52 protein-coding genes and 6 pseudogenes (1 of these 58 running past the window's edge) are annotated in these 56203 nt (G+C 68.0%); 18 read left to right on the forward strand and 40 right to left on the reverse strand.

The features are described from left to right. Positions 1–151: 151 nt before the first annotated feature. The 6 genes and pseudogenes from AC0680_RS06000 to AC0680_RS06025 form a co-directional block, all read right to left on the reverse strand. On the reverse strand, positions 152–430 hold the full coding sequence (locus tag AC0680_RS06000) for a hypothetical protein (protein WP_384427972.1): 279 nt from the start codon (positions 428–430) through the stop codon (positions 152–154). Between the two features lie 404 nt (positions 431–834). Then, complete coding sequence (locus tag AC0680_RS06005; RefSeq protein ID WP_478625329.1) at positions 835–1728, reverse strand: hypothetical protein; 894 nt, start codon at positions 1726–1728, stop codon at positions 835–837. A gap of 477 nt (positions 1729–2205) precedes the next feature. Further along, positions 2206–2487, reverse strand: coding sequence for a hypothetical protein (locus AC0680_RS06010; protein WP_478625331.1), 282 nt, complete (start codon positions 2485–2487; stop codon positions 2206–2208). A 254-nt stretch (positions 2488–2741) separates the two neighbouring features. Continuing rightward, positions 2742–3236 carry a hypothetical protein gene (locus tag AC0680_RS06015; protein WP_478625332.1) on the reverse strand — a complete coding sequence of 165 codons (495 nt, stop codon included), beginning with the start codon at positions 3234–3236 and terminating at the stop codon, positions 2742–2744. Between the two features lie 730 nt (positions 3237–3966). Continuing rightward, a pseudogene (locus AC0680_RS06020) lies at positions 3967–4194 on the reverse strand (chaplin); the annotation flags it as partial. 341 nt (positions 4195–4535) lie between these two features. Then, positions 4536–4718: a hypothetical protein gene (locus tag AC0680_RS06025; RefSeq protein WP_478625334.1), complete on the reverse strand. Its 183-nt coding sequence runs from the start codon at positions 4716–4718 to the stop codon at positions 4536–4538. Between the two features lie 392 nt (positions 4719–5110). Here AC0680_RS06025 and AC0680_RS06030 point away from each other — a divergent pair, with 392 nt between their 5' ends. Further along, entirely contained in the window at positions 5111–5395 is a 285-nt protein-coding gene (locus AC0680_RS06030; RefSeq protein WP_478625335.1) for a hypothetical protein, read from the forward strand. Between the two features lie 77 nt (positions 5396–5472). On the opposite strand, the gene AC0680_RS06035 is transcribed toward AC0680_RS06030, so the two are convergent. From AC0680_RS06035 to AC0680_RS06055, 5 genes and pseudogenes are all read right to left on the reverse strand, one after another. After that, entirely contained in the window at positions 5473–6459 is a 987-nt protein-coding gene (locus tag AC0680_RS06035; protein ID WP_478625336.1) for an urea transporter, read from the reverse strand. Positions 6460–6555: 96 nt separating this feature from the next. Then, complete coding sequence (locus AC0680_RS06040) at positions 6556–7281, reverse strand: hypothetical protein (RefSeq protein WP_478625337.1); 726 nt, start codon at positions 7279–7281, stop codon at positions 6556–6558. Further along, on the reverse strand, positions 7281–9839 hold the full coding sequence (locus tag AC0680_RS06045) for a hypothetical protein (protein ID WP_478625338.1): 2559 nt from the start codon (positions 9837–9839) through the stop codon (positions 7281–7283). The genes AC0680_RS06040 and AC0680_RS06045 overlap by 1 nt, the downstream gene beginning before the upstream one ends. Before the next feature lie 348 nt (positions 9840–10187). Further along, positions 10188–10535, reverse strand: coding sequence for a hypothetical protein (locus AC0680_RS06050; protein WP_478625339.1), 348 nt, complete (start codon positions 10533–10535; stop codon positions 10188–10190). Positions 10536–10665: 130 nt separating this feature from the next. Beyond that, positions 10666–10891 (reverse strand): annotated as a pseudogene (locus AC0680_RS06055) (hypothetical protein). A gap of 1232 nt (positions 10892–12123) precedes the next feature. On the opposite strand from AC0680_RS06055, the gene AC0680_RS06060 reads away from it, so the two are divergent. Next, positions 12124–13341 carry a Cmx/CmrA family chloramphenicol efflux MFS transporter gene (locus AC0680_RS06060; RefSeq protein ID WP_478625341.1) on the forward strand — a complete coding sequence of 406 codons (1218 nt, stop codon included), beginning with the start codon at positions 12124–12126 and terminating at the stop codon, positions 13339–13341. A gap of 55 nt (positions 13342–13396) precedes the next feature. Here AC0680_RS06060 and AC0680_RS06065 read toward each other — a convergent pair whose 3' ends face one another. Together AC0680_RS06065 and AC0680_RS06070 are read right to left on the reverse strand one after the other, a co-directional pair. Then, entirely contained in the window at positions 13397–13567 is a 171-nt protein-coding gene (locus AC0680_RS06065; protein WP_478625343.1) for a hypothetical protein, read from the reverse strand. Positions 13568–13685: 118 nt separating this feature from the next. After that, positions 13686–13835 (reverse strand): hypothetical protein, encoded by a 150-nt coding sequence (locus AC0680_RS06070; RefSeq protein ID WP_478625344.1) that lies wholly within the window; start codon positions 13833–13835, stop codon positions 13686–13688. A gap of 244 nt (positions 13836–14079) precedes the next feature. On the opposite strand from AC0680_RS06070, the gene AC0680_RS06075 reads away from it, so the two are divergent. Then, a complete protein-coding gene (locus AC0680_RS06075) occupies positions 14080–16362 on the forward strand; it encodes a hypothetical protein (RefSeq protein ID WP_478625345.1) in 2283 nt (760 codons plus the stop codon). A gap of 252 nt (positions 16363–16614) precedes the next feature. Here the strand turns inward: AC0680_RS06075 and AC0680_RS06080 are convergent, their stop codons facing one another. Next, on the reverse strand, positions 16615–16812 hold the full coding sequence (locus tag AC0680_RS06080; protein WP_478625346.1) for a DUF6243 family protein: 198 nt from the start codon (positions 16810–16812) through the stop codon (positions 16615–16617). 92 nt (positions 16813–16904) lie between these two features. Between AC0680_RS06080 and AC0680_RS06085 the strand changes: the two are divergent. Next, positions 16905–17166: pseudogene (locus AC0680_RS06085) on the forward strand (aldo/keto reductase); the annotation flags it as partial. Between the two features lie 73 nt (positions 17167–17239). Here the strand turns inward: AC0680_RS06085 and AC0680_RS06090 are convergent. Further along, a pseudogene (locus AC0680_RS06090) lies at positions 17240–17478 on the reverse strand (PadR family transcriptional regulator); the annotation flags it as partial. Between the two features lie 156 nt (positions 17479–17634). On the opposite strand from AC0680_RS06090, the gene AC0680_RS06095 reads away from it, so the two are divergent. Both AC0680_RS06095 and AC0680_RS06100 read left to right on the forward strand, forming a co-directional pair. Beyond that, on the forward strand, positions 17635–18075 hold the full coding sequence (locus tag AC0680_RS06095) for a nuclear transport factor 2 family protein (RefSeq protein ID WP_478625347.1): 441 nt from the start codon (positions 17635–17637) through the stop codon (positions 18073–18075). A gap of 477 nt (positions 18076–18552) precedes the next feature. After that, on the forward strand, positions 18553–18687 hold the full coding sequence (locus tag AC0680_RS06100) for a hypothetical protein (RefSeq protein WP_478625350.1): 135 nt from the start codon (positions 18553–18555) through the stop codon (positions 18685–18687). Positions 18688–18903: 216 nt separating this feature from the next. Here AC0680_RS06100 and AC0680_RS06105 read toward each other — a convergent pair whose 3' ends face one another. Next, positions 18904–19197 (reverse strand): DUF1330 domain-containing protein, encoded by a 294-nt coding sequence (locus AC0680_RS06105; RefSeq protein WP_478625352.1) that lies wholly within the window; start codon positions 19195–19197, stop codon positions 18904–18906. A gap of 472 nt (positions 19198–19669) precedes the next feature. Between AC0680_RS06105 and AC0680_RS06110 the strand changes: the two genes are divergently transcribed. Continuing rightward, entirely contained in the window at positions 19670–20038 is a 369-nt protein-coding gene (locus tag AC0680_RS06110) for a winged helix-turn-helix transcriptional regulator (protein ID WP_478625722.1), read from the forward strand. Positions 20039–20229: 191 nt separating this feature from the next. Beyond that, positions 20230–20370: a hypothetical protein gene (locus AC0680_RS06115; RefSeq protein WP_478625354.1), complete on the forward strand. Its 141-nt coding sequence runs from the start codon at positions 20230–20232 to the stop codon at positions 20368–20370. Between the two features lie 61 nt (positions 20371–20431). Here AC0680_RS06115 and AC0680_RS06120 read toward each other — a convergent pair whose 3' ends face one another. From AC0680_RS06120 to AC0680_RS06165, 10 genes are all read right to left on the reverse strand, one after another. Continuing rightward, positions 20432–21556, reverse strand: coding sequence for an alkene reductase (locus tag AC0680_RS06120; RefSeq protein ID WP_478625356.1), 1125 nt, complete (start codon positions 21554–21556; stop codon positions 20432–20434). Positions 21557–21858: 302 nt separating this feature from the next. Then, complete coding sequence (gene asnB / locus AC0680_RS06125) at positions 21859–23721, reverse strand: asparagine synthase (glutamine-hydrolyzing) (protein WP_478625357.1); 1863 nt, start codon at positions 23719–23721, stop codon at positions 21859–21861. A gap of 64 nt (positions 23722–23785) precedes the next feature. Beyond that, on the reverse strand, positions 23786–24034 hold the full coding sequence (locus AC0680_RS06130; RefSeq protein WP_478625360.1) for a hypothetical protein: 249 nt from the start codon (positions 24032–24034) through the stop codon (positions 23786–23788). 216 nt (positions 24035–24250) lie between these two features. Continuing rightward, the gene (locus AC0680_RS06135) at positions 24251–25396 is read right to left on the reverse strand and encodes a 3-deoxy-7-phosphoheptulonate synthase (protein WP_478625724.1); all 1146 of its coding nucleotides are present in this window, start codon (positions 25394–25396) and stop codon (positions 24251–24253) included. A gap of 288 nt (positions 25397–25684) precedes the next feature. Next, positions 25685–26086 (reverse strand): hypothetical protein, encoded by a 402-nt coding sequence (locus AC0680_RS06140; protein ID WP_478625362.1) that lies wholly within the window; start codon positions 26084–26086, stop codon positions 25685–25687. A 391-nt stretch (positions 26087–26477) separates the two neighbouring features. Beyond that, entirely contained in the window at positions 26478–27512 is a 1035-nt protein-coding gene (locus AC0680_RS06145; protein ID WP_478625364.1) for a hypothetical protein, read from the reverse strand. A 198-nt stretch (positions 27513–27710) separates the two neighbouring features. Next, complete coding sequence (locus AC0680_RS06150) at positions 27711–28220, reverse strand: hypothetical protein (RefSeq protein WP_478625366.1); 510 nt, start codon at positions 28218–28220, stop codon at positions 27711–27713. After that, positions 28210–28602 (reverse strand): carboxymuconolactone decarboxylase family protein, encoded by a 393-nt coding sequence (locus tag AC0680_RS06155; protein WP_478625368.1) that lies wholly within the window; start codon positions 28600–28602, stop codon positions 28210–28212. Before AC0680_RS06155 ends, AC0680_RS06150 begins: the two co-directional genes overlap by 11 nt. A 155-nt stretch (positions 28603–28757) precedes the next feature. Then, positions 28758–29270: an aromatic-ring-hydroxylating dioxygenase subunit beta gene (locus AC0680_RS06160; RefSeq protein ID WP_478625371.1), complete on the reverse strand. Its 513-nt coding sequence runs from the start codon at positions 29268–29270 to the stop codon at positions 28758–28760. Continuing rightward, on the reverse strand, positions 29267–30586 hold the full coding sequence (locus AC0680_RS06165) for an aromatic ring-hydroxylating oxygenase subunit alpha (RefSeq protein WP_478625374.1): 1320 nt from the start codon (positions 30584–30586) through the stop codon (positions 29267–29269). Before AC0680_RS06165 ends, AC0680_RS06160 begins: the two co-directional genes overlap by 4 nt. Positions 30587–31531: 945 nt before the next feature. On the opposite strand from AC0680_RS06165, the pseudogene AC0680_RS06170 reads away from it, so the two are divergent. From AC0680_RS06170 to AC0680_RS06205, 8 genes and pseudogenes are all read left to right on the forward strand, one after another. Continuing rightward, a pseudogene (locus AC0680_RS06170) lies at positions 31532–31817 on the forward strand (integrase core domain-containing protein); the annotation flags it as partial. Positions 31818–32268: 451 nt separating this feature from the next. Continuing rightward, entirely contained in the window at positions 32269–32511 is a 243-nt protein-coding gene (locus AC0680_RS06175) for a response regulator transcription factor (RefSeq protein WP_478625377.1), read from the forward strand. A gap of 441 nt (positions 32512–32952) precedes the next feature. Further along, entirely contained in the window at positions 32953–33588 is a 636-nt protein-coding gene (locus tag AC0680_RS06180; RefSeq protein ID WP_478625380.1) for a tyrosine-type recombinase/integrase, read from the forward strand. A gap of 202 nt (positions 33589–33790) precedes the next feature. Next, positions 33791–35431: a class I SAM-dependent DNA methyltransferase gene (locus AC0680_RS06185; RefSeq protein ID WP_478625382.1), complete on the forward strand. Its 1641-nt coding sequence runs from the start codon at positions 33791–33793 to the stop codon at positions 35429–35431. Beyond that, complete coding sequence (locus AC0680_RS06190; RefSeq protein WP_478625384.1) at positions 35428–36648, forward strand: restriction endonuclease subunit S; 1221 nt, start codon at positions 35428–35430, stop codon at positions 36646–36648. Before AC0680_RS06185 ends, AC0680_RS06190 begins: the two co-directional genes overlap by 4 nt. Further along, the gene (locus AC0680_RS06195; protein WP_478625386.1) at positions 36645–39887 is read left to right on the forward strand and encodes a type I restriction endonuclease subunit R; all 3243 of its coding nucleotides are present in this window, start codon (positions 36645–36647) and stop codon (positions 39885–39887) included. The genes AC0680_RS06190 and AC0680_RS06195 overlap by 4 nt, the downstream gene beginning before the upstream one ends. Positions 39888–40674: 787 nt before the next feature. Continuing rightward, a complete protein-coding gene (locus AC0680_RS06200) occupies positions 40675–41487 on the forward strand; it encodes an AAA family ATPase (RefSeq protein WP_478625388.1) in 813 nt (270 codons plus the stop codon). A gap of 158 nt (positions 41488–41645) precedes the next feature. Continuing rightward, on the forward strand, positions 41646–42221 hold the full coding sequence (locus AC0680_RS06205) for an HNH endonuclease family protein (RefSeq protein ID WP_478625390.1): 576 nt from the start codon (positions 41646–41648) through the stop codon (positions 42219–42221). Between the two features lie 102 nt (positions 42222–42323). Here AC0680_RS06205 and AC0680_RS06210 read toward each other — a convergent pair. From AC0680_RS06210 to AC0680_RS06240, 7 genes and pseudogenes are all read right to left on the reverse strand, one after another. After that, positions 42324–42500 (reverse strand): annotated as a pseudogene (locus tag AC0680_RS06210) (GNAT family N-acetyltransferase); the annotation flags it as partial. A gap of 136 nt (positions 42501–42636) precedes the next feature. Beyond that, positions 42637–43647 (reverse strand): methyltransferase domain-containing protein, encoded by a 1011-nt coding sequence (locus AC0680_RS06215; RefSeq protein ID WP_478625391.1) that lies wholly within the window; start codon positions 43645–43647, stop codon positions 42637–42639. A 14-nt stretch (positions 43648–43661) separates the two neighbouring features. Continuing rightward, positions 43662–44081: a lasso peptide biosynthesis B2 protein gene (locus tag AC0680_RS06220; protein ID WP_478625393.1), complete on the reverse strand. Its 420-nt coding sequence runs from the start codon at positions 44079–44081 to the stop codon at positions 43662–43664. Beyond that, positions 44078–44365 (reverse strand): PqqD family protein, encoded by a 288-nt coding sequence (locus tag AC0680_RS06225; protein WP_478625395.1) that lies wholly within the window; start codon positions 44363–44365, stop codon positions 44078–44080. Before AC0680_RS06225 ends, AC0680_RS06220 begins: the two co-directional genes overlap by 4 nt. Further along, on the reverse strand, positions 44358–46157 hold the full coding sequence (locus tag AC0680_RS06230) for an albusnodin/ikarugamycin family macrolactam cyclase (protein ID WP_478625397.1): 1800 nt from the start codon (positions 46155–46157) through the stop codon (positions 44358–44360). The genes AC0680_RS06225 and AC0680_RS06230 overlap by 8 nt, the downstream gene beginning before the upstream one ends. Positions 46158–46232: 75 nt before the next feature. Continuing rightward, entirely contained in the window at positions 46233–46379 is a 147-nt protein-coding gene (locus AC0680_RS06235) for a hypothetical protein (RefSeq protein ID WP_478625398.1), read from the reverse strand. Next, a complete protein-coding gene (locus AC0680_RS06240; protein ID WP_478625400.1) occupies positions 46313–47056 on the reverse strand; it encodes an ATP-binding protein in 744 nt (247 codons plus the stop codon). The genes AC0680_RS06235 and AC0680_RS06240 overlap by 67 nt, the downstream gene beginning before the upstream one ends. Before the next feature lie 81 nt (positions 47057–47137). Between AC0680_RS06240 and AC0680_RS06245 the strand changes: the two genes are divergently transcribed. Then, the gene (locus AC0680_RS06245) at positions 47138–48304 is read left to right on the forward strand and encodes a helix-turn-helix domain-containing protein (RefSeq protein ID WP_478625401.1); all 1167 of its coding nucleotides are present in this window, start codon (positions 47138–47140) and stop codon (positions 48302–48304) included. A gap of 11 nt (positions 48305–48315) precedes the next feature. Then, positions 48316–49047 carry a 5-formyltetrahydrofolate cyclo-ligase gene (locus AC0680_RS06250; protein ID WP_478625403.1) on the forward strand — a complete coding sequence of 244 codons (732 nt, stop codon included), beginning with the start codon at positions 48316–48318 and terminating at the stop codon, positions 49045–49047. Positions 49048–49215: 168 nt separating this feature from the next. Here AC0680_RS06250 and AC0680_RS06255 read toward each other — a convergent pair whose 3' ends face one another. From AC0680_RS06255 to AC0680_RS06285, 7 genes are all read right to left on the reverse strand, one after another. Next, positions 49216–49449 carry a hypothetical protein gene (locus AC0680_RS06255; protein WP_478625405.1) on the reverse strand — a complete coding sequence of 78 codons (234 nt, stop codon included), beginning with the start codon at positions 49447–49449 and terminating at the stop codon, positions 49216–49218. 2 nt (positions 49450–49451) lie between these two features. After that, positions 49452–50681 (reverse strand): WXG100 family type VII secretion target, encoded by a 1230-nt coding sequence (locus AC0680_RS06260; protein WP_478625406.1) that lies wholly within the window; start codon positions 50679–50681, stop codon positions 49452–49454. Continuing rightward, complete coding sequence (locus AC0680_RS06265; RefSeq protein ID WP_478625408.1) at positions 50681–50998, reverse strand: WXG100 family type VII secretion target; 318 nt, start codon at positions 50996–50998, stop codon at positions 50681–50683. Before AC0680_RS06265 ends, AC0680_RS06260 begins: the two co-directional genes overlap by 1 nt. Before the next feature lie 276 nt (positions 50999–51274). After that, on the reverse strand, positions 51275–53008 hold the full coding sequence (locus tag AC0680_RS06270) for a relaxase/mobilization nuclease domain-containing protein (protein ID WP_478625409.1): 1734 nt from the start codon (positions 53006–53008) through the stop codon (positions 51275–51277). Further along, a complete protein-coding gene (locus AC0680_RS06275) occupies positions 53005–53739 on the reverse strand; it encodes a MobC family plasmid mobilization relaxosome protein (RefSeq protein WP_478625411.1) in 735 nt (244 codons plus the stop codon). Before AC0680_RS06275 ends, AC0680_RS06270 begins: the two co-directional genes overlap by 4 nt. Before the next feature lie 171 nt (positions 53740–53910). Continuing rightward, a complete protein-coding gene (locus tag AC0680_RS06280; protein ID WP_478625412.1) occupies positions 53911–54780 on the reverse strand; it encodes a DUF2637 domain-containing protein in 870 nt (289 codons plus the stop codon). Between the two features lie 420 nt (positions 54781–55200). Next, a protein-coding gene (locus AC0680_RS06285) for a DUF3631 domain-containing protein (protein WP_478625726.1) crosses the window boundary here: on the reverse strand, positions 55201–56203 show its 3' portion. It continues 311 nt past the right edge of the window; only the last 1003 of its 1314 coding nucleotides appear in the window; its start codon lies beyond the right edge, outside the window; its stop codon occupies positions 55201–55203.

Raw genomic sequence — 56203 nt, forward strand, 5'->3', positions numbered from 1 at the left:
ACCCACCCCGCGAAGAAAAGCAAACGCCCCCCCCCCACTGTTGGCCCCCCCCCCGGGTGTCCCCAAGAGAAGGAAAAAAACCCCCCCCCCCCCCCCCCCCCCCCCCCCCCCCCCGGACCCCCTTCCGGTGACGTATGCGACCGCTCTGAGCTCAGAACGCGCCGTTGCTGCAGCGCATCTTCGCGCCCAGGTGGGACGACTGCGCACCCGGGCTGCCCTCGCCGTTGAGCGCGTTGCCCAGCGTGCCGTTGAGCGCCCCGACCGACCCGAGGACGTCGATGTTCATGTCGTGCGAACGGCACGAGGCGCCCTGCTTGGCGTCGATGTCGTGGGCACCCGCCTCACCGTGGGCGAAGGCGGTACCGGCGCTCAGGGCGCCGACGCTGCCGAGGACGGCACCCAGGACGGCGACCTTCTGAAGCTTGCGCATTTCTTCTCCGGAGATTGAGCGGATGCGATCCGCGAAGAGCGACTACTGACAGTAACGAGAGCCCGACCGGAAATTCCCGCACCGCTCGATGCGGCATGGACAGGCCGTAACAGCACAGTCGCCCCGCGACCGGGCGCAGGTGACGCCCTGGGCCGCGGGGACGGCGAGCGGTCCCGATCGGGACGCTGGCCTCAACCACCGTCTGCGGACTGCACTTCTGGTACGGGCCGAGGAGGTGGTTCCGCTCCCGAGGGACGCCCTACGGGAAGCGGGCTGGCGGTGACGACGGACCCACGGCAGCGGCTCGCGCCGGCCCCGCCAGACGTTCCATGGCGGACGGAGGCGGCCCCACCCCCGCATCGCTGTGCTCGGGGGCGGGACCACGCCTGACCGTCCGCGAACGGTCAGGACATGCGGGGCAGATCGACCTGTCCCACCGGGGCCGCCGCGAGCCGCCCGAGCCCGAACGGGGAGATCTGCGGGACGTCCGGGGAGATCAGCGGGTTGATCAGCGGGTTGACCTGCGGGTTGACCTGGGGGTTGACCTGCGGGGCGGCATGCGGGACGGACTGCGGGTGGACGACCTGCGGAACGTCGACCTGCGGCGCGACCTGCGGGGTGACCTGCGGCGCCGCCTGGGGGACCACCTGCGGGACGATCTGCGGCACCGACTGCTGCGCGGCAGGTGCCGGGGAGGCCGCCTGCGGAGCGGAGTGCTGCGGGGCGTCCTGCGTGACGGCGGCCTGCGAGGCACCGTGCGACGTGGCCGTCGCCGTGGCGTGGGTGTCGTGGTGCGGGGCGGCCTGGGGGGCGGCCTGCTGCGGGGCGGGAGCCGGCGCCGGGGCGGCCGCCGGCTGGGGCGCGGGGGCCGGAGCGGCCGGCTGGGGCGCGGGGGCCGGAGCGGCCGGCTGCGGCGCGGGAGCCGGAGCCGGGGCGGCCGCCGGCTGCGGCGCGGGAGCCGGCGCCGGGGCAGGAGCCGGCGGGGCGTACTGCTGCGGAGCCGGAGGCGGGGCGTACTGCGGTGCCGGGGCGGGAGCCGGGGCCGGAGCCGGAGCCGGAGGCGGGGCGTACTGCGGTGCCGGGGCGGGAGCCGGGGCCGGGGCAGGAGGCGCGTACTGCTGAGGGGCAGGGGCGGGAGCGGGAGCCGGCGGGGCGTACTGCGGAGCCGGGGCCGGAGCGGGGGGCGGGGCGGCGCCGTTGTATCCGACGGGAGCGTCGGCATGGCTGACGCCGGCACCGATGGCAGATAGACCGCCGGCCGCTGCGACGACGAGCAATGCCTGGTGAAGCTTGCGCATGGAACCCTCGGCCCTTCATTAACCTATACATGGAAATCTGAATTACTTATTTCTGTCCTGCGGGCACCAACAGTGGCGGTCTCGGGTTCACGCCCTGCGCACCCCGGCCGGGACCACGTTGGAAACCTTCCGCAGGCCCGCGACGGCACTCGCTGCGCTGCCCTCCCACGCTCCTCGAAGCCGACGGCTCATCCCATCGCCTCTCCTTCTGAACGTGCGTCGGACAACACTTTCGGCGTGGTCGCCACCGGCCACCCCGGTACCAGGGAGGAGCGTTTCCCGGTGGCGACCCACAGGCCCATTCGCTGTTCTCTCCCAGGGGCAACGGCATTTCCCCGGGCCCGGTCACGGGAACCCGTACGCGGTCACCCATTTGCCACTCCACGGAAATATGGCCGAACGCCGAAAAGGGCCCCGGTACCGGCCTTGCGGCCGGATACCGGGACCCAGTTCGTGTGGCTACGCGACTGCCGGTGCTCAGAAGGCGCTGTTGTTGCAACCCATCGACGAGCCCATGGTGGTGGACTGCGCGCCCGGGGCGCCCTCGCCGTTGAGCGCGTTGCCCAGCACGCCGTTGAGGATGCCGACCTCGCCGAGGACGTCGACGTTCAGGTCGTGCGACCGGCAGGAGCTGCCCTGCTTGATGTCGAACTTGCCACCCTTGCCGTGTCCGCCGTCGGCGTGGGCGGTGCCGGCGCCGACGAGGCCGAGGCTGCCGAGGGCGGCGACCAGGACGGCGGCCTTCTGAAGCTTGCGCATTTTTCTCTCCGGAAGATTGAGCGGAAGCGATCGGTAACAGATCGACTTCTTACAGTTACGGAGGCTAATACGAAATAACCTGATATTGGTTAGCGACGCGCCGGATTGTAGGATTGAGGGCCCGGAAGTCCCCCCGCTGACCTAGCAGTTCAGAGCCTCGGCCGGCGGCACGGGCGGCCGCACTCACGCCGAAGGGCCCTCCAGGGGATCCCGGAGGGCCCGTGCCCGGGCCGCGCGCGTGGCGGGCGGCGGCCTCAGTGCGCCGAGGCGGAGGACGAGGCGAAGGCGTTGGCCTGGGTGTTGTTCTGGGTGCAGGTGATGCCGTGGGTCTGCGGGTTGGCGAGCACGCCGATCGGGAGGTCCGCGTCGAGCAGCGTCTGCGGACTGCACTCCTGGTACGGGCGGAAGAGGTTGTTCTGATCCCTCGGGGCCTGCGGCAGGACCTGCGAGACCTGCGGCGACAGCTGCGGGTTGAGCTGCGGGTTGACCTGCGGGGAAACCTCCGGAGCCTGCTGCGGGGCGCTTTGCGGGGCAGCGGCCTGCTGCGGACCCGCATGCGAGCCGGAAGCGTGCGAAGTGGCCTGCGAAGCGGTCCAAGCGGCGGCCTGGGGGGTGTCCCGCTGCGGGGCAACGGGTGGGGTGGCACCGCCGTACCCGACGGGAGCGTCGGCGAAGCTGCCGCCGGCACCGACGGCGGACAGACCGCCGGCCGCTGCGACGACGAGCGCGACCTGGTGAAGCTTGCGCATGGAACCCTCGGCCCTTCATTACCTGTTACACGGAAAATCTGATGTCGTATGAATGCGCGTCGGACAACGCTGCCGGCGTGGTCGCCGCCGGCCACCCCGGTATCACACAGAAGCGATTCCCGGCTGAAACCCGCGGACCCATTCGCTGTTCTCCCAAGGGGCAACGGGAATTCGCCCGGCCCGGTCACGGGACCCGATGAGCGGTCACCCGTTTGCCAACGTGCGGATATTGGACTCCCAGCCGCGACGTCCTCACAGTGGGCAGTGGCCCCGACGTGGGTCCCTTCGAGCGACACGGACCGGAACGGCCCGGCAAGTCATATGAACATGGGGCCCGTTGACTAATCCGGGCCCCATGTTCACGCGTAGCGCGGCGACCGCCGAAAAGGCCTGTCACCGACTACGTTCAGCCCCGGGCGGCGGCGCGCCGTCCCCGGCGGTAGAGCAGGACGCCGCCGAGGAGCAGCCCGGCACTGGCAGCGGCCGGAACCGCCAGGCTGACCTTTTCCGAACCGGTGTGCGCCAGCTCGGGGCGGGCGGGCGCCGCGACTTGGTGGAGCGAGCGGTGCCCGGCCTCCTGCGTGGCGATGTGGTGCGCCGACGAGGAACGGTGGCCGGACGAACGGTGCCCGGACGAACGGTGGCTGTGCGACGGCCTGTCCTGGCCCCCCTGCTGCATGTGCTGCTTCGGCGCCTTGTGGTGGTGCCGCGCGTGGGACGACGCCTCGATGTTGGCGCACTTGTTCCCGAAGGCGGGGTTGAGCAGGCCCACGATGTCGATCGTGTTGCCGCACACGTTGGTCGGGATGTGGATCGGCAGCTGAAGCAGGTTGCCGGACAGGATGCCGGGAGAGCCGACGGCGGCGCCCTGGGCACCCGTGTCGGCGACGGTCGTGCCCGCGCTGGCGAGCAGCAGGCCACCAGTGGCAGCCGAAGCGGCAATGACCTTCTTGATCACGTGACTCCTCCTTGACAGTGCGGTCACAGCCGCGGACCGCACATCACTCAACGAGACAGAAGGAGGAAGGCTACGAATCCGGCATTTCGATCACTCATTCAGCTTGGTGCGTGCGCTCACGCGGCTGACGAGTGACACCAATTCGATTTTATGGAGAGGTGTTCTTCATCCGCGGCCGCCGTCGGGCCGGGCTGGGAGCGGGCGCCGCCCCGGCGGTCCGGCCGGCAACACCCCCACGTGACAGCCGGACCGCCGCCCCTGACCGCTGCTGACTCCGGCGGCCGAAGCCGCCCACCGGGAAGTCCGGAGCGCCGGCGGATCCGCCGGCCGCGATCAGCCGATCAACGCGGGCTGAGCAGCCCCAGTGGCAGCTGACCGACCTGCAGCCCACCGATGTTGGAGTTCGCCCTCACGGGGTCGCCGAGGATGCCGATGACTCCCGGACCGGGCTCGGCGTGGGCGGGGAGGGCGAGGGCCCCGGTGAGAGCGACGGCTCCCACGAGGGTGACGAGTACACGGCGCATAGCGGCTCCTGCTTCACTTCGAGTGGTTGGCGTGCTGCTTGCACGGCGCACCCTCCCACCCGCGCGGGGCGGGCCGGCGACATCCACGCCCAGCGGTCACCTGATCGCACGCCTGCGAGGAACACCCGCGAGGCACGGCTCGCGAACAAAGGGAAGTCGACTGGGCCGACAGGGTGGTTCGACCCGCTCGCCGCCCCGAAACCCGCGGACACGTACGCCGGTCGCGACCGGCTCACGGCCTGGTCAGCCGCACGGGCGGGGCAAATTACGAACCCTCGATCATACAATCCGGCGCGTCGTTGCGCGACTTCAGGTTATTTCGTATTAGCCTCCACAACTGTACGAAATCGGTACATCACAGGTGAAATCCGCTCAACCTAACCGGAGTAGAAATGCGCATGCTTCGCACGGCCGCCGTTGTGGCCGCCGCACTCGGCACCATTGGCATCCTCGGCGCCGGCACCGCCTATGCCGATGGCGGCAAGGGAGGTGGCGGCAAGATCGAGATCAAGCAGGGCAGCTCGTGCCGGTCGCACGACGTGAACGTCGACGTCCTCGGCGAGGTCGGCATCGCGAACGGCCTGGGAGGCAACCTGCTCGGTGGCGAGGGCGACGCGGGTGCGCAGTCCACCACGATGGGTTCGTCCATGGGCTGCAACAACAGCGTCGGCAAGTAAGCCCTCACGGGAACCGGCCCCGGCGTCCGAGCAACGGCTCGGGCACCGGGGCCGGCCCGTGTCTGCCGGGAGCCCGGTCAGTCGCTGCGCCGGATCTGCGTGAGGGAGGCGGCCGCGGCGAGGAACAGCCAGGTGGTGACGATGAAGGGCCAGCTCAGCGTGCGTCCGCCGAACGGCGCGAAGTAGGCGTTCAAAGCGGCCGTCAGCACCGTCGTGACGGCCACCGCAACCATCGTGTAGAGCGCGTTCGGCACCGTCCTGGCCAGGAACATGCCGCCCATGGCGACGGCCACGAGGACCGCGTTGTAGCCGTAGACACCCGCGGCGACCCCGGCCGGCGGAGCGCCCAGGGCCCAGGACAGGGCCACCGCCAGGGCACTGCCGGCGACGGCGGCAAGCCCGTGGCGGATCCCGCCCACGAACAGTCCCACCAGCATGATCGCGCCGACGTACCAGTGCGCCGAGAGGCCGACCTGGGAGATGTTGGCGAAGAACCCGTGCCACAGGTCGGTCCAGGTGTACTTGACGCCGGGGACCGCGGCGAGCGGCAGCGCCGCGGAACTCCCGCCGGGCCAGACCCGGGTGAAGGCCGGGGCCGCCGCCAGCACCACCCCGACGACCACGCAGAACGGCGCGGTCAGCACCGGCAGTCGCCAGGGCGCCACCAGGGCGGTCAGCGCCGAGTGGGCCAGTACGCAGACGACGGCGCCGCCGATGGTCAGCGCGTACGTGGAGGGGTGGGGGCCCAAGAAGACGTACAGGGCGATGCCCGTCAGGCAGCCGCTGAAGCCCTGCGTACCCAGGTCGATGGTGCGACGCTCCACGCCCATCGCGTACGCGGCCGCGGTGGAGACCGCGGCGCCCAGCAGCCCGAAGACGCCCGCCTGCCAGCTGCCCACGAAGACCGCGAGCATGAACAGGACGCCGGTCCAGACGTTCGTCAGCAGGCTGAGCTGGCCGAAACTGCGGACCAGCTGTGCCGTGAGGCGCATCGGGCCGGGGAGGGCGGGAGCCTCCGCGGTGGTCTCGGGTGCGGCCGGCTTCCATGTGTCGGGGGTGGTCACGGTGCCTCCTGGGCGGTCCGGGTGCGCTGCTGCCGTGTCCGCTGCGGAAAGCGGGGCCGCGGCCGCACGGACCGCGGCGCGCCACCGCGTCCGGCCCTAGGGCAGGACACCTTGCAGGGCATGTGTCGAGGGCGGGGCGGGGGTCGTCGCGGTGTCCTGGGCCGACGCGGTGGCGGATGCCGTCGCGGTGGCGTGCGCGGGTTGCGGGGCGTACGGCGCCGGCGGGATGTCGAGACCGTCGTCGGATACGGACTGGGCGTCAGAGAGGAGCTTGTGCACCGGAGTCGGCGCGATCTGCCACACCCCGCCCTCTTCGCGCAGGGCGAGGACGTGTCCGCTCCCCGTGTGCGCCCCCGGCCCCGAGAACCAGCGGGCGTCGCTCGGGTCCCACCAGCGGTCGCCGACCCGTAGCACCTCGTGGTAGACCACGGTCCGCCCGATCCACGCGTCGCTGACCTGCGCCTCGTTCCACACGGCCCGCCAGTGTTCGGGGGCCATCGGCGGGGTCAGCACGGCGGCGCGGGCGCGGGTGTGCGGTACGGACTTCCGGGTCAGGAGGGCCGCCGCCACATCGGCGTGCACCCCGCAGTCGCCGATGAGGTCGCCGTCCTCCACCAGGTCGCACCAGTGCGTCGGCCACGGCACCGGCCCCCACCGAAAGAGCCCGGGGACCGCGGCGAGCGCGGTCCCCGTATCCCCGAAGTGCGTGAGCTGGGCGAACACGCTGTGTCTGACCATCTGGCAGCACGCCTTGGCGTGGCCGGCCACCCGGGACAGGCCGATCCGGTCGAACCGCTTCAGGTCTGCGATCAATCCGCTCATCACTGCCCCAGTTCCCGCGGCGCTCTCCCGCGCCCGAAGTCGTAGGCCATCGAAGTGTCGTAGCCGCCGCACATGCCGAACGCGAGGTAGTCGCCCTCCTGCACGTCGGTGAGGTCCAGCCGGACCGACAGCACGTCGTGCTCCATACAGGACCGGCCGAGGATCCAGCTCCAGCCGGGCCGCAGCGGCACCCAGCGGGAGCCGTCGAACCGGGCCACGGGGTGCGGGTGGAAGGGCGCCTCGGGCATATCGCCTTCGGCCGCGTCGACGACGATGTCGTAGCCGCGGTGCGACGCCCGGCGTGCCAGGACCTGTGTCACCACCGCGGCCGACGGCTGGGTGAGGAGCTTGCCCGGCTCCATCACCAGCAGGGGGTCCCCCTCGCGTGCGGCGGCGGGCCCGTGCGCGAGCACGTACTCCAGCGAGGGGCGCAGATACGACAGGTCGTCGACGTGCCACCCGCCGCCGAAGTCCAGTACGGCCGGGGGCCCGCCCAGCTGGTCCGCCAGCGGATCGGCCGCGCTGAGCGCCGCCACGCACTCGCGCTGCCAGCGCGGCGCGCCCAGGACGCTCTGGGCGAAGTGGAAGTGCATGCCCCACCCGGCCCCGAGGCGCTTCGCGAGCGAGCCGAGCAGCCGGGCCGTCTCCGCCATGGTGTCGCGCTCGTGCAACGGGACGCCGAAGCGGCTGACGAGTCCGGCGGGCGCGACACGGACCCCGACGACCTCGGCTTCCAGCTGGAAGCCGCTGTCCAACAGGGAGTGCAGGCTGCTCAGTTCGGCCACGGAGTCGGCGAAGAAGGCGAAGCAGCGGACGCGGTCGGTGGCGGGCCACCACTTCGCGGGCCCGTTGAGGATCGCCCGCTCCGCCGCCATGCCGTGCCGCTCGGCCGCCTGGAGCTCGTCCAGGCTGATCGCCTCGGCGGCCAGCCCCAGCCGCGCGGCCTCACGCAGCACCGCGGGCTGGGGGCAGGTCTTCACGCTGTGCGCGAGGAGGACCCGGCCGACTCCCTCGACCTCCTGCCGCAGGGCCCGGACCCGCTCGGTGAACAGGGGAAGGAGGATCTGCCGGTAGGGAGTGGCCGCGCTCCCCGGCGGATCGAGCAGTTCCTCGAAGCCGTCCGTGCGCACGGCTTGTCCTTCGGTACGCGTGGCCCGCTCTTCGGTCGGCCCGGCCGCTCCCGCACCGCCCGCGGCCCATCCGTCCACGGGCCCGGCCGGCGACTCGGTGGCAAGGGCCGCCCCCACCACGCCCGTGCGTTCCGCCGTCTCCGCCGTCTCCCCCGCTCCCACGCACTCGGCCGCTCCCGCGGCGGGCGTCGGGTTCAGGTTCGGATGGCCGTCGATCGGCTCCTCGTCGTTCGTGGGCGGGACCAGGCACCGCTGGCCCAGCGAGGGCATACCGGAATGCCGCTTGTCGCCCGGCCGGGAGATCCCGCCCGCGACCCAGGCGATGGGGGTGATGCCCAGGTCCGGGTGCACCGGGATCTCCTCCACCACGCGGGTGAAGCCCGGCGTGAGCCGTCTGCCGCGGTCGGCGGCCTCTCCGGTGACCAGGGCGGCGGGCAGGTTCGCGCCGCACACGGAGGCGCCGTGGATCCAGGCGGGCAGCCGCGGGTTGATCTCCATGAGCGTGAGCTCGCCGCTCCAGCTGCGGATCAGCTCCAGCTCGCCGCCGCCGTTCCACATCGCGTCGGCGAGCAGTTCCGCCAGCCGGGCGTGCATGGCCGCGTCCAGTTCGGCGACCTCGCCGGCCCAGGTCTTGCCCTCGGTCGTGACCATCGCCTTGGTGATGAAGACCGCGTCCAGCAGCCGGCCGTCCAGCGCGGAGAACGCGATGCTGCACTCCTGGCCGGCGACGTGTGCCTCCAGGTGCCAGTTGCCGCCCCAGGTCCGCTGGACGACGTCGCCCAGGGCCAGCGCGGCCCCGGCGGTGTGGGCCCGGTACGCGTCGTAGTGCTGGCCCTTGACCCACACCCCGTACGGGGACCGGCGGATGAACCGGTCGACGGCCTGCCAGCTGGTGTCGGTCTCGTACTCCGGGGCGCGCAGCCCCAGCCGCCGCGCCGCTTCGACGGGGGGTTTGCCCACCAGCTCCAGCGCGGTCTTCGGGGGCCCCAGGATCCGGTCGTGGGACCCCAGTTCCCGTGCCAGCAGGCGGACTTCGAGATCCAGACAGGGGATCAGGACCGCGTCCTCGGGCTCCAGAAGGCGGTCCATCTGCTCGACCCAGGTCGCCAGGTGCGCCTCGCGCCACGCGGGGAGGCAGACCAGGTCGTCGAGGAGCCCCGAGTGCAGTCCCGAACTCTCCCGCGAGTAGTCCAGACCGACGATGCGGAGGTCGGGCCGGGCCAGGCGCAGCGACCGGGCCACGCTCAGCCCCGGCGACGGGTTCGGGCCGCTGTGCATACCGCTGACGAAGACCGTGCCCACCTTCGTCGCGGGACCGTGGGGGCCGTCCACGACGTCCGAGCGCGTGGCGGCCCCCGGCGATGCCCCAGGATTGGTGGCACCGCTGCTGGCGCCCGCTGACTCGTGTTTGTCTTCTTGAAGCCCCATGCCGACATCATCAGCAGAGGTCCGTACACCCGCACCCGCTGACGGCCGCGAGGGTGAGAGGCCCGCGCCGGCCGTCGGGGCCGCGGCCGCGGATCAGGACCGGCGCGGCGTCTCCCCTCGGGCCAACGGGGTGAATTCCCCTCGCTCCGCCCGGTGTTCGACATGACGCCAGGCCGCCCTCGCTCCGAGGGGAGCGAGGGCGGCCTGGCCGGTGATACGGAGAGCGCGGAAGGGTGGTCACCCGCTTGCCGGTACGCGGGCAGGTCGCCGGGCAACCGCGGAACCGGGCCCGGGATCAGTCAGGCCCGGGACAGACCAGGCCCGCTCGCCCACCCCACCGCCCCCGGCTCAGAAACCGAGGTGGGGCAGCTTGAAGTTCCTGGGTGCCGGAACCCGGTTGGAGCAGTCCACGACCGGACCGACCCTCGTGCTCGAGTTGTTCAGCAGGCCGTTCTCGGGCCACACCACGTGCTGGCGGACGGTCGACGCGCAGCTCTTGCGCTGCTGGATGACGCGCCGGCCGTCCTTGGTGGTGTAGATGTCCAGGCGCTTGTCGACGCAGGTGCCGTGGCCCGGGGCGGTGTTCTCGCAGCCGCCCGTGGCGGCCTCGGCGTACGCCTGGGTGGCACCGGCGCCGGTGATGGCGAGGCCGCCCAGGAGCGCCGAGACGACTGCGATCTTCTTCCCACTGAACATGTACCGCGTTCCTTTGTGATCGGTGCCCGGGCGCCCTGCACCGTGAACCGGCCGCGCCCGGGCCTTTGCTGAGGTCGGAAAAAGGGCCCCGGCGCCGAGCGCGTGGCTCGGGCACCGGGGCCCCTTCCCATTACTTGCCGAAGGCGTTGTTGTTGCAGCCCATGCTCGAACCCTGCTTGGTGTGCTGCGCACCCGGGTCGCCCTCGCCGTTGAGGGCGTTGCCCAGCGCGCCGTTCAGCAGGCCGACCTGGCCGAGGATGTCGACGTTCAGGTCATGCGACCGGCACGAGGTCATCTGCTTGAGGTCGATGTGCTTGTCGCCCTTGTCCTTGTCCTTGTCCTTGTCCTTCTCCCACTGCGGGGCGGCCTGCGGCTCCGGCTGCGGAGCGGCCTGCGGCGCCGGGGCCTGGGGAGCCGGCTGCGGAGCGGCCTGCGGGGCAGGGGCCTGCGGAGCAACAGCCTGCGGGGCCGGCTGGGGAGCGGCCTGCGGGGCGGGCGCGGGAGCCGGCTGCGGAGCAGCCTGCGGAACCGGCTGCGGAGCGGCCTGCGGGGCGGGCGCCTGGGGAGTGGCGGCCTGCGGAGCGGCCTGGTGGCCGTAGCCGCCGTGCGGGGAGCCACCCTGCGCACTGGCACCTGCCGCGGACTGCGAAACGGCCCAGGCGGTGACCTGCGGGCCACCGTCGGCGAAGCTCACGCCCGCGCCGAAGGTGGACAGAGCGCCGACCGCGGCGACGACGATCGCGACTTGCTGAAGTTTGCGCATGGAACCCTTGATCCTTCTATTACATGTAGATGGGAGACCTGACTTGACTACTTATCGAGAGTATGCGCACACCGAGAGTAGTCATTCTGGTATTTCACCCCACTACGCACCCCGTGTCGGACCACGGAGGAAGCCTCCCGCAGGCCCGCGCCGACACTCTCGACGCGACCCTCCAGCACTCTTCGAGATCGACGGCGAAGCCCCTCGCCGCCCCTTCGGCGTACACCGGAAGGCGCCCCACAAACACTCCTGAGCAGGCCGCCTGACCTCGGCAAATCCCGTTGCGAACCCGTATGGCACTCCCTTGGGCGTCAATGGCGGCACACCTGCCGCGACTCCGTTCGCCGCCCTCTCGGGGAGGGCAACGAGACCTCCCCCCGCCCGGGTCACGGGAGCCGGCACACGGTCACCCGTTTGCCCAGTGGCGAGATGGCGAAAGGTGTGTTGAGGCGGCACGGCTACGGCGGCGCCAGGGAAGGAGCGCCCTCGCCGCCCCGATGTTCGGCCATTGCCGCCGCAAATCCAGCCCCTTTTGTCGCACCCTCCTCCATCCCTTTTCGTCGCACCCTTCCCGCGGGCGACCACGGCCCGACCTCCAGTGGCACTGCAGCAGCGCTGGAGCAGTGCCGGCGCAGTGCTGGAGCGGCACTGAAGCGACACCGGAACGTATTGGATCGATCGGTTCAATACCTGCTAGCGTCCCGGGTGACGGAGTCGGCGAGGGCCACAGGGCTACCGCCACCACGCACCCGCATTTTGTACCGCCCAGAACAAAACGCTCGCGCATCGCTGCAGGCTCACACACCACCGCAGGAAGGGACCCCCGTGCCAATCGCCGTCTACGTCCTCGGCTTGGGCATCTTCACCCAGGGCACCTCGGAGTTCATGCTCTCCGGCCTGCTGCCGGACATGGCTCGCGACCTGGGCGTTTCCATACCCGACGCCGGGCTGCTGATCTCCGCTTTCGCGATCGGCATGGTCGTCGGCGCACCACTGCTGGCCGTCGCCACCCTGAAGTGGCCGCGCCGCACGGCTCTGGTGGCGCTCCAGGCCGTCTTCATCGCGGCGCACGTGGCCGGCGCGACAGCGCCCGACTACGGCATGGTGTTCGCCACCCGCGTCGTCAGCGCCCTGGCCTACGCCGGATTCTGGGGCGTCGCCGTGGCGGCCGCCGTGGGCATGGTCCCGGACGCCGCCAAGAGCAAGGCCGTCGCGGTCGTCGCCGGTGGTCTGACCCTGGCCACCATCGTGGGTGTCCCGGCCGGCACCGTGCTGAGCCAGTTCGCGGGCTGGCGCGCGGCGTTCTGGGGCGTCGCCGTGCTCACCCTGATCAGCGCGGTGGCCGCGCTGATCGCCATCCCCGGCGGCAAGGAGACGGCCGAGGAACCCCGTACGGTCCGGTCGGAGCTGCGCGCCATGGCCCGCCCGCAGCTGTGGTTGTCGTACGCCATCACCGCCTTCGGCTTCGGCGCCGTCATCGTGACCTTCAGCTACCTCGCCTCCGTCCTGACCGAGGAGAGCGGACTGCCCGCGAGCCGGGTTCCGGCGGTCCTCGCGCTCTTCGGCGTCGGCGGCCTCATCGGCATGACGGTCGGCGGCCGCACCGCGGGCAGCCGGCCGATCCGCACGCTCTGCCTGGGACTTGGCGGCCTGGTCCTCGCCTCCGCCCTGCTCGCGGTCTTCGCGCGGAACGCGACCGTCACCGTCATCCTGGTCTTCTTCCTCGGCCTGACCGGCTACCTGACCAACCCCGCGCTGCAGTCCCGCGTGTTCGTCCTGGCACCGGGCGCCCCCACCCTGACCGGAGCCACCAACACCTCGGCCTTCAACGTCGGCAACACCCTCGCCCCCCTGCTGGGCGGCATGGCCATCAACGCCGGCTTCGGCTTCGCCTCGGTGGCGTGGATCGGCGCGGCCCTGGGCGCGGCCGGTCTCCTCGCAACCCTCTGGGCGAGCCATCTGGAACACCGCACCCGTCGCGACGAGCACGCGGCCCGCGACCCGAAGAGCCCGCGCCGCCAGCCCGCCGCCATGGACGCCTGACCAGGTCGGCGGCCCCGCAATCGAAGCGGCACCGGCAGGCCGCTCAAACGGCGAACTACTTGACCAACCACAGCACGAACAAGACACCCGTCACCAACAACACCGCACCCTCGATCCAGTCCGACAACGTGAACTGGCTCTTCTTCTCGGCGCTTACGTTCTCGGCGCTTACGTTCTCGGTGTGGGCGTTCTCGGTGTGGGCGTCGTGCCCCTGGTCCCCGGCCATATCCCCGTCCCCCTGGTGTCGGTCGCACCCCAGATCTACACCATCACCAACAGGGCCGTGTACGAGGCCCTCGGGCCATCGCGACGAAGCCGCGGCGCTGGACGTCCGCCGCCTCGCTCTACCCCTGGTCGCGGAGCCATCGCAGCAGCCAGCTGACCAACCCGGAGCCGACGGCTCCGGCGGCTCCCAACGCCACTTGGAAGACCAGGCGGCGCAGGCGTCGAGTCCCCCAGGCGCGGGATGGAGGGGCTTCTTCGGTGCTGGTCATGATCCGTGTTCTCCTTCTTTCCGGGGGGATCTGCGCCCCTGTCTCAGGGTGCCAGCGCCACCAGCGCCGAAGGGGCGGTGTGACGTTGCCGTCCCAAGTGGCAGCGCCTGAACGCGTTACCGCTTGGGCCGTCAACACCATCTGGCCGCCAGAGTGGTTGGAGCGGCGAAATACTGGGGGGATGCAGAACGGAGAGACCCCGACGGGACTCCCTACGGCAGGGGCATGCGCCGACACACGTGGGATGCGGCTCGCTCCGCTGAAGGACGACTTGACGCCGGAGAAACGCGCGCTGGCTGAGAACTTGCGGATCGTCTTCCTTGCCCTGAAGGTGAGCGTGCGACGGTATGCGACACGCCGCCATCTCAGCCCGGCCGCGGTGACCCGTTACCTCAACGGGGAACGGGTTCCGCCTTGGGACTTCGTCGCGCGACTGATCGCGGATGTGCAGGAGGCGCAGGCTCCCCTCACCTCCGAGGCGGAAGCGGCCCTGCGCGAGCTGCACCGGGCAGCGCAGAAGAGCAATCGGCGCAGGAGTCAGGTGGAGACACTCCAGGACCGGCTCGAGGAGGCCGACGAGGAGACCCGGCGGATCAAGACCCGGGAACGGGCACTGGAGGAAGGCCTCTGCAGCAGGGAGCAACAGCTCGCCGATGTGCAGGGCAGGTGCCGGAAGCTCGAGGTGGAGTTGGAGGACCGACGGCTGACGCACGGTGCCGAACTGGAGCTCTGGCAGGGCGAGTACGCACGGCTGCGGGAGGAATGCTCGGACCTGCAGGAGCAGGTGCTCTACCTGCAGGAGTCGTTGGCGGTCACCAGGGCCGAGCTGATCGCTGCAGAGGAGCAGTGCCAGCGCCTGGAGACACAGTTGGAGGCGCTCGACGAGCTGGGACTGGACTCGGGCTCTTCGGATGAGAGGCCCGCTCTGGCGGCCGCGTTGGAGGCGGTGGACCAGACCGCGTCCGTGCCCGAACTGGTGGCGGCCGTCGAGGACCTGGAGTCGCGTACCCGGCGGACGATGGCCAGCGAGCTGGTGAAGTCGGCAAGCCGATCGCGCAAGGCCACGGAGGTCGTGGGGCTGTTGGCCGCGTTGCACCGTGCAGGTTTCGACGCACATGCCACGACCGCACTGCCGACCGTGGTGATGACCCGCTCCGTCGAGGACATCGGCATCCTGGCGTGCGAGCTGGTGCGCGAGAAACTCGACGGATACGCGGTGACGCTGCTGCGAACCTCCGTGGAACTGCACCGCACCGCGGACGTGGCCGCCTTCGCACTCGCGCTGCACCAGGGCGGTCAGCCGGAGTACGCGTCGAGCCTGATCGGTGCTGCGGCTGCCACTCGCCCGGTAGCGGATGTGGTCTCCGTCGCGGCCCTCCTGGCCGGCCGCGGGCTCGACAGCACAGTGACGGCGGCGTTCTCGGCGGCCGCCGCACACCGCCCTGTGTCCGAGGTCGTGGATCTGGTGCTCGCGCTCCGGAATGCGGGTATGAACACGTGCTGCGACCAGCTACTCCTTGCCGCAGTGGCTCGGCGTCCCGCCACCGACGTCGCGGACCTGATGGCCTCGTTATCGCGCCTCGGTCTACGTCAAGAGGCCGAGGCCGTGTTCCGAGCCGCGCAGGAACGCAACGCCGGGAGTCTCATCACGTTCGTCTCCGTCCTGCTTGAGATGCACGAACACGACCGGGCCTGGACGGTCCTGGTGGATGCCGCACAGTCCCGGCCGGCTGACGAGGTTGCGGCGCTCATCGCGGGACTGCTGGTCACCGACCGGCGCCAGTACGCCGTGCGCGTGCTGATCACCGCTCTGTGGGCCCACGACGCGCCGCAGAACCGGATGCTGATCACCGCGCTCGACGACACGATGCCCGGGGCCGAAGAGATTGTTGAGGGGGCGGCCGGAGACAGCAGCCCGTGGGATGCCGCCGCTCTCCTTGGCTGCCTGGAGGACTGCGGCTTCCCCGTTCTGGCCGAAGTGGTCTTCAACTGCACGCTGCGTGAACGGCCTGTGGGGCACTCGGGGGAATTCCTGCTGGAGGTCTCCCGCACACGATGGGGCAAGGCCACGGCAGCCACCTTGTGCGACCGCGCCGACAAGGCCACGCCGCTGGACCTGGCATCGCTGCTGTTGGCACTAGCCGCGGCCTCCCCACTGGTCGAAACCTTGGACGCCGTCGTTCACCAGTGCGCCCAGAGTCGGGAGGCGGCGGACCTCGTCCTGGTGGTGAAGTACCTCAGGGCCCTGGACCGTATCCATGATCCGTTCGCCGAGCGGGCCGTGCAGCGCCTGCTCCACCATGTGGTCCACAGCGGACGAATTCCTGACCTGATCGCCTTGGTGGTGGCGTTCGAGGCGGGCGGCCTGAATTGGGACGCCCAGCTCCTGGCAGGTGACGCCGGCGCCGTGCACGGGCTCATTTTCGAGCAGGCGTTGCACAAGGAGCGCACCAAGCACGAGCAGAAGGTCCTGTCCTGGTCGTTCTGGCGCAAGGCACCGCCTCGGCACGCTTCCCGGCTCACCTGAGCCTGCCCGGCCGGACAGGCCGTGGGCTCGTCCACTGCCGTCGCGGCCTGACCGGGGACTGCCGCGCGCACGTCGCCGGCGATGACAACGCCAGCCTGTGACGGTGCTGCTGAGCCTGCGACTGCCGCAAAAGGCGGCCTGAGGGCGCCGGGGCCGCAGACGGGCGGACAGGGTGAAGGCCCGCAACTCCCGGAGGAGTTGCGGGCCTTCACCTCTTGCGCCTTGCCTTCCGCTAGGACGCCATGTCTCGCGCTACGACGCCTTGTCTTCCTCGTCGGCCTTCTGCTTACCGAGCGCGCGCTCGCGCATCTTGGCCGCCAGGTCCTGCTTGCGGTCGTCGGCCGCCTTACGGTCTGCCGTGCGTGCGGCGCCGGGGCCCAGCTGGTCGGCGCGGGACGCCCTCTTGCGCTGCCCGCCCACGCCGAGGAGATTGTTGCCGCTCTTGGTCATGGCTCGGACGATACAGCGCCCTTCGGCCTGCGGCCGCTCCTTTTCTGCTCACGTCCTCTTCCACCCGGGTCTCCGCGCTCGGCCTCGGCTGCATGGGCATGTCCGCCCTGTACGGCGACGCCGACCGTGCCGAGTCCATCGCCACGATCCACACCGCCCTCGAAGCGGGGATCACCCTGCTGGACACCGGCGACTTCCACGGCACGGGCCACGACGCACTGCGGCATGGGCCACAACGAACTGCTGATCAACGGGGCGCTGCGCACCGCCACCGGCGCGGCCCGCAAACAGGCACTCACCAGCGTCGAGTTCGGCGCCATCGCGGAACTGGTCCTCGGCGCAGATGGCACACCTCGACGGCGAGCGCTGACCTGGGCACCCCGGCGCCTTGCCGGGACCGCCGCAGCACGGTGCGTATCAGATCCACCAGCTCCGCGAGACCGGCATCCGTCACCTGGAACAGCCGCTCGTTGGACCGTGCCGCCTGGACCACTTCGGCGTCCGGCGATCAGCCCGCCCCCTCTCCAGCCGGGTCAGCTCCGCATGTACCTGATGGGGCTGTGCGTGCCAGAAGTCGGCCACTCCGAGGTCGAAGGACTTCGCCAACTCGTAGCCGGTCAGCCCCCCTTCGGGCATCGCCGCCGGCACCACATGCCGTAGCGCCATCGGCCGCACTGCTCCACTGGTCCAGTGTTGCGGAACCCTGCGCTCCTCTGTTGCCGGACTCTGCGGTGATCAATACTCATGAGCAGAAGTAGTCATATTCATGGGTAGTACGCGTCCGTCATGAGACGGTACGCGTCCGTACGTGGAGGATGAGCCGTGACCGCCAAGACCACCGCCCAGCGTTTCCGAGCCGCCATCGAGCAGGGCGAACTCGCGGCCCTGGACGACCTGTTCGCTGACGACTGCCTCCTCTACAGCCTCGCGAAGCTCAAGCCCCTCGATGACAAGCAGATGATCCTCGGCCTCTTCGACGTCCTGCTGCACACCTTCGAGGACTTCCGTTACGTCGCCCAGTACACCGGCCCCGCTGAGACGAGCGCCGATGGCACCGAGGCTCCCTCGGAGATACTGGTCTTCCGCGGCACCGTGGGCGGCACGGAGATCCACGGGATCGATCAGCTGCACTTCGGGGACGACGGCCGGATCAAGGAGTTCAGCGTCTTTGTCCGGCCGCTGTCCGCCGCGCAGGCGCTGAGCGAGGCGGTGCTCGCCAGGCTGGCGGAGGCGGGGCTCGTGCCGGCGCCAGCCGCCCAGTAGCGCGGGATCGGCCGCAGGCCGGTGCGGCGCCGGGCGCGCCAACGACTGGCCGGTCCGGCGTACGAGGGTTTACGGCCACGGTAGAGCAGAGTGCGGTAGACCAGCCGGGAGCGGTCGCCGGGCCGATAGCAGCACAGTCCCGCGACCGACACCCGCACCGTGCCCTTGGCGGTCACCTTCACCACCGGTGGTGCCGGTTGGCAGCCAGGGACAGCTCGTGCCCGGTGACGCCGGGGATGTGCTTGGCGGCCTCGTACGGGCCCATGTTGGTGCCCTTGGTGAACGGTCAGTACGTACCGGCCGAAAGGTTCCTTCAGCTTCGGGTCCGCGCCGGAGGCCGGGCCGACGCGCCGCCACCATTCCACCCAGTACGCCGTCCGCGCGGTGATCCCCAGCTCCGCCCTGGCCCGCTTGACCTGCAGCGCGACCCGTTTGGCGAACATCGCCGTCAGGTCGTCACAAACTCACATCTGCGCCTTGCGCACCAGGCAGGCCAGCGGCGCGGCCCATCCGGCCACCGACCACGGCCCCTTCGATCTGGTCCTGGCCGGAGACCTCTTCGACCAGCTCGGAGAACGCTTCACCCGAGCCCTGACCCGTACGCCGCCTTGATGACCCGCATCGGCCGCTGAATCCTCGTGGAACGCACCCCCGCCGACATCGAGGCCGACGTCCGAGGCGCCGCGCCGCCGGGAAGGAACCGTCGCCGGACCGGACATCACCGCCGATGCCACCGGCCTGACGCTTGTCGCGACGGTGCGGCGCGCTGACGAGCCAGGGTGATCCCCGCAGCCGGCATCGTGTTCCTCCCTGACGCGGCATCGGTCGTCAGTCGAGGCCTTCGATGATGCGGAAGTCGCGCTCGACGCCGTCCGCAAGTACGGCCAGCGCCTCCTGGTAGGCCGCACTCTCGCGTGCGGCGACCGCCTGCTCGAAGCTGTCGAACTCGATCAGGACGGTGCGCTCGGCGATTCCGGCGTCGTGTGCGACGACCCGGCTGCCGAGGGAGAGCGTCCGCCCGCCCGCGGCATCGATGGCTGGACCGGTCAGCTTGTCGTAGGCAGCCACCTTCTCGGGGTCTGAGATGGTGCGGTAGACGCTGACCCAGTAGCCCTTGGCCACGGTACCTCCCGTGTTCGGAATTGATGATCAGAAGCATGCTCGGATCCATGGCCGGCGCGCTGTGGGGCAGCGAGCCGACGGAGACGGCGTCGAAGTCGGACGGCTTCGATCAACCGGCTGGGACTGCGATCGGACTGGTCTCGGGGGAGCGTCGGCGGGCGAGGACGAGCCAGAGCCGGTCGAGTCGGTGACTGGCCTCGCGGGAAGGGCGGCGGCCCGGACTAGAACGAATGCGCATGTACCGGTCCTCCCGGCCGGTCTCGCCTCCGTCGACTCGGGCTTTCAGGAACGCCTGTCACCCAGGCCGTCGGGGCAGGTGCCACAGCAGCCTCCTCCGTTTCGATTTCCGAAGCGGTCGACGATGCTAGCGTGTCGGAATTCGAAGCGTCAATCCTGGAGAGCTGGACATCCCGACATGGCAACACCCAGACCTGGCAAGCCTGTTCGCGGCTCGACCACCGGCCGCCCCCTCATGGCCGCACTCGATCTGTTCGGGCGGCGGTGGAGTCTGCGCATCCTGTGGGAGCTTCGTGCGGGTCCGCTTGGCTTCCGCCCCTTGCAGAAGCGGTGCGACGACATATCCTCCAGCGTGATGCGGCAGCGCCTGACCGAACTGCTGGACGCCCAGGTGATTCACCAACTACCGGACAGCCGCTACGAGCTCACCCCGCTGGGACAGGAGGCGCGCCACACCCTGAACCCCCTTGCCCGCTGGGCGGAACGCTGGGCGGCCACGATCGCCCCGCAAGGGGTGGACCACACCGACGACCAGTCCGCCGGCCGCGTCTCACATCCGGACACCGTGGGCGACGGGACGCCAAAGAGGGACTCCGCGGACTGACGCCCCGCCTCGCATCGGAGGCGGGGCGGGACCGCCGGGCCACGAGGGCGCCGTGGCTCGGCCGGCCGGCGAGATCGCCCCCGAACTCGTGCTCCTCACCACCTGGAACGCCCTGCGCGAGGACGCCGAGCACGATCCGGTGGGCCGTGACCGGCAGCCTTTCGTCAACCTGATCGATGAGCACGGGCCAGATGCCATCCTCCAAGCCGTCGACCGGCTCGTCCCTGCGCCACCTCGGCCGTCGCAAGCCCATGAGCGACATCGTTCAGGCCGTCGCCGGCCTGCTGTCCCACCAGCAGAGCACGGACCTGGCATCGGTACGGCAGATGTGAACTCCGAGTCCGATCGAAGTCCTCGATGCTTCACCGCCAACCGTGCACGAACTCCTTAGCCTCAAGCCGTCTGGAGGAAGGGGTAGTCCGTGTAGCCCTCGGGGCCCTGTGTGTAGAACAGTTCCGGCCGCAGCTCGTTCTCGGGATGCCCGCCCTGCCAGCGCTCGACCAGGTCGGGGTTGGCTATCAGGGCCCGGCCCACGACCACGGCGTCGGCGTGGTCGGCCTCGATCCGCTGCATCGCCTCCTCACGGGTGGTCTGCCAGCGGAAGGCGCTGTTGACGATCAGCTTGCCGTCAAAGCGCTGTCGCAGCTCCTGCACCAGCTCGCCGCCCGGCTCTCTGTGCAGGACGGACAGGTAGGCCAGGCCCAGCGGGCGCAGCTGGTCCACCAGGGTGCCGTAGGTGGCCAGGACGTCATCCCGGTCGGTCTCGAAGACACCCTGGCGGAGGATCTCGGAGGTCATCTCCGGCGAGATGCGCAGCCCGACCCGCTCGGCACCCACGGCCTCGGCCACCGCCGTGACCACCTCGACGACGAAGCGAGCCCGGTTCTCGGGGGAGCCGCCGTACTCATCGGTGCGCTGGTTGGCCCCCGGGTAGAGGAACTGGTGCAGCAGGTAGCCGTTGGCACCGTGGAGTTCCACGCCGTCCGCTCCCGCCTCGACGGCCCGGCGGGCCGCTGCGACGAAGCCCTCCAGGGCCTCCCGGATCTCGGCGGTGGTCATCGCTTCCGGCATGGCGAAGGGCTGCTCGCCCTTCGCCGTGAACGGGATGTTGGCGTCGATGGCGATCGCGCTGGGGGCGAGGATGCGGCGGCCGCCGTTGATGTCGGGGTGTGTGGCGCGGCCGGCGTGCTGGATCTGCATGACGATGCAGCCGCCCTCGGCGTGCACCGCCTCGAACACCTTCTGCCAGCCGGCCGCCTGCTCGTCGGTGGCGATGCCCGGCCCGCCGACCCATCCCTGCGACGCATGGTCGGGGAAGGTGCCCTCGGTGATGATCATTCCGACGCTCGCCCGCTGCCGGTAGTACTCGACCATCAGGTCCCCGGGGATGCCGGAGGAACCGGCCCGCACCCGGGTCAGCGGTGCCATGACGATGCGGTTGGCGAGCGTCATCTTCCCGAGGGAGACCGGGGAGAAAAGCGACGAAGCTGGCGAAGATTCCGAGGTGCTGACAGACATGGATCTCCTAGCATAATTCGGTGCACAGCGGGATGAAGGCCATCCGTTCCTCCATTGGACCGGGTCGCTCGCACTTCGCGCAGCAGGATCGGTGCGAAGACCAGGAACAGGGCGCTGGCGGGCGGGTTGATCAGGAAGACCGAGCCCCACCAGAACCGTTCGAGCAGGCCCCCCGGTCGAGGGACTGGTCTCGCGCGGCTCACCGGGGCGGCCCAGGCTCACCGATGCCCAATTCGCCGTTCTGGAATGCGAGGTGGCCAAGGGTCTCGCGTGTGTGGTCGGGTGCGCGTGCGTGGTCGGGTTCAGAGGCTGATTGCGGGTGCGGTCCTTCGCAGCCACAGGTCGAGCGAGAGGACGAGCTCGATGGCTGAGCGTCCGGTGTTCGCGTGCTCGCCCTCGGGTGGGGAAACGGCGCGGCGGACGGCGTCCCGGTCGAGGAGCTGATGCACCGGGGCCGTGGAGTCGGAGACGACGTCCGCAAGGGTCCGGCGGAGTTGCGACATGTAGGCGGGGCTCTGCGTGACGGCGTAACTGGCCTTCTTGCGCTGGATGATGGCGTCGGGCACCAAGTCCCGCGCGGCCAGGCGGAGCAGGCTCTTCTCGCGCCCGTCGAAGGTCTTCATCGACCAGGGGATGTTGAACGCGTACTGCACGAGCCGGTGGTCGCAGAACGGCACGCGCACTTCGAGGCCGACGGCCATGCTCATCCTGTCCTTCCGGTCGAGCATCTCCGGAAGCCAGCGGGTGATGTGCATATGGCCGATCTCCCGCATTCTGCGTTCCAGGCGGCTTTCGCCCGGCAGCCTGGGCACCTCGGCCAGCGCCTCTTGGTAGGCGTTCTTGGCGTGCGCTTCCATGTCGAGGTCGGCCCGCAGCTCCGGCGAGAGCAGGGTGAGGCGACTGGTGGCGGGATCCGCCAGGCTGAAGGTTTCGAGGCCCGCCCACGGGAACTGCGCGGCGTTCACGGCCTCGGGCCGGTGGAACCACGGGTAACCGCCGAAGAATTCGTCGGCGCCCTCGCCGGAGAGGGCGACGGTCGACTTGCCCCGGATGGCTCGGAACAGCAGGTACAGGGAGGTGTCGAGATCGCCCCAGCCGGTCGGGATGTCGCGGGCGGCCGCGACGGCCTCACGGGTGCGCGGATCCATTAACTCGGCGTCTTTCAGGACGAGGTCCGCATGGTCCGCGCCGACCTGGGCGGCGAGCAGCCGGGCGTACGGAGGGTCGGACTCTCCGCGCAGTTCCGAGGCCTCGAACTCCGCCTCGCTTTCGAAGTCCACAGCGAAGGACGGGATACGGGCGCCCTGCGCCTGCATCGCGCGGGCCGCGATGGCCGTGATGAGGCTGGAGTCCAGGCCGCCGGAGAGCAGGACGCACTGCGGCACGTCGGCGACGAGCTGCCTGCGGGTGGCGTCCTCCAGAAGGCCGCGGACCGTCGCGACCGTGGCGTCCAGGCTGTCGGTGTGTTCCTGTGCGGTGAGCGACCAGTAGCGGTGGACCCGGCTCCCGGTGTCACGAATGCGTACGACCGTGCCCGGTTCGACCTCGTGCAGATGCGCGTAAGGGGTCCTTCCTGGCGTCCTGGTCAGCGAGAAGATCTCGCGCAGGCCGTCGATGCCGACGTCGCGACGGACGTCAGGGTGCGCGAGGATCGCTTTGGGCTCGGAGCCGAACAGCGCGCCCGCCGGAGTCGGTTGCCAGTAGAGGGGTTTGACTCCGAGCCGGTCGCGCACCAGCAGCAGTTCTTCCTTCCGCCCGTCCCACAGGGCGAAGGCGAACATGCCGTTGAGACGTTCGACGAATGCGTCACCCCACTGTAGGTACGCACACAGGACGACTTCGGTGTCGCTCTTCGTCTCGAAACGGTGTCCCTGCTGTGTGAGCTCGGTGCGCAGTTCCTGGAAGTTGTAGATCTCGCCGCTGTACGAGAGCGCGACCGTGGCCGCGGCGCCGTGGCCGGCGACGTCGCGCCGCATGGGCTGACGGCCGCCGGGCAGATCGATGATCGCCAGGCGCCGGTGCCCCAGGAGGGCGTGCCGGCCCTGCCAGATGTCACCGGCGTCCGGCCCCCGGCAGCTCATCGTCTCGGTCATCGCGGCCACGGCCGTCCGGTCCGCCGCGCCGAGGTCCCGGTCGAATCGAACTAACCCGGCAACACCACACATGACTTGTCCTTCCGAAGGGCGAGTACTGGATTTTGAAGAGAATGTGACCTGCACCAAATCCCGGTCAACCCTGGTCAGCGGCCGGGCAGGAGACGACTTCGACCCGGCCGCCTGGGCCCACCGTGACCTCGACGCGGTGGCGCGTGTCTTCTTGCCAGACCGCCTGGAGCAGGAGTTCGCGCAGTGCCACCAGCTGTTCCTGGAGGCTGTGTCCGGCCCGGGCCAAGGCCCCTCGCTCGGGCACCGAGCGGCGGGCGCGGCGCCGGTCCCGGTCGCCGCACAGGACTCCCGCGACCCGCTCGGCGATCGCCACCCACTGCTGGCTGCTGACTGCTGGTCTACGAGCTACCCGCCTACGCGCGAACTCGCCGCCGCGGTGAAGAACCGCCTCAAACGCATGCCGTACCGCACCCGTCTGATCGACGGCTACCTCACCGGAACAGGTCCATCTCCACCGATACCGACCAGACCTTGAGCGCAAAAGGCGTCCAGCGGCCGGTCGTCGTTCTGTGCACGGTGGTCGCCTCGCTCAACGACGCCAGGCCGACACGACTGCCACGGCCTGGTCGATGTTGAGGCGCGGGTCGCAGAGGGTGGTGTAGCACAGTGGGTCGAGGAGGTCGTCGAGATGTGACTCGTCCGCCACACATTCAACGACGGTCTCCGGCGTGGCTTCCAGGTGCAGCCCCCCTGCGACCACGTGCTCTGCGGCGGCCGCCTCTTGGAAGCGCTCCACTTCGTGCTTGATGTTGGTCAGCAGGCGGGTCTTGCGGCCCAACGGGCCGCGCTGAGTGTTGCCGTGCATCGGATCGCACAGCCAGATGACCGGATGCCCCGCGTCGCGGACAGCGGCCATCAACGGCGGCAGCCACTCCGCGACCCGATCCGCGCCCATCCGGGAGATGAGCGTCAGTCGGCCGGGCGTACGAGCCGGGTCCAGGACCGAACAGAGTTGAGTCAGCTCGGCGGGTGTCATCGTCGGACCGACCTTGCAGGCCACCGGATTCTGGACCCGGGCCAGCAGCTGCACGTGTGCACCGTCCAGCTGGCGGGTGCGGTCCCCGATCCACGGCCAGTGCGTCGAGGACAGCAGCAAGCCTCTTCGGCCCTGACGCAGCAACGGCAGCTCATAGTCCAGCACGAGGGCCTCGTGACTCGTCCACACAGGTGCCGCGGCCGGCAGACCCCAGGCGCCGCCGAGTCTGCGCAGGAATTCCGTTCCGGCGTGAGCGGCCCGGTAGCCGGTGAGCAGGCGCGCCGGATCCGGCTGGCGCAGCCGCGGATCGGGCTGCGGATCGTTGACCAAGTGGCCGCGGAACACCGGTATCTCGAGCTCTCCGTGCCGCTCCAGGTCGGCGGAGCGGGGCTTGGCGAACTGACCCGCGATCCGCCCCACCCGCACCACGGACAGGCCGGTTCGGGCCTGCATCGCCCCGGCCAGCGCGTTGAGCATGCCAGCCTTGCGGCTGAGCACCTCGGGAACGCAATCCGCGGGGTCCTCGGCGCAGTCGCCCGCCTGCAGGATCTGCAGTCCGCCGGCCGCGACCTCGGCGAGGAGCAGCCGCAGATGGCGTACCTCGTCCGAGGTCACCAGGCCGGGTACGTCACTGAGTTCGCTGCTGAGCCGTTCAGCCAGACTGTGGTCCTTCCACCGCGGTTGCTGCTGGGCCGGCAGAGTGCGAAGCCATTGACCCTCGCGCTCCGGATCCGAAGTGAAGTCGGTTTCAACTGACGGTGTGAGGGTGAGAGGCGTAGTCACGAGTTTGATCCCCCGAATTGGAAGCTCGTCGCTCCGAAGTTGCGGACATTCCGCCGATGGCCAACCGGCGCCTAGCCTTTTCCGGAAGGCGAAGGCGGACAACCACTCAGGCGAGCAGGAGGTCACACACCAGATCGATTGGAACGGTCATACCGCGCGCTGATCACCCGCTTCGAGGGGATCAGCGCGATCGATCCGGCATTTTCAATCGTAGGCGTTTCCAGCCATCTTGCGCTTGAAGTCATCGCTATGTTGGACGTACTCGGCGACCGTTCCGTCCGGACTCATGGCGCGCAAGTTGTGCCCTGAAGGAACCACCTTGATATCGTCGATGATCTTGACCCCGGTCTGGATGAAGTATGCGCGCACGGCGTTCAGGTCATCCACCAAACAGGTCAACTTGGTAGCCTCGAACCGCTCAGTGTCAGCCTTGTCTCCCGCGATCAGGAGAACACTTCCGATCCCTACGATATCGAGCCTGAACTCCTCGTAATGAAATTCGTGGTGGGGACGGTCCACTCCTTGGAGTGCCATGTAGAACTTTTTACATGCTTCGAGTTCCGTCTTTCGAAGGTATGTCCTGTAAAAAGACTTGAGGATCTTCACGGCAACTCCCGACTCAAGCTATTGCTTGTTTCTTGTGTTGTATTTCGCCGTCCTGACTGAGCACCGATTCAAGGCGGAACTGAACCGGACATCACGGTGTCGCGTGAACAGGCGGGCGACGGATGCCCCTGGCACGCGGAATCTGCTCACGCTCCAGGAAAGGACGCGACCGGGTCACCGCACCGCAAACGAGGCGGTGCCCGAACCAATGGCGGTGCCGCGCGGTCGTGGGCCGGCGACCGGCTGCCGTCGAGAGTCTGCCGGGCCCACCAGTGCGCGCTCAGTCAGCATCGTCCGCGAAATGCACGATCGTCCCCGCCTCGAGCAACGTGCCTGCCAGCGACGGGAGACGCTTCCACGCGCAAGACAACGTGACGATCTTTATCTTTCCCTACCGCCGCTGGGTCAGGAAATGGAACGCCTTACCGTTGATGGTAATGGTCATGTGCATTCCCGATCCTTCTGTGGCCGCTCCCTGCGAGACGAGGTACGGCATGTGCCACTGGTACTGCACGAGGGTTCCCTTTTCCGGAAGGAAGTCCGACCCGTCGTACCGCGAGACGTCGCCGTAGTTGTTGACGCCGAACCGACGGGGGTGCGTGCCTATCCACGGAAACACATCCGCGCCGGCTCGTGCGAAGTCCTCCGGCGTCTCCAACTCCGCGACGGCCTTCTCCGCTTCGACCGCCAGCTCCTTGTAGTAGTCGCGAATCTGATTACCACTGCTCCGACCGACCGCCTCGCGCGGAACGAACAGGAACATGAGATGGTTTCCGAAGGGAAGGTTGGCGGCGTACGAGGCGTTCTTCATCACGAGAAGGTTCTCGCTGGACCTCTTCTGGAACTCCGCCTTGACCATGTCGAGAAATGAACCGATCTTCCCAGCCGGCTCGATGGTCTCTCGGAGCGTCCAGGGCATGAGGCGCACCGTTTCGTTCTCATCAACGGACGGCTTCCTCGCGGGGAGGTACTGGTCCAGGTCAGCGGTCTGCAGTTGAAGCTCCGCTATCGCCTCCGCGATGTGGAACCGGTCCTCGCCCGCCTTCATGGTGCTCATCAACGCCTGGTGGAAGCGGAAGCACCTGTAGCCGTCCTGTATCGACATGGGGAAGGCTGTAAAAATCCCCTGGATGTTGGGGTTCGACTTGTACGTGACGGACATCAACAGGAAGCCGTCGTAGTAATTGGGGTACTCGTCGAGCACGATCCCCTGAAAGGATTCGACCGGGAATTCTTCCGGACTCTCGAACTCTCGTTCGATCAGATGGCACTTCGAAAAGAGCGGGTTCCCGTCGAGGAAGTGACCGACTGCGCCTCGAAAATCGTCGAGCGAAAAAGGCTGCTCGACGCTGTACGTTGAAAGCGCCGGGTAGAACTGCGCCACATTGAGGGGGCGCGGGAAAGCCATCAGGTTGAGACGGATCATTTTGTCGACCATCGACAAAGGCATGCCTGATCACTCCGATAGACAGGTGCGAGAACTGCTTGGAAGACGCTTCGGTCCGGGGGTCCGGCGAAGTCGCGAAAAATGTCCGAGTCGGTGGCGCCACTGAACGCCATTCCCGGCCGGCCGGCGGGAAGCTGTACTGCTGTCGGTTCGGTCAGCAGCTCGTCCGCGGTGCGGTCACCCGGCCGCGTCCCCCCCCGGAGCGTGAGCAGCTTCCGCGCGCCAGGTGCACCCGTCGCCCGCCTGTTCGCACGACACCGTAACGTCCGGTTCCACGTAGCGGTTGGCGATGGCGGTGTGGAGCTTCTGGCAGTACCCGCACGGTGACTTGAACGTCAGGACGACGCCGGCACGGGCGGCCTTCTTGCGGTACCGGAGGATCCCGCAGTCGGCGTTGCGCAGGACGGTGCCCGAGGGCTGAGGCTCGGTGGACACTGCCGAGTCGTACAGCAAGAGCTGACGTTGCATCCGGGTCATGAAGTGATCGGTAGCCGATACCCCGTCGGGCCGTTGCGCTCGCAGCAGGTCCGCGGTGATGCGGGAGTTCGCCTCGATCCATCCGGCCAGGCCTTCTTCGCCGTGCTCTCCCAGGACGAACTCTTCCGCGGCCGCCTGGGCCTCGAAGTACCGCTGGCGCCACAGGTCGACCTTCTCCGCCGGGTCGAGAGAAGTCGCTTCACTGGTCATGGTCCGCGTCCTTTCCGGTGGCGTTGTCCAACTCGGCGAAGACTTCCTGGGCGACGCGCAGTCCGTTGTTGGCGACCGGCCAGCCGCCGTAGTAGGCGAGCTGAATGATCACTTCGACGATCTTCTCCCGCGACATCCCGAGGTTCAGGGAGGCACCGATGTGGCCCCGCAACTCCCAATCGGTCCGAGCCAGCGCGACCGCGGTCAGTGCGACCAGTTCGCGCTCCTCGATGCTCAGGTGCGGGCGGGCCCAGATCTCGCCGAACAAATGTTCGATTGTTATCTGCAGGAACTCCGGGTAATTACCCGGGCGCGGTTCGCGGCCGAAGACCTCCTTGAAGACGGCTTCACCCCGCTCGCGCCGGGCAGACGGCTCATTCATCGGTGAACTCCTCGATATTGGGGCCGAACGGTTGTCAACGTCACGACGTCACGAAGACGAGGACCAGCCCGGGCTCCCTGACCTCGCGAGGGAGACCCGGCTTGACTGCGGCGGCGGCTGGAAAGCCGCCAGGGCCGGCCGCTGTCATCGGCCCCTCACAGGACGATGCTGATCTTGCCGTGCTCGTACAACGTCTCGTGGTCGAGCACCACGACCCGCTTCCGGATCCGGAACGACTCGCCCTCGGGGACGAGTTCGAACCGATACTTTCCGACGTAGGCGTCGGAGCGCCCGTGCCCGAAGCGGTATACGACGACATTCGCCGCCACCTCGAGGTAGCTGCCCTGATCAGCCAGGATCTCCACGTTGCTGATCACGCGATTCGTTCGCGACCGAGGGTCCTCGCACCACACCTCACCATTGAGGATTTGCTCGATCCGCTGGCGAAGCCGGGCAGCGTCGTCGGCGATGAGCCCGAGCGCGTCGGCCGACTCACCGCGGACGTCGGTAGCCGGCACCACGTAGCGGACGTCGTCGGTCAGCATCTCGTCGTACCACTCGATCAGACGCCACTCGTCGAGCAGCCGAGCCTCACGGAAAAGGAACTGGCTCACCCGGTGGTGCAGCCTCACCTGGGCTGCATCGTCGACTATCAGTTCGCTGGTCATTTCTTTTCTGCCCCCTGCAACTCGGCCTGGTGAGCGACCTCGAAGTGACCGTCGTCGCCGTGCATCATCCGGTCCCACTGCCGCCAGAATTCGCGGGCAGGAAGCTCGTCGGTCGTCTCGGGGATCTCCTTGTTCATACCGCGTGACAGATCCGAGTAGCGCACCGTGCGATTGAGATAACCTCGCTGGCACGACTCGACGATCTCGATGTCGTCGGGAGTGGCGAAGCCGGCGGGACCGAGGAACGTCAGGTAGTGACTCTTGCGGAGTTCCCTGATCTCCGGATCTTCGTCCTTGGGGGCCAGCGCAACCGAGGTGATGGCCATCCGGTCGGTGCCGACCGGGTCGATCTTGCGAATCGTGAGCGCAATCGCGTCGATGATCATCAAGTTGGGGAAGATCATCAACGCGCGATTCATTCCGGTGATCCGTTCGGCGCGTTCGGCGCCGAACTTCTCCACGAAACGTGCGGCGGTCGCTTCCATCCGCGGCCGGAGCTCGGGATCGAACATCGGCGTCCAGTGGGCGAGCGGGCGGGCTGCGGCCGGCGGCAGCTCGTTGGCTCCGTGACCCAGGCCGAGGGCGCGGCCGAAGCCACCTCGTCGTCGTGGTGGCACCGACCCGAGCGACTGCATGTAGCTGACGTAACGCTTGTGCAGTGCACGGAAGTGGTAGATGTCGACGCTGTTCTCCATCATGAGCTTCCAGTTGGCCTGAGCCCCGTGGAGTTGCGCGCCTTGAATCACCTCCATCCCGGTCTCGGACTGGTCGGCAACCAGATCGATGTACTCCGTGGCTCCCGCCAGGTACTCGGTCAGGGTGCGCGGCTGCTCCGGATCGAAGGTGACGAAGACGAAACCGCGGTAACTGTCACTACGGTGCTTCGCCAGGCCGAAGTCCGCCTTCCGGAAGCCCGGCCCGTACCCGTCCGGAATCGGAACCCCGGTCAGTTCGCCCTTGTTGGAGAACGTCCAGTCGTGATACGGGCACCGGAACGATTTGACCTGCCCGGCCGGCTGCGAGCAGAGCAGAGCCCCGCGGTGAGTGCAGCTGTTGGCGAACACCCGGATCACCCCGTCGGACCCGTGCGCCATGACCACCGGGCGCCCGCCGACGTCGCGTGACACGAAGGAGCCCGGCTCGGGCACCTCCGATTCGTGCCCGACGTACAACCAGCAGCGATCGAAGATCTTGGCCATCTCCTGCGCGGCCACGTCGTCGTCGGTGTAGGCACGGCGATCCACCCGGAACGAGAGGCGCTCGAGATCATCAACGACAATCGGGTCGTCCACCGGCCGCTGTAGTTCGGTCGTCACTGCTCCCTCTTTCGCTGTAATTTCTGGGCGGTTCTGACGACCACCTCGGCCGTGCGTGCGGCGGCATCGCCTCACTCCGGCGGCACGGCGCATACCCGGCCCCGACGTGTGTCTGACCAAATGCACCAGTGCGGGAATGTAAAACCCAACCACCGGGGGCCGTTCACGCCTCTGCAGCCCCCGTAAGCGGCTGGATTGCAACCACGGGAAGATTGTCAGATCGCCAAGTTGGTCGTACATAGGACTTAAGACCCATCGCTGGCGTCGCTACGCTTCGACGCCCGCCGACAGCCCCATAAGCACGGTTTCCGCCGTCGACGGGCTGGCGGCCGAGCGCTGGGATTAGCGCGACGGGAGGCAGCAGAAGACGCGGGGCATTGCGTTCTCGGACGTTGAGTCGTTGACCTGGTTTTTCGCGGGGTAGGCGCCCTCTGTGGCGGCCACGGAAGCGGGTGAGGCCGCATAAGTGATCATGGAGTTGTGAAGCTTCACGACACTGAGGAAGACCCTCTCTGCCAAGATCGTGTGAGGCAAGATCTACTCTTCAAATGTTGAGTTGAGGGCGGCCAAGGAGACCCGGCCCGGTGAGTTCCAGCAGCGAGGCACCCGATCCCGAGGTGCCGGCGAAGGCCGGGGTCACGAACGTAATCGGCCACCTGTGAAGCCCGGATCCTGCAGGAGTACGAGTCACTCAACAAGGCAGGTAAGGGCGCTCTTCCGCGCCGCGGGGGCCTCTGCACGTCACTGATCGCGGCGTGGCGTTCCCGGCGTGACGCGGGGGCTCGTGAGGCTCTGGCCAAGCCGGTCGGGCGGTGATCGAGGTGCGGGGAAACTCTCCGCACTGCTGAGGCAACTCGCGACCGGCAGCCCGAGCGGCGGGAGCGAGCCGACACCGTGATCGACGAGGCGATCACCGAGCAGCACATCGACCGCGGCACGCTGACCATCCACGCCGACGACGGCACCTCGATGGCCTCCAAACCGGTGGCGTTCCTGCCCGCCGGCCTCGGCGTCACGAAAAGCCACTCACGACCGCGGACCTCGAACGACAACCCGTACAGCGAAGCGCAATTCAAGACGCTGAAGTGCCGGCCCGACTTCCCGGACCGCTTCGACACCATCGAACAGGCCCGCGCCTTCTGTCGCACCTTCTCCACCTGGTACGACACCGCACACCGGCACTACGGAATCGCCTGGCGCACTCCACACGACGTCCACCACGGGCACACCGACGCCGCCAACGCCGTCCGCGCCGAGGTCCTGACCGCCGCCTACCAACGCCCCCCCGAACCCGCCGCCGATGCCCACCGCCGCCTGGATCAACCCACCCGGCCGCGACCAGCAAGAACACTGATTCAAAGAATCTCCGACCAACCTGCCTCAAAAATCTTGACAGCTACCTGCCTCCGAAATCTGACAGCTACCGCCCTCTCCCGAGTTCGATCTCGATACAGTCGGCGTGGTTACTACCGGGCCTGGGGCCTCCTCTCGGAGCCGACCGGGTGCGGAATCGTCCATTCGACCACGGGGGAAAGAAGACACGGATGGCTGCGCAAAATAGCGACCACACACACCCTCTGACCGACCAGCAGACAGATATCCCCGTCGCTCAGGACTCGACGGCGACGCGCCCGCGCCCGCGACGAGCAGAGGCTTGGACCACCCGCGCTCCTCAGGGGAGAGTGACGACCGATCGCGGCGGTGAACCGGCCGGCGAGAAGTCTCCCTCCAGCGCCCTGACACCGCGTCAGCTCGAGGTTCTCGCCCTGCTGGCCGACGGTATGACGAACCGCCACATAGCTCGGGAACTCGGTATCACGGAGAAGACCGTCAAGAACCACATGCAAGCGATCTTCGCCCGGCTCAACGTGTCCCATCGGACCCAGGCCGCGGTCTACGCGGTTCGGCACAACCGAGCGGCATGACGGCTGCTGCCCGGCCGTCACCGCGGCCGGGCAGCCCTGGCACCATCGATCGTTCCCGGCGTCGCCGGTGGCCGCCAGAGGCTCGGACGGCCGACCCGCTCCCCGCTGTCCGAGACGCCATGCGGTCGCTCTCACCGGACGAACGACCGGCACACGTTCTCACACCAGCCTCTGAGCGCTTTCGTGTTGACGTTCACGAAGTGTCTCCACCACCCGAAGCATCTCTCCGCCAGCCGGCCGCGCCTTCCCGGCACGGGTCGAGCACCGGAAGTCCCGTCTGGCCCTGTAGCTTCTCCACTTCCCGCCGGTAGTCCAGGTCGGAGAAACCGGCGCTGTGGACACTCGCCGCCGCGACCTTGGCCGGCCTGACGAAAAGAGCAGGAAGCAAGGCAGGCCACCGAGCGGGCCGAGTCGGGCGAGGCATGGGCCCACTCAGGCCGCTTGTTCACCCTGCGGGACGGCTCACCCATTCACCCCGGCAGGTTGTCGGATCACTTCGAGCGGCTCGTCGAGCTTTCGGGGCTGCCGCCGATCCGGCTGCACGATCTGCGGCACGTCGCCGCTTCGCTCATGCTCGCCGCCGGCGTCGACGAAAAGCTCGTGTCCGAGACGCTCGGCCACAGTGATACGCGGATCACGCGAGACACCTACCAGTCCGTCATGCCGAAGGTCGCCACAGCAGCCGCCGCAGCGACCGCCGCCATGGCCCCCCGAGGCGCTGCCCGGCAGGCCCCGCAGGTGCCCCCGGAAACCCCGATCCGGGCCGATGGGCTCGCAATGGGCTCGCACGAGGGCGCGAAGATCATCACGTTTCCGTCCCGCCGAGCGGAGAGCAAAGAAAAGCCCAGGTCAGACGATGTCCAACCTGGGCTTTCACTGAGCCGCCTTCGGGATTCGAACCCGAGACCTACGCATTACGAGGGGGTGCAAGGTCGTGACGGGCGCTGCTGGATGATCACGTCAGATCCTGTTTTGGCTGGTCAGGGGCTTGGCGGCCTAGTTGGCGTGACGCCCGGTCCAATGGGTACTGCCCCGTCCGCTCACGCACCGCTCACGCATAGTCCGACCTACACGTGACTACCAGAAGGCAAGGTTGTGCCCCGGGCGAGTAGGCCGATCAGCCGAGAGGCAGGTGCGCATACGACCGGGTCGGGATGTCAGGCGACCTACTCTTTGCCGGACCCGCTGATCCCCCCAGTTGCCCGTCTGTAGGCTTCTCTGGCAGCCCCAGTACGCGGACGCACGCAAAGTGCGCATCCGATTACAGAAGCGAGAGCCAGTGCCACCACGGAAGAAGAAGGACGCCAAGCCCAAGCCGATGAAGGCGATTCTGTGGGAGTCCGCCGACCAGCTGCGAGGGACTCTGGACGCCGCCGAGTACAAGCACTTCGTGCTCGGGCTCGTCTTCCTCAAGTACGTGTCTGTGGCCATGGCCGAAAAGCGGGAACAGCTGGAAGAAGGGCTTAGGGATGGCAGCATGCTCGCCTCCCTCGGCCTTGAGGGCACCGCCTCGGAGGAGCTGATCGCCCAGACGGTGGAGGACCGCCGGCAGTACACAGGCGCCGGGCTCTTTTACGTACCGCCGACCTCCCGCTGGGAAGTGGTGATGGAGCGGGCCAGGGGAACCCTGGAGGGACAGTCCCTCGGCGAGGTCATCAACGATGCGATGGACTCCATCGAGAAGGTCAACCCCGCGCTCAAGGACACCCTCCCCCAGGAATACAACAGCCCGCGAGTCAACGAGACGACGCTGGCCGGCCTGGTGAAGCTTCTCGACCGTCTCGAATTCCAGGCCCAGGTCAGTGAGGACGGCAAGCGCACCGGGGCCAGGGACCTGATGGGCGAGGTGTACGAGTACTTCCTCGCACAGTTCGCGCTCGCCGAGGGGCGCAAGGGTGGGGAGTTCTTCACGCCCGAGTCCATCGTCCGGCTGCTCGTGGAGATGCTGGAGCCGCAGGAGGGTGAGCGCGTCCTGGACCCGGCGTGCGGTTCGGGCGGGATGTTCGTCCAGACCGAGAAGTTCATCGAGCTGCACGAGGGCAACCGCTTCAACGTCTCCGTATACGGCCAGGAGCGCAACCTCACGACGTGGCGGCTAGCGAAGATGAACCTCGCCATCCATGGCATCGAGGCCAACCTCGGAGAAGAGCCCGCCGACTCCTTCCACGAGGACCAGCACCCCGACTTGAAGGCCGACGTGGTCCTGGCCAACCCGCCGTTCAACATCTCCAACTGGGGTGGTGAACGGCTCGGTATGGACTCTCGCTGGACCTACGGCGTACCGCCGGTGGGCAACGCGAACTTCGCATGGATCCAGCTCATGATCAACAAGCTGCGGCCGGGCGGGCGCGCAGGAATCGTCCTGGCCAACGGCTCGATGAGCGGCAAGTCGGGGGGCGAGGGCGACATCCGGCAGCGGATGGTCGAGGACGACCTGGTGGCGTGCATGGTGGCACTGCCAGGGCAGCTGTTCCGATCCACTCAGATTCCAGCTTGCCTGTGGTTCCTCGCAGAGGGAAAAGGCAAGCGGCACGCGGATTGGATCAAGGGGCGTGCAGGTGAAGTGCTATTCATCGATGCGAGCGGGCTGGGCACGATGGAGGAGCGCACGCTGCGGGAACTCAAAGAGCCGGACATCGAGCGGGTCGCCTCGACATTCCGTTCATGGCGCGGAGTTGAGGGTGCGGGGGCATATGCAGATGTTCCTGGCTTCTGCCGGAGCGCGACTCTGGAAGAAGTACGGAGCAACGGCTTCATCCTGACACCCGGGCGGTATGTGGGGGTCACCGAGATAGAGCAGGACCCGGACGCGGAATCGGCGGAGGCGAAGGTAGAACGGCTCACGAAGGAACTGTTCGTGCACTTCGAGGAAGCCGGTCGACTGGAGGCAGCTGTACGGGAGCAGGTGGGGAGGCTGTGACGCAGGACCAGCGGCAGTGGACACTGAGGGAACTGGCGCTGGCCGGCGAACTTGAATTTGGAGACGGGTACCGCACCAAGCGCTCCGAACTGGGGTCTTCGGGTTTCCCGATCCTCCGAGTAGCAGAGGTACTAGACGGAAAGATTGTCCCAGTTTACTCGGAGTTCGTTCGGCCGGAGTTTCGATCCTCCATGAAGCAGAAGGTTGCGCGGCCCGGCGACATCGTACTCACGACCAAGGGCACCGTGGGTCGCGTAGCCATGATCCCTGCCGAGTCTGCCGAGTTCTCATACAGCCCTCAGGTTTGTTACTTCCGGACTACCAGTGGGAACAAGGTCATCTCCAGATACCTCTACTACTGGCTACGCAGCGATGCGTTCCGTGTACAAGCCGCCCGTCTCAAGGGGCAGACGGATATGGCTGACTACCTGAACCTGGCAGATATCGGCTCGCTCAAGGTCACGCTTCCGGATCTTCAATCGCAGCGAGCCATCACCGAAGTGCTGGGCGCACTCGACGACAAGATCGCCGTCAATGAGCGGATCGCCGAGACCGCGCTCGCACTTGCCAAGGCACACATGGGGGTCGTGGAATACTCTGATCCCCTGTGCATCAGCGACGTGGCCGACGTGTTCGACGGTCCGCACGCCACACCGAAGAAGACCGCAGAGGGTCCGTGGTTCCTCAGCATCAGCAGCCTCAAGGGTGGCGTCCTTGACCTGGCTGAATCGGCACATCTCGCGGAGGAGGATTTTCCTCGCTGGACTCGGCGTGTTCAGCCGAGTAAGGGCGACGTACTGTTCTCGTACGAGACTCGGCTGGGTGAAGCTGCGCTCATGCCCCCTGCTGTGCGGGCGAGCCTCGGCCGGCGAATGGGCTTGCTACGCCCCAAACCTGGTGCCGTCAGGGGCGCGCTGCTCCTCCAAGCCTACCTGAGCCCGCCCTTCCAAGAGGAAATCCGGCGGCGCACCGTGCACGGGGCTACGGTCGACCGGATTCCGCTCAAGGAAATGCCGACCTGGCCGATTGCGCTTCCTTCCGTGGGCGTTCGAGACCGGCTGTCCGACGCCCTCGAAGCACTGCACGCGTCCATCGAACAAGCGGCAGTCGAGAACCGCACCCTCGCCGACCTCCGCGACACCCTGATCCCCCAGCTCGTCACCGGAAAGATCCGCGTCAAGGGCGCCGTGCGCGTCGTGGAGGATGTTGCATCATGAGTGAAGAAAGTGCTGCCGGGGCAGGGGAGTTCGAGGAGCAACCCGCCGACGAGTTTTCGGAACGGGATTGGGAAGCGCACGCTCTCGATCAGCTGGCCGAGTTCGGCTGGCAGCACTTTCCCGCCAAGGAGCTGAATCCAAGCAGCGGTCACCGCAAAGACTGGGGCGACCTCGTCCTGTACCCCCGGCTGCGTACCGCCATCGCCACTCGGCACCCCCAGCTTCCCTCCCACGCCGTGGAGGAAGCGATCACCGAGCTTCTGCGACAGGCACCCGGCAGCGACGTCCGCAAGAACTGGGACTTCTACAAGAAGCTCACCGGCGACCTGAAAGTTAGCTATACGGACCCGCTCACCGACAAGAAGCGCAGCGTGACCGTTCGTCCCATCGACTTCGCCGACCCGCACGGCAACGATCTAGTCGCCTCCTCGCAGGTGCGGATACGCGCGGCCAGCGAGCGCGCGTTTGTTTTCGACATCATCCTGTACGTCAATGGACTCCCGCTCTGTGTCGTCGAGCTGAAGAAGGCGAGCGGGCCGGACGACTCCCGCACTGCGTACGACCAGATCCAGAACTACCGCCGCGAGCTGAAGAGCGACGGGACCTTCCGGACCTTATTTCTCGCCGTGGCCACCGACGGAGTAACCGCCCGCCTCGGCACCCCGTTCACACCGTGGGAGCACATGGCGCCTTGGCATGCCGAGGACGGGGCCCTGCTCAAAAAGAAGGAAGAACGGGAGGACGGGCGGGCCCTTGAACGGATGATCGCCGGGGCACTCGAACCCGACCACTTCCTCAGCCAGATCGCCGGCTTCCTTTCCTACTCCGCCGAAGGCACCGGCGGCAGCGTGGACACGGTGAAGCTCGCCAAGGTTCACCAGTACATCGCCGTCAACACAGCCCTCGCCGCCACCGCGTCCGCCGCTGCCACGGACGGCAGGGCGGGTGTCGTCTGGCACACGCAGGGCGCCGGCAAGAGCGAGGAGATGCTCTTCTACACCGGCAAGGTGGCTGGCCTCCCCGGCCTGGCCCATCCGACAGTCGTTCTCATCACTGACCGGATCGACCTCGATACCCAGCTCCTCGACACATTCAACGCCAGTCACAGCCTTCGCCGAGCCATCGGCGGCCCGCCTGAGAAAGCCCACAACAGTGGTCAGTTGAAAGAGCTTCTCACCCGGACTGAGGGAAGCGGCGGTGTCATCTTCACCACGCTCCAAAAATTCCGGATCAGCAAGGCGGAAAAGGCCGCAGGCGCCCGGCATCCCCTGATATCGGACCGCCAGGATGTCATCGTCGTTGTCGATGAGGCGCACCGCAGCCACTACGACTTCGAGGACGGCTTCGCCCGCCATCTGCGAGACGCTCTCCCCCGCGCCACGTTCATTGCCTTCACCGGTACCCCGATCGACAACCGGACGGGCAACACCCTCGCGGTCTTCGGGCCGACGATCCACACTTACGACCACACGCAGGCTGTCAACGACGGGGCAACCGTCCGCGTCTTCTACGAGCCGATCCTCCACAAGGTGAAACTCCCTGACGACAAAGACCTGGATGAGATGGACGCCCAGGCCGAGGGGCTGGTCGAGGGGCTGAGCCAGGCAGAGCAAACCCGTGCCCGCGCACAGTTCGCCACGTTTGAGAGCGTGATCGGTGCCACCGAGCGCATATCGAATCTCGCCGACACCCTCCTGTCTCACTGGGACAACCGCAGCACAGAGATGGCCAAGCTGACGGGCAAACCCGGTAAGGGGATGGTCGTCTGTTCCTCTCGCAGGATCGCGGCACGGCTCTTTAACATCCTGGCTGCTCGCCGCCCCGACTGGGTCGGCGAGCCCGACGAGAAGACCGGGCTGCTGCCAGACGACACCGGAAAGATCCGCGTCGTCTACACCGGGAACGCCGGCAAGGACGACGCCGAGATTGCCCCCTACGTGCGTTCACCCAAGAAACTAAAGGACATCCAGGCACGGGCCGCTGACCCTGACGACGAGCTTGAACTCGTCATCGTCCAGTCACTGTGGCTCACCGGCTTCGACTCGCCCCCACTGCACACCCTCTATCTCGACCGCCGGATGCGCGGCGCCGCCCTTATGCAGGCCGTCGCCCGCGTCAACCGCACCTGGGGCGAGAAGCCGTCGGGCCTGGTCGTGGACTTCCTAGGGGTAGCTCGGCATCTCACGGACGCCATCGCCGAGTACACCTCGGACGACGACCAGGACGAGGAGACCATCGGCGCGGACATCTCGGAGGCCGTCAAGGTCGTACGGGAGAAGCACAGGTCGATCACCGAATTGCTACGCGACTGTCAATGGCGCGAGACTCTCGGCTCGGCCGGTTATCAGGAAGCCCTATACACCGTCCTGGAATTCCTTCGGGAAGCCGAGCCCGCATTGCAACCCGGGAAGCCCACTCGCCTCCAGCGCTTCATGCACCTCGGCAAGCTGCTGTCCCAAGCCTTCTCTCTCTGCCCCACCCACGAGGGCGTCGAAGACCTGCTCGACGACATCAGGTTCTTCGGGTCCGTGCGCGCCTCGCGAGAGAAGCTCGACGTGGACGCCCGGGCCGACCAGGGCCTTGCCACCGCCGCTGACCAGCGCCGCTACATCGAGCAGCTCAACGCCGCAGCGGTCGCTGCCGACGGGGTGGTGGACATCTATGACGCCGCAGGTCTCACCAAGCCCGACCTCTCCCACCTGGACGAAGAATTCGTCGCGCAGCTGAAGGAGAGTCGCCATCCCAACCTGGCCCTCGAAGCCCTGCGCCGTTCCTTGATGAAGGAGATCCGCGACTCCCACCCAGGCAACATCACCCGGCAGCGCGCCTTCACTGAGCGCATGCAGGAAACGATGAACCGGTACCACAACGGGCTGATCACCTCCGCCCAGACGATGGACATCCTCGTGGAGTTCGCCCGTGAGGTCTCCGCGGACCGTGTCCGCGCCGCAGAACTCGGCCTGACCGAAGATGAACTTGCCTTCTACGACGCGGTCGCCGCCAATCCCTCCGCCCTGCAGATGGGCGACGACATCCTCCGGCAGATCGCCCGGCACCTGTATCGCATGGTGTCCGAGGACGTCACCGTCGACTGGCGGATCAAGAGCCAGGCCCGTGACCGCATCCGCGCCAAGGTCCAGTTTCTACTCAACTACTACGGCTATCCACCGGACAAGGCGCCGGATGCGATCAACCGGGTGCTGAAGCAGACCGAGGTCAAGGCAGAGGAGTGGGCCTGATCCTTGGTCGTGCCGAGGCTGATGGCGACGGCCAGGGCTGCCCGGATGAAGTGATCACACAGAGGTCTCCGCGCACTCGCCGAGCTGGTGGTCGTCGACGGGAACCAGGGCAGAACCGTACGACTGGGACTCTCTGCAATGCAACGCCCACTCCAGCAGTGACTACCGCGACCGGGCCCATGTCAGTGCCTCATGAGAGGCTGAAGCAGCTGGGTACTAGAGGCCGAGGGGAGGACGAATGTACGTAACTGGGATCGGCTTCTCGAACGTCAGAGGCTTCACGGGTGCACGTGCCATTGACAACCTCCCGCTACCCGGTAAGGACTGCGGCAGCTGGACGGTGATCGCTGGCCGCAACGGCTCGGGGAAGTCCACGTTCCTGCGTGCCCTCGCACTCACACTCGCCGGCCCGCAAATGGCGCGCACACTGATGCAAGACTTCGGCAGCTGGATCACCCATGGCAAGACCTCTGCCTGGGCACAGGTCTACGTAACCCCGGACTCCTCCGTCGACAAGCTCACCGGACGTGGCAGGGCTCCCGATGACCGCATCGTCCTAGGACTTGATTGGACCCTCCCAGAGGGGACACCGCACGGGCCTCCTTACGGCACGCCGCGACAGCCGCAGTTGTCCCCCTACGCGTATGGCTGGAGAGGCGCGGCGCGCGGTCCGTGGTCCGATCACCCGCAAGGCTGGTTCTGCGCCGGATACGGTCCATTCCGTCGGCTGACCGGAGGGTCAGGGGAGGCCCAGCGGATGATGCTCGCGCCGGGCCCGGCAGGGCGTATGGCTTCCCTCTTCCACGAAGACGCTTCCCTCGCCGAAGGAGTGACCTGGCTCAAGGAACTGCGACTGAGAGCTCTGGAGGGGCAGGAACAGGCATCCGAGCTGTTGGAGACGACTCAGGCGCTGCTCTCCGACGGCCTGTTGCCAGATGACTACCAAGCCATGCGGGTGAGTTCGGAGGGGCTGTGGGTGGCACCAGCCGGTGATCCGGAGCGTGCTTTCCCACTGCGGGAGATGAGCGATGGGTTTCGTACCGTCGCCTCTCTGGTCCTGGATATCGTGAGGCAGCTGCAGAACGCCTACGGGACCCTAGACGCAGGTACGGATGACGAGGGGCGGCCCGTGGTCCGAATGCCCGGGGTTGTGATCGTCGACGAAGTGGACGCTCACCTCCACGTCACGTGGCAGCGACGCATCGGAGACTGGCTGCGCACCCACTTCCCACGGGTCCAGTTCATAGTCACCAGCCACAGTCCATACATCTGCCAAGCGGCAGACCCCGGCGGCCTAATCAGGCTACCGGGCCCGGAAGAGGAGCGTCCGCCAGAAGTGGTGGATGACGCGCTGTACCACCGCATCGTGTACGGCAGCGGCGAGGACGCTGCGCTCTCGGAACTGTTCGGCTTGGAGTCCCCGTACTCCAATCGCGCTGTGGAGCAACGCCGGAAACTCGTGCCGTTGGAGCGGAAGGTCTTCGCAGGCGAGGCCACCGAGCAGGAGGCACGGGAGTACCGCGAGCTGGCCGCCGAGCTCAACAGCTCCCGCTCCGCCAGGGTGCGCGAGGTGGCAGCCCGGCTGGGGCACGACGGGTGATCCCGGTACAACGGCTACCAGCCACCAAACGACTGGTCCGGCTATGTGACAGCCGTACAGAGAATATTCGGAAACTGGGCGCCACTAGCAAGTCAGCCAGAGCCGAATGGCGCCGTGCGGAGGCCGCCAAGAGCGAGATACGGGCTCTGCTGGAAAAGATGGCACCAGGCGTGCTGCGGTGCATGTATTGCCTGGACAGCCTGGGTACCGATATCGACCACTTCGAGCCATTGTCCCGCGCCCCGCTGCGTACCTTTTGCTGGCACAACCACATCCTGGCCTGCTCGCGGTGCAACACCACTTTCAAGGGAGAAGAATATCCTTGCGACGAAGCGACCGGGGAATGTCTACTGATCGATCCCAGCACAGACGATCCATCCGACCACCTCGAATTGCTCGTGAAAAGCGGCGAATACGAAGGTAAGACCCGCAAGGGCAAGGTGAGCATCAGGGTTTTGGGTCTTAACCGGGAGGACTTGGTGATAGGACGCATCGACGCATACACCACATCCTGCGACACACTCAACTCCTGGCACCGCAAAGTACTCAAAGGCGACCTGGCAGGGGCAGCGCAATCTGCCGCCGCTCTACGGCGCGAGCCCTTCGGCGACGTACTGCGCGCCCTGGAGAAGCTGGGACGCTTGCCCTACGCGGCCGCGGCACTCGGCGACGAGCTGGCCGATTCCCTGGCGGCATGGCTCCACGGCCCCCCACACCCGGCTGCTAGTGCCTGACCACATAGGTTCACCGGGTGGTCAGGCTGCGGGTGTGAGGAGCCTCGCTGGGCAGCATCCCCCTCACACCCGCCGCCTGACCAAGCGACCCAGCGCAGAACGTCAGGTCCTCGCTCTGCGGGCGATGCGGTACAGCACGTTCGGACGCAGTGGCCATTCGGGCGCGGTGGGGTCGTCGAAGTCGTCGGCCAGGTTCCGGGTCATGCCGATCCGGCGCATCACCGCCTGTGAACGGAGGTTGGTGGCCGTTGTCACCGCGAGGATCTCGGGAAGGTCAAGCGGCCGACGTGTCCAAGACGTCACGCAACTGTCCCACGCCCGGTGACGTCCGGATGGGCCTGTACAGGGCGAGTGTCCGGGTACGCGTCAGACCCGTTCGGTAGGCAGACGGCAGCTCCCCACCGACCTTGGTTGCCTAGGCGCGACTGATCCGAGCGTGCCAGGTATCGCCGTCGCGGGTGAGCCGCGCTGGGAGTTTGTGGGCGTGGGGGGACCCCGCTTCCCGCCACTGGCGGATCAAGGAGTGGAGGACTTCGAGGGCCGGTGATTCGGTGTGGTCGGCGATGAGGTGCTCGTCGGTGGCGAGGGCCACGTGGGCGGTGCCGTTTGGGGAGAGGGAGCCGAGGCCGATGCCGGTGCCGTGGGTGGTGGTCGCTTCGAGCAGGCCGGCGGGTTCGGTGGCGATGAGCCAGTTCTTGAGGTGGAAGTAGTCGGGGGCCGGGGCAGGTGTGGGCTCGGTGTGGGTCGCGTCGCGCAGGGCGGTGAGGAGGGATTCGGTGGTGCTGGGCTTCTGAGCGCTGAGGGAAGTGAGTGAGCAGTCGGGCTGCTGTGGATCGACAGCGGGGGAGGCGGTGTCCGCGGGGGCGGGGGTGACCATGGGGGTGTATCCGCCGTGGTGGACCTCGACCTGGTGTGGCTGGTGCTTGTCGTCGACGGTGATGCGGGCGATCGCGTAGGCGCCCGGCAGGTCGGCGATGCGTACACCGCTAAGGAGAGTGCCACCGGGCTTCAGCTGCTGGAGCCAGGCGTCGGGGATGGCCGGTGGGGTGGTGCCGACGAGGATGCGGTCGTACGGGGCGTTCTGCGGATATCCGAGGAGGCCATCGCCAACGACCACGGTGATCTGGTGGCCGTGCTCGGCGTAGAGAGCCTCGGCGCGCTTGGCGAGGCTCGGGTCGATTTCGACGGCGGTGACGCGTCCGTCGGGGCCGGCCAGTTGGGCGAGGAGGGCGGAGGAGAGGCCGGAGCCGATGCCGATGTCCATGATGTTCGCGCCGGGATGGACATCGAGCATGCGCAGGTGGCGGTGGGTGACGGCAACAGGGGTGCAGGGGCGTACCGCTTGGCCGTCGGCGCCGTGGAACTGCTCGGCCGGTACAGCGTGGATGGCGCGGTCGAGGGCTTGATCGGTGGGGGTGGTGGGCATCGGGAATCCTTGGTTCAGGTGCGGAGGGTGACGTGGAAGGGGCGGTCGGGGGTGTTCGGCTCTCCGACGGGCTGGGCGTTCGCTTCGATCCAGGCGTGTGACTCGCACGGGGCGAAGCGGCAGCCTATGCACCAGTCCACGGCCTTGCCGTGGAGCGATGAGGCGAGGAAGGCGGCCAGGGACATCTCCAGGCAGGCGGCGCGGCCGGGGAAGAACCGGCTGGCCCAGTCGCGGGCGGCGACCACTCGCCCGGCTTCCGTGGCGGTGGCGGGGCGGCGGGTGCGGCGTTTGGCGATACGGGCGACGGTGAGGGTGGCTCGTAGCGGTGCTGTGTGGACCAAGGCGGTGGCCAGGGCGAGTGCGGCGACGGCCACGCATCGGTCGGGCAGGGGCGGCCGGGTGGTTCGGGTGGGGACGGCCATGGGGATGCTCAACGGTTCCACCTCCTACGGGCGGGGTCGCGCAGCATGCGGCGGTCGAGGAGCTGCTGGGCGAGTGCTCGCATATCGGTGCGTACGCGGTTGGGTTCAGCGCCGAAGAGAGTCGACACGTGATCGGCGGCCTCGTCGACGGTCGCGCCCGCGGCCAGGTAGCGCCACCACAGGGCGCCGGAGAACGTGAGTGCGTACCACCGTCCCTTGCCGCGCAGGTCGAGCAGCATGCCACCGCGCTCGGTGATGGTGGCGCGCACTGTGGGCGCCGGCCGGAGATCAGGCATGCGAGACCTCCGCTGGTTCGCTGGTGGCGGTGCGGGAGCGGTGCTGGCGTAGCCAGAGTTCGCTGGTGATGAGCGCTTCGAGGGCGGCGAGCTTACCGGGTACGCCGGCAGCCAGACGGTCCAGTTCGGCACCGGCGGCAGAGGCGTCGATCCAGCCTTCGGCGGCCAGTTCGCTGGTGGTAAGGAGGTCGCGCAGGGCCGCGGCATGGCGGCGCAGACCGGTGTAGGCATTGCCGTCGTAGGCGCCCTTGGTGCGCCTTCGCAGAAGCCAGTCGGGTACGAGGCCGTGGAGGGCGGCACCGAGCAGCGGCTTCTGGCGGGTGGTGGAAGCCCGGGAGGAGGTCGGTATGGCCATCGCGGCCCGGACTACGGCGTTGTCGAGGTAGGGGGCGTGGTGTGGCAGGCCCTGCGCATGGGCCTGGTTGCGCAACTCGGCTTCGTAGACACCGAATTCGCGTAGCTCGGCCCAGGCCCGGTGGCGGCTGGTGTGGCTCGGTTGGACGGTGCAGTGTTCGGCCGCGATGACGGCGCGGGTCGAGAGGTCTTGACGGGCCTCTGGGGTCAGCCAGCTGTGGAGCCCGGAGGCCCGGAACCAGTGGAGCCGGGCCGGGTGTTCCGGCTTCGCCTTGGCCGGGTCGGTGGCGATCTCGTGGGCGAGTTGCCGTAGCGCCACGGTGTGCGTGGTGCGCGAGAGGCGGGCGGCCGCAGCCACGACCGCGTACATCGGCAGGTGGCGCAGCCGGGCCCGGGCCAGCGAGTGACTGATCAAGGCTGAGATGTCACGCGCACGTGCCAGGTCGGCGAGGTAGTGCGGGGAGGTGGCGAGGAGGGTGTCTGCGCCGGACCCGGTGAGGTGGGTGTCGCTGCCGTGGTCGATGCAGGGACGCTGGTACGCGGCACGCATGCGCCATCGGGCGGCGTCAGGGAACGGCTGGTCGGTCGCGGGAGCGTCCAGCAGCCCGGCGAAGAAGAGGCCCTCGGCGTCTGCCACGAGCCTGTGGTGCAAGCCCGGCCGGTCCGTAGCCGCTCGTCGGGCATAGGCAACGTCCTCATTGGTGCTGGTGGCGTCCGCGTCGGTGAGGGCGAGGACGTCAGCGCCTGCGATGCTGGTGGCCAGCAGCACCAGCGAGGTGGAGTCGAGGCCACCGGAGAAGTCGGCGGTCAGCTTGCAGGCTGCCGCAGCTCGACTGGTGACTGCGGTGATGAGTGCTTCGCGGAGTTCTGCGGCGGCCTCGGAGAAGGGGATGGTTCGAGGTTTCTCGTACTTCTCGACCGAGTGTCGGCCATCGCTGTGGATGACGAGTGTGTGGCCTCCTGCGAGTCGACGTACGCCCTGGAACGCGCTTCCGTTGCCCGTGACCTCGGGCACGGTGGGGCATACGAGGCGCGCGATCAACGAGCCATGGTCCACGTTCGCACCGATCCGGCGGGCGAGGGCTTGGGCCGAGGTCGACCAGTGGGTGCGGTCCGGTGTCTCGGCGAAGTACACCGGCCGGGTTCCGGCCACGTCGGTGATGACCGCTGTTGTGTCTCCGTCGTCCGTCACGACCCAGTAGCTTCCGGGCCAGGAGGTCAGTGCGGACCACTGGCCGGAGCGGGCGGCGTGGAGTCCGTCGCGCAGTTGGCCTTCTGTGGCGTAGCAGTTGCCCACGACGGCCATCCGTACCGGTCCGTCGCTGACGACCCGATGTGTGGTGCCGACCGGCGTGCCCCGCACGACTGGGGCGCGAGGGCCGGACCAGAGCGCCGACGAACCCTCCGTCCACTGTCCTGGGCTGCTCAGGTGGAACATGCCTTCCCTTTCTGGATGGTGGCCGGGCGCTGGAGGGACGCGGCTTGCGCGCCCCCCAGCACCCGGCAGGTGGGCTTACTCGAAGTAGCGGCCCTTGTCGGCGCTGTCCTCGGCGTACTTGCCGAGCGTCACCCTCGACACCACGTCCAGCTCGATCAGCTGGGGTGTGGCGTAGCCCTCCTTGACCTCGGTGCGCTCTTCTTTCCTGACCTGCTCGTGCATGCGTTCTTCCCTTCAACGTTGGGATGGGGAGCCGCCTCCGCGCGCTCTGTGTGGAACGCGTGCTGAGGCGGACATCTGGAGCCGACACGGTGGTCACGGGAATCACGGGACGGCGTATGCCAGAGTTCATTAGGGGCCGATCGCTCGGGTAGCTGAGGCGGGAAGACCTTGAACTCGGCCCAGACCACCTTGTGCTGGCCCGTCCCCTCGCTGCCCCAGCCGTCGGCGACATGTGAGATGAGGAAGAGTCCCCTTCCGGTGTCGCTGTCGTCGTCCGGCACACAGCGCCGCGGCCTGCCCATCCCGTTGTCGTGAACTTCCACGCGCAGGAGGCGGTCATCGATCCTGATCCCTACGCGGAACCCCCTCGCGCCCTCGCCGGCGTGCGCCAGAGCGTTGGTGGCGAGTTCCGATACGCAGAGGCGGACGTCATCGTCCCGGTCCGAGATGCCCCAGGCGGCGAGCGTGTCCCTGGCGAACTCCCGTGCTGCACGTACTGACACAGCGGTATGACCGAATGCCTGTTGCCGCGACAGCGGTTGCCATGCGGCATGTGGTTCCGATGCCATGACGTCTCCGTCTCGGTGGAAGTCCCACTTCCGTGCGGTTGGACCCCACAGAACCGTCACCCAGGGCCGTGAACCAGAGCAGAATGGCCGCACGAATGAGGCATCCATGACGCGCAGATGGGCATGACGTGCGATGTCCTGCGGTCTATCTGGTGCGGGAACCGTCCTCTACATCGGGGAGTCGCTCCTATGGCGCTCAAACGTCACGGCCTCGTGCGACGCCGTCGCGCAGTGGGCTTCACGCAGGAGAGCCTGGCCGAGGCACTGAACGTCGAGCGGTCCACCGTCGCGCGCTGGGAATCGGGCACGTCAGGTCCGCAGCCGTTCATGCGGCCGCGCCTGGCTGCTGTCCTGCAAGTGAGCGCCGAGGCTCTGAGCGAGCTCCTCGTATTGGCGTCGGAGGAAGAGGCGCCGGCCACCGAGCGGACCCAGTACGCGATGCGGTACCCGTCACGGGTGGATCTCGTCACGATTGCCGAACTTCGGGGCGGCATGCAGACGCTCGCGAAGCGCTATGACCGGATGCCCTCCGCTACCCTGCTCGCCCAGGCGGGGCAGCACGTCAGCCAGGTGGCCTTCCTCGCCGGCGAAGCCCCGGCGGGGCGCGTTCAGCGCGAGATGCGTGTCCTCCAGGCCGATGCCGCTACTTTCATGGGCCAGCTGGTCTGGGATGCTTCACAACGGCACGACCACGCGACCGCACGGTCGTATTACGCGCAGGGAGTCGACGTGGCGCGGCATCTGCGCGACCGGACCGCAGAGGGCCACGCGCTTTTACGCACGTGTTACGTCGCCCTCTACGGCGCCAATGACTACCGCGAGGGTCTCAGCCTCGCTCTGGAAACGGCTCGTACGACGCGATACACGAGTCACGTACTGACCGGTCTCGCCATGCTGCACGCCGCAGAAGCCCATGCTTTCCTGGGTGAGGGCCGTGAGTGCGAGCGAGCACTGGCCGGCGCCGAGCGGCACCTGGAACAGGCCCACAGCGCGGACGCCGCCTACGATCTCCTCTCTCCCACGCATTTCGGACGCATGGCGGGCTCCTGCTACCTCACCCTCGGCGACTACCACAGGGCCCAACGGCTCCTGGAGACGACCGCGGTGGAACTGCAGGACCGGCGCAAGTCCCGCGCGATCGTCCTGGGCAATCTCACGCTGTCCTGGATCCGCAGCGGAGAACTCGATGCCGCGCTGGTCACGTTCAACGATGCCGTAAACGAACTGCACGGCACTCGTGGAGGTGGTGGGATGAACGTCATCTTCCGCGCCGCCCGCGAGCTGCGTCCCTGGCGGAGTGAGGCGGCGGTGCAGGAGGCCCAGGATCGGCTCATGGCTCTGATGGAAGCGGCGTGAAGGGAACGGGCATGCCCACACAGGTGGATCAGGAAAAGCAGCGGGTGCGCGAGCGCGTCTGGGACCTGCTCGATGCGGCGGACGCAGTCCACGATGCGTCAGTCCATGGCCGTATCCCGAACTTCAAGGGCGCTGATCGAGCTGGGGACCGGCTGGCGAGCCTGCCGCAGTGGCACTCTGCTCACTTCATCAAAGCGGTCCCGGACAAGGCCCAGCTTCCGGTGCGCGCCCGTGCACTCGCTGAAGGCAAGACTGTGTTCATGGCCGTGCCGAAGCTCGCCGATCCACGCCCGTTCTACCTGCTGGATCCGGCGACCCTCACTGTCTCCCCCGCCGAAGCGGCGTCGAGCAAGGTCGCCGCATCCATCGCTCCCAAGGTCGATGTCGAGTCTCTGCGCCCTGTCGATCTGGTGGTAGTCGGAAGCGTCGCGGTCAACCAGGCAGGTGTACGCATCGGCAAGGGGGCTGGCTACTCGGACCTCGAATTCGCCTTCCTGATGGAGGCCGGGCTCATCAGTCCGGAGACGGTAGTGGTGACCACTGTCCACGCACTTCAGGTACTGGACGAGGACCTACCGGCGACAGGGCACGACTTCGGGGTGGATCTGATCGTCACGCCCGACGAGATCATCACCTGCCGCGACCCGCACCGCCCGACGGGACTGGTGTGGGAGCACCTGGACGCGAAGAAGATCGCATCCATCCCGGCCCTGGCCGCTCGCGCCCCTTCCGCCGGGCGATGAGCTGGTGGGCGCCGGCGAACAGTTCCCCGGTCCGTCGGCTGTGTCCACTGCCGAGAGGCCGGCACATCCTCATAGGTCCCGCTCATAGGTGCCGAGTAGTCCGGGCGCAAAGCGACCAAGTGCCTCTGTTCCGGCCAGGTGCCGGAACAGAGGTGGGCCGACGTCGACTCAGCTGACGCTCATTCCGCGTTCCGGCCATTCGCTTGCCTGGTCGTACATGGAATTGATCTTCCGCGACGCCTTGAGGAACAGATAGTCGACATTCCCGTCGTCTGGCTGCGACCTACGGGCGCTCTTGTCCATTGTCAGGTGTCGCGTCATCTCGGAAGGGTCTTCGCCGAACGAGTAGACAATGGCGTTGGGATCCTCGGTGATCTTCTTGAAATAGACCAGCGCAGCCACTGTTACCACTCGCCTTCAAAGTCTTCGCGCTTGTTCAACGGAACCTTGCTCTGCCAATTGTACGATTCATTGGCTACCCGGTGGGCCTCCTGGTAGGTGGCCCCGGGGTGCTCGCGAAGGTACTTGAGCTCTGTCAGCTCGTGCTCTAGCAGAACGTGGTCTTCGGGCAGAGCGTTCCCAGACCGCAGGCGGATCCAGGCATCCGCGATTTCCGGGTCAGAGTCGAATTTCCGCGTGACGACCTTGCCGGTCTCGTAGTCCTGGATCGGATGCTCTGTATCGAAGACATGTTTCTTGATGGTGGAAATTTCCTCTTCGGAGAACCCGGTGGACCCATCTGCCCGCACCACCTCTCGGGTGTTCTTGCTGATGGCTCCAATATCGCGGGACTCTTGCATGAAGTTGGCGTAGGCATCGTCCGCCCACTTGGTCTGCGCGGGATCGTCGAGCAGATCACGCGGACGTCGCCGAGCACCTGTCAGCCATTCATCACCGGAAGCCAGACGGAGGTCTGACACTGGCACGTCGGGAAGGCGAGCTTCCTTGAAGGCTCTCACCCCACGTGCCGCTCCTCCGAGGACACCTCCAAGAGCCCCACCCATCAAGCCGGCCTCAGTGGCCTCGGCCAAGTTGATGCCCTTCTGGTCGCCCAGGAGGTTGCGTCCGCCCTGGGCGACCACCACGTCCACGGTGATGGCTTCGATACCGCCGATGGCGGCGGTGGCCAGGACCGTTCCGGCGATCTCGGCGACGGTGGCGGAAACCGCGATGCCTGCCGAGCTCGCCGCGGCGACGATCGCCTCGGTCGCGCCGACTGCCGCGACCTCGGTGATTCCGCCGGTGAAGATCGCCAGTGCCGTGCCGGCGACCAGGACCGCGCCGGCGATCTCCAGTTCGTGCTCGATCTTCTTCTTCGCCTCGGCGACCTGGTCGGCGTACTTGTCCAGGGCCTTGGCCATGTCCCGTGCTGCGGAGGCCACATCGTCGAGGTAGCCCTTGCCACCGCCGTGGTACTTGCGCCAGAACTCGCCGAACTTCTCGATCGACTGGCCCTTGTTGGTGTCGATGACGTCCTGGGCCGTCTTGTGGCAGGCGGCCGTGCAGTCCTCGACATCGTCGGCGTATGTACGCCAGGCGCGGGCGGCTTCCCGGAGTTCGTCCTCGTCGCCCTCCGGCCACCACATCCCGGTTAAATCTTGAACGATCTCTTTGGCCTTGTCGGCAGCGCCCATCACTTACCGCCCTCAAAGCCGGACTTGGCCGAGCGGTCCGCTTCATCGTGGTTGGCCGCCATGTCGTTCATGGCCTTGGTGATGCTGGACAGCCCCTTGGCCAGGGCTGCGGCGGCCTTCTCGATCTTCGCCCGGTTCGGGGCATAGGCGTGCTCGAACTTCTTGCCCTGCTCGTCGCCACCCCAGGGCTCCCCCAGCCCGTCGAGCGCGTGTCGGAGTTTGGCCGTCGCCCGTTCCAGCGCGACAGACTCCCGGTGGAACGTCGGAGCGGCGGACTTGAGTTGGTCGGTATCTATGTCAAAGCCGTCGCCAGCCATGCCTTGCCTCCCCCTTGGGCCTGCTCTCGTAAGCCATCGCGAGCCGCTGCCAGGACTTCCGCCTCACACGTAGTGACGATGGCATACGGCACTGACAACCGACCTGGTGAGGACACATTCCAGCCACGATGCAGGCAGTGCGTCCCCACCGGAATCGACGTCCTCGCCTCCGGAGCACTGGCGACCCGCTGGGGTGTGACCCCGGTCCAGCTCTGGGCAGAGCCCTTCTGGGGCCGTTCGTACTGCCGACGACCGGCCCCACGAGGGTGTCGGGATCTACCGACGCTGCCGGTGTTGCGGGCTGGTGGGGGTCGTGCCTGCTACGGGCTGCGGGGCTTGAACCTGCCGGGAAGTGATGTCTGTTGCCATGGTGGTACGGCTGCGGGCGGCTTCGGCGCGGCGGTTGGGTACGGGGTTGCGGCTCGTGTGCTGGATGCGGGTGATCAGGACGCGGGCGGGCTGGCGGGCGGTGTCCAGTTCGCGTTGGGCGGCGGCTTCCTTGAGGAGCTGGTGGGGCTTGTGGCCGCCGGCCTCGGCATCGGCAAGGGCCGCGGCGAGGGCGGGCCAGGCAGGGTCGGCGAGGATCCGCTGGGCGTGATCGGGGACGGCCGCGTGGACGTCGTTGGCCAGGGTGCGGCGGGCCTCTTCCTTGGGCTGGCGGTGCTGCAGTTCGGTGAGTGTGAGGGCGAGGGCATGGTCGGCGGCGGCCTGGAGATGTTGGAGGGTCTGTCGGGCGGCGTCTGCCTGGTGCGCGTGTTGCTTCGCCTCGTGCCAGCGTTGGGCGAGGATGGTTGCCCAGACCATGGCCGAGAGCAGGGCGGCCAGTGCGCTGCCGTCCGGGCCGGTGGCGGTGTTGATGATGTCGCGGGCGGCGAGACGTACCGCGTCAGCGGCGCGGTCTTCTGACCGGATCTGGGAGCGCTGGGCACGGAAGAACGCCTTGGACGCGGCCTGTAGTTCGCCACGCAGGGTCGTGGGGGACTTCTGCGCGGTGGCCTCGATCAGTTCACCTAGGGCAGTGATGTGAGCCTGGGACAATGCGTCTGCTGCATCGCCTGTGGTGGCATCACTGAGTTGGGCGTGGAGGGTGTCGAGGACGTCGGTGGCCTGCTGCCAGGGGGTGGTGGGCCGGTTGCGGAGGGCAGTGGGGTGCTCTTCGGGCTGGCTGGTGGCCAGGCGGGCCTTCAGCTTGGGCAGGGAGAGGTCGGGAGCCACCTTCCCGCCGGCCTTGAAGATCTGTTCGCCGCCCTTCTTGACGTCGCCGGGGCGGCCGACGGCATAGCCGAGGAGGTCACCGGACGGTCCGCGCGTGGACTTGACCAGGACGCCATCGGCTTCGAGGTAGGTGAGCAGTTCCTCAGCATCGGTGACGTGCGGGATAGCGGCACGGATACGATCTTCGAGCCACTCCTGGGCGGGCTGTTCCCAGCCGAGGCGTTCGGCCTTGTGCATCTCGGCCTGGGTGGGCCGACGAGTGCCGGTGCGGTCGCCCTTCTTCAGTCGGCGCAGGCCGTAGTCCTTCTCGATCTCGCGGCATTCGTCGCCGACGCGTATGCCGCTGTCGTGGAGTTTGGGGCGGCGGCCGTCTTCACGGACGGTGGTGGCGAGGATGTGGATGTGGTCGTCGGCGTGGCGAACGGCGATCCAGCGGCAGGCCAGGTCGTCGCCTTCGGGTGCGATGCCGGCGACGGCCACGATGCGCTGGGCGATCTCGCCCCATTCGGCGTCGGAGAGGTAGCGGTCTTCGGGGGCGGCGCGGACGGGGCAGTGCCAGACGTGGTCGGTGATCTTCTTGCCGAACTCGCTGTTGCGCAGCCGGACGGGCTCGTCGAGGTGGCGGGCGAGTTGGGTGAGGGTGGCGTGCTCGTCGCGGCCGGGGTCGGGCATGCCGAGCATCGCGAAGCCGGCGACGATGTGCGGGTCGAGGTGTTCATCGGCGCGGCCGGGCCCGTAGAGGTAGGCGAGCAGACCGCGCGTCTTGGAACCTGGCCGCTTGATGGCGGCGATCATGCGGCGGCCTCTTCTTCCGGGGTGGCGGGTTGGCGCAGGGCCTCGGCTATCAGTTCCAGCAGGTGGTGGAGTTCGTCGAGGCGGTGGCGCAGGTCGGGTGGGGTGCGGTCGCTGTTGAGGGCGCGGGCGATCTGGTTGACGTTGACGCCGATCCGGTTGAGCTGACGCAGGACCTGAGCGCGGAAGATGTGGGTGCGGCGGCGGTCCTCGGACAGCGGCAGGTTGGCGGTGAACCGGCCAGTGACGAAGGCGAGGACGACGTCGGCGGCGAAGCCGGACTTCCCCTTGTAGCCGTGCTCGGCGGCTGCCTCCTGGAGGCGGACGTCCTCGTCATCGGTGAAGAGCATGGGTCCAACGCGGACGGTGCGTTTGGTGCCGGTGAAGCGGCGGATAGTGGGCTGCGCGCTCTTCACAGTGGGCTCGCCGGCAGCGGTTTCGGTGACACGGGAAGGGCGGAGGATCTCGCGCTGCGCGGCGTGGAGGTTGTCCAGGGTGGGGCTGCCCTCGGCCCCGGCCTCCTGGCCTGGCGCCCCCTGGCGCTGGGCCTCCTCCGCCACCCCCGGGGCGGAGGTCCCCGAGATCCGGCCTTGAGTCGGACTCGGGGTACTACTGGCTCCGCCCGGGGCACTCCGTCCGAACGCGCGCCGTAGACGGTCCATCAGCGTAGGGGACTTCGTCAGTGGCAGCGGCTCGTCGGGAGCGTCCTCGGGGTGGTGCGGGTCGTGCGTCATGGGCGGTTCTCCAGAAAGCGCGGTGCAGAAGACAGGCGGGTGGGGAGGGTCCGTCGAAGCGCGGGCGATCGCCGTCTCGTCCACAGGTGGGGATAAGCGGGAGGCGTGTGGGGTGGTGACCGGCTGGCTGGGTGACCGGAAGGGGTTCCGGTCACCCAGCGGGGCGGGCGGTCAGCCGCTGGCGGCAACGGTGATCCCAGCGGCTTCGAGTTCCGGCCGGAGGATCTCCATCACCTTGGTCTGCCGCTCGCTGCTGATCGTCAGGTCCCTGTCCGCCACGGCCTTCTTGAGGAGGGCCCGGGTGAGCCTGCCGTGTTCAAATGCGGCGATCCGGCCGATCTCCGCAAGCTCCTCGATCGTGGCTTTGGGCGGGCGGCCACCGCGTGGCCTGCTCTCCGGAACCTCGGAAGGTGGTTGCGGCGACTGCGCGGAATGGACGGCCAGTGGTTCGGAGGGGCCGGCGAAAGTGACGACCGGTGGCTGGGCGGACTCGGTGGCCGGTGGTTGCGGTGCCTGGACGAGAGCGGGGTCCGGGCGCCTGGCGGGCCGGTCGACGAGCTGGTGGATCTGCCGCATGAGTACGGCGAAGGCCAGCAGCGCGGCGGTCGGGGGAACCGCGGCGACCACGTAGTCGAGCAACGGCACGGCGCTGGCGTTCCCCGTGCCGCTGACCCCCGCGACGTTCAGCGCGATGGAGCCGACCGCTCCGCTGGCGGTCAGCGCGATCGCCCACCCGTCGGTGACCCGGCGCAGGCCCGCGCGGAGCATGAGCAGTTCACCCGCGACGATGAACGCGTCCAGGGTCGCAGGCCACGCCCAGCGGCGGACCGGTGAACTTCCCAGCCCGTGCTGGCCGGCGACATCGGCCAAGTGCGCGTACGAAAGCCAGAACGCTCCGGCGGTGAGGGCGACGATGACGGCTCCCGCCGCGAGGAGCGCGTACCGCTCGGCAGCGCGCTTGGCGATCGCTGGCTGCGCTTCGCCGGGCCGGTCACCCTGTGGCTGATGGTGCGATGAGTGGGGGATGGCATGGGTGGTCAAGCGGGGTACTCCTGCGGTAGCGGTGTGGTGCGTCTTTGCCGTCTTGGCCGTTGCAAGCGCAGGTCAGGGCGGTACGGCAGCGGCCTCGGCCTTCCGTCCTGGCGGGTGCCGTCGGCGTCTTCAGCGCTGCCGCGAGGGGGCTCAGACGGTTCGTCACGCCTGAGCCCCGTCTCGTGGTGACCCTGTCGGCCAGGACGGCGCTGTTGCGCCTTCCGTCCCGGTGGGCAGGGCCGTGACCTCCGGTGATACGGCAAGGACGTACAGGACGGCACAAGACGGATCTGGATAGCGTCTTGGGTGGATCGCGCGCCGGTCATGATCGCGTTGCCGTCTTGGCCCCGGTTGCCGTCTTGGCCATAGGCCGTTTGACCTGCGAGATCACGGCAGGGACGGCAAGGACGGCAACCAGGGGCGTGGCGCTCAGCCTTCGCCGGGGGCGGGGTCGGCGTCGACGGGATGGATGGTGGGGCAGTAACGCCGCCATGCGTCGAGGAACTTGTTGCGCATGTAGCCCTTGCGCTGGGTCCGGTCGGCCATGCGCACGTTGCCGGAATGGATGCCGAATTCACGGAGCATCCTGCTCAGGTCACGGGCGGTCAGCCCGTTGCGTCCCCACTCGGCCCACGGGCTTTCGGGGTCCTGGCGCAGCTGGTGGAGGAGTTCCTCGGTGGACAGGCTGTCCACCTCGCGCTGAGCGACGAAGACCCGGCGGATGTCGGCGAGGATCCGCGCCCCGCTGGGGTGATCCTCCTCGGCTGCCACTTCGGCGGTGACCATCCGCATGCAGGCGACCCGCGCCAGACGGGGCCACCGCCCGCCGGCCAGGTCGGCGACGATGACCAGGGGCTCCCAGGTGTCCGCCGCCCGGTCCTCGACCGGCATGTCCGGCTCCAACTCCGCCGCCTCGTCCAGCAGCGGCTTGGCCAACGCGGCGATGCGGTCGCGCAGATTGTGCAGGGCCGGGATGTCTCGGCGGGAGCGGAAGGGCTTGACCTTCTCGCCCTCGGCCCGGCGCCGCATGCGGATCACCACCGCCCGGTCCATGATCGTGTCGGGCAGGTCACCGATCCCCGCGATCGCCGCCATGGCGAAGGTGGCGAACCGGTGCGGGGTGTGGTCGTTGCCAACGACACGCGTGACGTAGCGGTTGCGCTGGTGACCGGCGTTGAGCAAGCCACGCATCTCCTCGTTCTTCTCCGCCATCTTCGGCGTACCGAAGATCGTGTCCGCCTCGTCCACCAGGAGCGTGGGCGGCGCTTCCTCGGTGATCGACCGGAAGACCGCCGCAGGCGTGGTGTTGATGGTCAGCATCGGCGCGTGGACCGTCTCGGTGAGCACGTCCAGAAGCCGCGACTTGCCGCACCGCTTCGCGGGCCCCACCACCGCCAGACGCGGGGCGTGCTGCCACGCGGGCTGCAGATGC

This window comes from Streptomyces sp. NPDC043738 (assembly GCF_056436545.1).

What these genes read in the sequence shown, in the direction of transcription:
- AC0680_RS06045 (WP_478625338.1), bottom strand. Translation starts at nt 9,839, where the DNA reads ATGGGGCTTCAAGAAGACAAACACGAGTCAGCGGGCGCCAGCAGCGGT.
- AC0680_RS06120 (WP_478625356.1), bottom strand. Translation starts at nt 21,556, where the DNA reads ATGTCTGTCAGCACCTCGGAATCTTCGCCAGCTTCGTCGCTTTTCTCC.
- AC0680_RS06040 (WP_478625337.1), bottom strand. Translation starts at nt 7,281, where the DNA reads ATGAGCGGATTGATCGCAGACCTGAAGCGGTTCGACCGGATCGGCCTG.
- AC0680_RS06205 (WP_478625390.1), top strand. Translation starts at nt 41,646, where the DNA reads ATGGCACCAGGCGTGCTGCGGTGCATGTATTGCCTGGACAGCCTGGGT.
- AC0680_RS06070 (WP_478625344.1), bottom strand. Translation starts at nt 13,835, where the DNA reads ATGACCAGCACCGAAGAAGCCCCTCCATCCCGCGCCTGGGGGACTCGA.
- AC0680_RS06200 (WP_478625388.1), top strand. Translation starts at nt 40,675, where the DNA reads ATGGCTTCCCTCTTCCACGAAGACGCTTCCCTCGCCGAAGGAGTGACC.
- AC0680_RS06195 (WP_478625386.1), top strand. Translation starts at nt 36,645, where the DNA reads ATGAGTGAAGAAAGTGCTGCCGGGGCAGGGGAGTTCGAGGAGCAACCC.
- AC0680_RS06155 (WP_478625368.1), bottom strand. Translation starts at nt 28,602, where the DNA reads ATGAATGAGCCGTCTGCCCGGCGCGAGCGGGGTGAAGCCGTCTTCAAG.
- AC0680_RS06000 (WP_384427972.1), bottom strand. Translation starts at nt 430, where the DNA reads ATGCGCAAGCTTCAGAAGGTCGCCGTCCTGGGTGCCGTCCTCGGCAGC.
- AC0680_RS06150 (WP_478625366.1), bottom strand. Translation starts at nt 28,220, where the DNA reads ATGACCAGTGAAGCGACTTCTCTCGACCCGGCGGAGAAGGTCGACCTG.
- AC0680_RS06270 (WP_478625409.1), bottom strand. Translation starts at nt 53,008, where the DNA reads ATGATCGCCGCCATCAAGCGGCCAGGTTCCAAGACGCGCGGTCTGCTC.
- AC0680_RS06235 (WP_478625398.1), bottom strand. Translation starts at nt 46,379, where the DNA reads ATGCACGAGCAGGTCAGGAAAGAAGAGCGCACCGAGGTCAAGGAGGGC.
- AC0680_RS06265 (WP_478625408.1), bottom strand. Translation starts at nt 50,998, where the DNA reads ATGGCTGGCGACGGCTTTGACATAGATACCGACCAACTCAAGTCCGCC.
- AC0680_RS06080 (WP_478625346.1), bottom strand. Translation starts at nt 16,812, where the DNA reads ATGACCAAGAGCGGCAACAATCTCCTCGGCGTGGGCGGGCAGCGCAAG.
- AC0680_RS06160 (WP_478625371.1), bottom strand. Translation starts at nt 29,270, where the DNA reads ATGACCAGCGAACTGATAGTCGACGATGCAGCCCAGGTGAGGCTGCAC.
- AC0680_RS06145 (WP_478625364.1), bottom strand. Translation starts at nt 27,512, where the DNA reads ATGATCCGTCTCAACCTGATGGCTTTCCCGCGCCCCCTCAATGTGGCG.
- AC0680_RS06275 (WP_478625411.1), bottom strand. Translation starts at nt 53,739, where the DNA reads ATGACGCACGACCCGCACCACCCCGAGGACGCTCCCGACGAGCCGCTG.
- AC0680_RS06115 (WP_478625354.1), top strand. Translation starts at nt 20,230, where the DNA reads ATGCCATCCTCCAAGCCGTCGACCGGCTCGTCCCTGCGCCACCTCGGC.
- AC0680_RS06240 (WP_478625400.1), bottom strand. Translation starts at nt 47,056, where the DNA reads ATGGATGCCTCATTCGTGCGGCCATTCTGCTCTGGTTCACGGCCCTGG.
- AC0680_RS06030 (WP_478625335.1), top strand. Translation starts at nt 5,111, where the DNA reads ATGCGCATGCTTCGCACGGCCGCCGTTGTGGCCGCCGCACTCGGCACC.
- AC0680_RS06025 (WP_478625334.1), bottom strand. Translation starts at nt 4,718, where the DNA reads ATGCGCCGTGTACTCGTCACCCTCGTGGGAGCCGTCGCTCTCACCGGG.
- AC0680_RS06215 (WP_478625391.1), bottom strand. Translation starts at nt 43,647, where the DNA reads ATGCCCACCACCCCCACCGATCAAGCCCTCGACCGCGCCATCCACGCT.
- AC0680_RS06110 (WP_478625722.1), top strand. Translation starts at nt 19,670, where the DNA reads ATGGCCGCACTCGATCTGTTCGGGCGGCGGTGGAGTCTGCGCATCCTG.
- AC0680_RS06015 (WP_478625332.1), bottom strand. Translation starts at nt 3,236, where the DNA reads ATGCGCAAGCTTCACCAGGTCGCGCTCGTCGTCGCAGCGGCCGGCGGT.
- AC0680_RS06230 (WP_478625397.1), bottom strand. Translation starts at nt 46,157, where the DNA reads ATGTTCCACCTGAGCAGCCCAGGACAGTGGACGGAGGGTTCGTCGGCG.
- AC0680_RS06065 (WP_478625343.1), bottom strand. Translation starts at nt 13,567, where the DNA reads ATGGCCGGGGACCAGGGGCACGACGCCCACACCGAGAACGCCCACACC.
- AC0680_RS06250 (WP_478625403.1), top strand. Translation starts at nt 48,316, where the DNA reads ATGCCCACACAGGTGGATCAGGAAAAGCAGCGGGTGCGCGAGCGCGTC.
- asnB (WP_478625357.1), bottom strand. Translation starts at nt 23,721, where the DNA reads ATGTGTGGTGTTGCCGGGTTAGTTCGATTCGACCGGGACCTCGGCGCG.
- AC0680_RS06245 (WP_478625401.1), top strand. Translation starts at nt 47,138, where the DNA reads ATGGCGCTCAAACGTCACGGCCTCGTGCGACGCCGTCGCGCAGTGGGC.
- AC0680_RS06050 (WP_478625339.1), bottom strand. Translation starts at nt 10,535, where the DNA reads ATGTTCAGTGGGAAGAAGATCGCAGTCGTCTCGGCGCTCCTGGGCGGC.
- AC0680_RS06010 (WP_478625331.1), bottom strand. Translation starts at nt 2,487, where the DNA reads ATGCGCAAGCTTCAGAAGGCCGCCGTCCTGGTCGCCGCCCTCGGCAGC.
- AC0680_RS06075 (WP_478625345.1), top strand. Translation starts at nt 14,080, where the DNA reads ATGCGGCTCGCTCCGCTGAAGGACGACTTGACGCCGGAGAAACGCGCG.
- AC0680_RS06225 (WP_478625395.1), bottom strand. Translation starts at nt 44,365, where the DNA reads ATGCCTGATCTCCGGCCGGCGCCCACAGTGCGCGCCACCATCACCGAG.
- AC0680_RS06005 (WP_478625329.1), bottom strand. Translation starts at nt 1,728, where the DNA reads ATGCGCAAGCTTCACCAGGCATTGCTCGTCGTCGCAGCGGCCGGCGGT.
- AC0680_RS06260 (WP_478625406.1), bottom strand. Translation starts at nt 50,681, where the DNA reads ATGGGCGCTGCCGACAAGGCCAAAGAGATCGTTCAAGATTTAACCGGG.